Below are 56,529 nucleotides of genomic sequence, written 5' to 3'. Positions count from 1 at the left end.
CCAGGTCCCTTCCCACCGTCTGCAGGTGCTGAAGCCGCACATCGAGGTCAGCTATCCGGCCGGCTGCCGGCATGGACACCGGGGAGGCCCCGGCCTGGCGTTGCGCGGCGGCGTTCCGAGGGTGCTGTTCCGAGAAGAATTCGCTGCGGAGATCGCTCTTCCTCAAGTCTGCGACGACGTGGCCGAACCCCTCCCGGGCAAGCTTGTCCCGGACGTTCTCCACCGCGGCGTTGTTGAAGGAGACAATGCCGACAGTCTGTCCGGGGCAACGGATGATGTTGGCAACAAGGTTAAGTATCGTTTGCGTCTTTCCCGTTCCCGGCGGCCCGTCGATAACGGAGATACGGTGGGTGAGTCCGGTCTTGAGGGCTTCGCGCTGGCTCAGGTTGGACGAGAACGGAAAGATGACTTCTCCGGCCCCGGCCCCGGCCCCGGCTCCGGCCGGGCATTCCGTGGAATCCCCATGAAGATAGAGCTCGAGGACACTTCCCCGGGGAACTGCGGGGAATTTCTTGTACAGCGCCTTCAATGGATCGTCTTGCCTGAGATTGGACACGACGTCGTGCCAATAGTCGAGGACACCGGAGGCACCGGGGTCGAGGGCCGCGTCACGCACGATGCTGAACCCGTCCTGCCCGCATGTCTGGTAACTCTCGCGTCCGTCCGTTGAGGAGAAGACCCGCCACCATGTCTGACCGGGCCCGTCGAAGCGCCACACTTCTGACACGCCGTTCACTGGCCGGCCGTTGACGCTGACGCTGTCCAATTTGCCAATGGATTCCCGTGCCGGGTTACGGAGAATCAACACTCTTCGGGCCGAGTACGGATACGTCTTCGTGCCGCCTGCAACCTGGAAGGTCAAGTAGGTCGAGTCCGCGCCCGCTTCGTAGTCCAGGACGTCCGGGGTTTTGTCGTCAAAACCTGAATCATCCCGGCGTCGGATCAGGATGGCCTCGCGGCGCGGATCAGTCATGGCGCTTCCCCCAAGCAAAAGTGTGCACATCTTTGAACCCCGACCCTACCGAAGTTCGTCGCCCGGCTGTCGGGCGCGCCGCAGCAGCTTTCGTCCAGCCGGGCCGATGCCATCCAAGCGCCCTTCGGCCGACGCCATTGCAGTGTGGGCGACTGATGCGGTAAGTTACCCACCAGTAACTTAAGGTATTTTCGGGACGCCCCTTCCCGGAGCCGTCCGCCAGCACTAAACCCCTGCGAGGAACCCATGTCCAGCAAATCAATTGACATCAACGACCTTCCCTACGCTGATGGCGACTTCTTCGCTTTTGAGCAGCTGCTGTCGGATAAGGAGCAGGACAGGCTGGCCGAGATTCGTGGCTTCCTGGCCCGAGAGGTGAAGCCCATCGCCGTGGACTGTTGGAACCGCGGCGAGTTCCCCATGGACCTCATTCCGAAGCTGGCGGAAATCGACCTGGTCAGCCCGGTACGCCGCCAGGGCTACTCGAACCTTTTTGCCGGCCTGGTGCACGCCGAAGCCACCCGCGCGGATACGTCCATCGCCACCTTCCTGGGCGTCCATGACGGACTCTTCACCGGCTCCATCGAGGCCCTCGCCTCCCAGGAGCAGCAGGACGCCTGGCTGCCCGCCATCTATTCGCTGAAGAAGATCGGCGCGTTCGGCCTCACCGAGCCCCTTGGCGGCTCGGACGTGGCAGGCGGCACGCGCACCACGGCCCGGCGTGACGGCGACACCTGGGTCCTGAACGGCGCAAAACGGTGGATCGGCAACGCGACCTTCTCCGACTGGGTTGTCATCTACGCCCGGGACGTTGCAGACAACCAGGTCAAAGGATTCCTGGTGGACACGGCTCTGCCCGGATTCAGCGCCACCAAGATTGAGAACAAGATCTCCCTCCGCACCGTCCAGAACGCCGACATTGTCCTGGACGACGTGGTGGTTCCTGACTTCTTCAAGCTCGCCGGAGCCAACAGCTTCCGTGACACGAACAAGGTCCTCAAAGTCACCCGGCTGGCCGTCGCCTGGCAGGCGGTGGGCCAGCAGCTGGCCGCCTTTGACGTGGCCCGCCGATACGCGGTGGAACGCCACCAGTTCGGCCGGCCGCTGGCATCCTTCCAGCTGGTCCAGAGTCAGCTGGTTCAGATCCTGGGCAATGCCGTCAGCTCGATGGGCATGATGGTCAGGCTTTCCCAACTGGAGGATGCCGGCCAGGCCAAGGACGAACAGTCGGCCCTGGCTAAGGCATTCACCACCGCCCGGATGCGCGAGAGCGTGGCGATCGGCCGCAGCCTCCTGGGCGGGAACGGGATCGTGACAGACTTCGAAATGGCCAAGATCTTCGCTGACGCCGAAGCCATCTACTCGTACGAGGGAACCCATGAGGTCAACACGCTGGTCACCGGCCGTGCCATTACGGGGATTTCAGCGATCGTCTAGGACGCCTGGGGGCGGCCCGGGCGGCTCCCTGCTGAGCGGCAGCAGGACGGACGGGCGGAGATCTGTGACGAATCCCAGCGGGTTGACGTAGTCATCGGCCCGCCGGACGCCCCAGTGGAGGCAATGCCCGGCAGCGCAATGACCCGGCTGCAGGGTGCCGATCACTTCACCCTTGGTTACTGCCGCCCCGACCGTCAGGGGACTCTCGACAGGTTCAAAGCTGCTGCGGAGTCCGCCGCCGTGATCGATGGTGATCACCGGACGGTCCACCACCACCCCTACAAAGCTCACGGTGCCGGACTCCGGGGCGGTGACCGGGCCGCCGTCGTACACTGCCCCAAGGTCCACGCCGCGATGCCCGCTCATCCACGGCCTGTCCGGCGGGTCGAACGTGCGCAGCACGGCCGGTTTGGGGGAGAGTGGCCAATCCCACGACGGGCGCGGCGCGGTGGCCTGGGGTGCGGCTGCCGCCGGCAGCAGGAGGAGGGCGGCGAGCGTAAGGGCGGCTTTCATCAGGCCAGTCTTCCGCGCCGGATCGGCTACCGGGAGTGCCCGGTCCGGCTATGTGGAAAACGCCTGCGGAAGGTCCGGTTGCTGTCCGGTGGATATCGCCGCCTGTAGTACACTTGGTGGAGCAGTTTGCTGTGCCCTCAACGCGTTTGCGTCGGCACGCCTCATTCAGGAATGCGGGGGAGCAGCAGCTGACTACGCGCATCCAGACCTCCGATTCTGAAGCCCCGGCTTTGTTTGAGGAGGATTGCGTCTCTTGCGGTCAGGGCCTCCATGGTCCTGATGAGAGCCGCAATGGATGCCAGGAGCACGGCCCGTCCCGGGCCAAGCTAATCAACCGTCAACTATTGGCAGGGTAAGAGATTCTGAAAAGGTTCTCTCATGAATGACCTGCCGGAAGGAGCGTCGGCATGCCCGTCGTAACTATGCGCCAGCTGCTTGACAGCGGCGTCCACTTTGGACACCAGACCCGTCGTTGGAACCCGAAGATGAAGCGCTTCATCTTCACGGAGCGCAACGGCATCTACATCATTGACCTTCAGCAGTCGCTGTCCTACATCGACCGCGCCTTCGAGTTCGTCAAGGCCACCGTTGCACACGGCGGCACCGTACTCTTCGTCGGCACCAAGAAGCAGGCCCAGGAAGCAATTGCCGAGCAGGCCACCCGCGTTGGCCAGCCCTACGTGAACCAGCGCTGGCTCGGCGGTATGCTCACCAACTTCCAGACCGTTTCCAAGCGCATCCAGCGCATGAAGGAACTGGAAGAGATCGACTTCGACGACGTCGCCGGTTCCGCGTACACCAAGAAGGAACTGCTGCTCCTTCGCCGTGAACTCACCAAGCTGGAAACCAACCTCGGCGGTATCCGCAACCTGACCAAGGCACCGTCCGTGCTCTGGATCGTGGACACCAAGAAGGAACACCTGGCTGTTGACGAAGCCAAGAAGCTGAACATCCCCGTTGTGGCCATCCTGGACACCAACTGCGATCCTGACGAAGTCGACTTCCCGATCCCGGGCAACGACGACGCCATCCGCTCCGTGAACCTGCTGACCCGCGTTGTTGCGGACGCCGTGGCTGAGGGCCTCATCGCCCGCAACCAGCGTGCAACCGGCACCACCGAAGCTCCGGAAGAGCCGCTGGCCGAGTGGGAGCGCGAGCTCCTCGAGGGCAGCAAGGCCGAAGCCGCTGCAGCCGCTCCGGCAGCAGAAGCTGCTGCTCCGGCCGCCGAGGAAGCCCCGGCTGCCACCGAAGCTCCGGCCGCCGACGCGGACAAGTAACAACAAGTAAATCCGGATTCTCCGGCGCTGCCCGCAGCGACGGATCACTGACAGGATGGCGGCTCACCCGGTGAGCCGCTGTCCTGTCGGTCCGTACACCACATAAAATTTCTAGACAGAGGGGTTCACATGGCGAACTACACTGCCGCTGATATCAAGGCTCTGCGCGAGCGCACCGGCGCCGGCATGATGGATGTCAAGAAGGCTCTCGACGAGGCTAACGGCGACGCCGAGAAGGCCATCGAGATCATCCGCATCAAGGGCCTCAAGGGTGCTACCAAGCGCGAAGGCCGCTCCACCGCTGAAGGCCTGGTTGCTGCCAAGGTCAGCAACGGCGTCGGCGTGATGATCGAAGTCAACTGCGAGACCGACTTCGTTGCCAAGGCTGACAAGTTCATCCAGCTGGCCGACAAGGTCCTGGCCGTGGCCGTGGAATCCGGCGCTGCCGACCTCGACACCCTGCTGGCCACCGAAGTTGACGGCAAGCCGCTGTCCGAGGTTGTTGTCGAAGAAGGCGCAATCCTGGGCGAAAAGGTTGTTGTCCGCAGGATCTCCCGCATTGAGGGCGGCACTGTTGACGCTTACCTGCACAAGACCTCCAAGGATCTCCCGGCCCAGGTCGGCGTCCTGTTCGCCGTCGACGGTGAAGGCGAAGCCGCCGCCACCGCCGCGCACGACGTCGCAGTGCACATCGCCGCGATGTCCCCGAACTACCTGACCCGTGAAGACGTTCCGGCCGAACTGGTTGAGTCCGAGCGTCGTATCGCAGAAGAGACTGCCAAGGCTGAAGGCAAGCCCGAGGCAGCTCTCACCAAGATCGTCGAAGGCCGCGTGACGGGCTTCTACAAGGGTGAGGTCCTGGTTGACCAGGCATTTGCCAAGGACGCCAAGAAGTCAGTGGCGCAGGTCCTCGAAGAGGCCGGCGTCAAGGGCACGTCCTTCGCACGCTTCCGCGTCGGCTCCTAGTCGAATCCGCAAAAGGGGTGGTCACTTCGGTGACCGCCCCTTTTGCATGACCGGGCACCAGCCGGATGAGACCTTTGGGCGCCCGGCACGATAACCTTTTTCAGAGTCCACAACGGGAAGGCACCCATGGAAGCCGACAATACTTCAAGCCAGCCGGAAAAGAACCGGCGCCGCGTCCTCCTCAAGCTCTCAGGTGAGGTCTTCGGCGGCGGAAAGCTGGGCGTTGATCCTGACACTGTCCGCGGTGTGGCCAAGCAGATTGCCGCAGCAGTTCCCGACGTCGAAGTTGCCATTGTGGTGGGCGGCGGCAACTTCTTCCGCGGGGCTGAACTGTCCCAAAGCGGTATGGACCGCTCGCGCGCCGACTACATGGGCATGCTGGGCACAGTGATGAACTGCCTGGCCCTTCAGGACTTCCTGGAGCAGGCCGGGGTTGAGACCCGGGTCCAGAGTGCCATCACCATGGGCCAGGTCGCCGAGGCGTACATCCCGCGCCGCGCCATCCGCCACATGGAAAAGGGCCGCGTTGTCATCTTCGGCGCCGGCGCCGGACTGCCGTATTTCTCCACCGATACCGTGGCTGCCCAGCGGGCCCTGGAAGTCCATGCCGACGTTGTCCTGATGGCCAAGAGCGGTGTGGACGCCGTCTACACGGCCGATCCGAAAAAGGATCCGGAGGCTGAGCGTCTGGACACCTTGAGCTACGACGACGCCCTGCGCCGCGATATCCGCGTCATGGACCAGACCGCGATGACCATGTGCAAGGACAACAAGCTGTCCATGGTGGTCTTCGGCATGGAAGGTGAAGGGAACGTTACCCGCGCCATCCGGGGCGAAAAGCTGGGTACCCTGGTCACCCCCTAGCTACGGCTAGGATGATTTCAGCACGTTCCATCCCCGTGGCAGGACCAACGATGGAACCAGGAAAACTGAACCAAGATTGTGCAGACGGCATACCTGCTGCACTGATTTCTGAGGAGAGACCGTGATCGAAGAAACCTTGCTCGAAGCCGAAGAGAAGATGGACAAGGCGGTAGAGGTAGCCAAGGAAGACTTCGCGGCGATCCGCACCGGCCGGGCAAACCCGGGCCTCTACAACAGGGTGCTGGTGGACTACTACGGTTCACCCACCCCGCTGCAGCAGCTCGCGTCCTTCGCCATCCCGGATGCGCGCACCATCCTCATCACGCCGTTCGACAAGACCGCCCTGCGCGACATCGAACGCGCGCTGAGCGACTCCGAGGTAGGCGCAAACCCCTCCAATGACGGCAACGTCATCAGGATCACCATCCCGGACCTGACCCAGGAGCGCCGCAAGGAATATGTGAAGATCGTCAAGACCAAGGGCGAGGACGCGAAGATCTCCATCCGCAACATCCGCCGTAAGGCGAAGGAAACGCTGGACAAGCTGGTCAAGGACGGCGAAGCGGGCGAGGACGAAGGCAGCCGCGCCGAGAAGGAACTGGATGCCCTGACCAAGGCCCATGTTGACGGCATCGACGAGCTGCTCAAGCGCAAGGAAGCAGAGCTGCTCGAAGTCTGATGAGTCAGGCAGAGCAAGCCCCCGCAAAAAGGGCGCGCACGAGGGGGAAACAGCCGCGGAGCAACCCAACGCCCAAAGCTGGCCGGAATCTTCCGGCGGCGATTGTGGTGGGGCTGGCCATGCTGATCGGCGTGCTCGGAGGCCTGCTCTTCCTTCCGCTCGGCTTCGTTGCCGTCACCACGGGGTTCGCTGTCTTCGGTGTGTGGGAGATTTTCCGCGCCCTCGAGGCCAACGGAACCCGGATGCCTATTGTCCCGGTCATGGTGGGAACCGTCGGCATGCCCTTCGCTGCATACTTTGGCGGCTTGGAAAGCCTGCTCTTCGCCATGCTCCTGAGCTGTGTGGCGGTGCTGCTGTGGCGGTCGGTTGAGAGCCCGGCCGGATCGGCGAACAGCATCTTCGCCGGCGTCTTCACGCTTGGCTGGGTGCCGTTCTTCATCAGCTTCGCGGCGCTGCCGCTGCATGCCGTCGGTGTCGCCACCCCGGTGGGACTCTGGCCCGGCGGGGTGATTCCTCCGGGCGCGTGGCAGGTGGCAGTGATGCTCCTGCTGGTGGTCTCGAACGACACATTCGGCTACCTCGTGGGCGCCTCGCTGGGCAAGCACCCCATGGCGCCGAAGATCAGCCCCAAAAAGTCCTGGGAAGGGTTTGCCGGGTCGATTGCCGGGGCAACCCTGATCGGGGTCCTGGCCTGCATCTTCATCCTGGACAAGCCGTGGTGGGTAGGCGTGATCCTGGCCGCAGGCCTCGTTGCGGCCTCCACGGCCGGAGACCTCGCCGAGTCAATGGTCAAACGCGAGCTGGGCGTCAAGGACATGAGCAGCGCCCTGCCCGGGCACGGCGGCGTGATGGACCGGCTGGACTCCATCGTCTTTGCTTCGCCGGTGGCGTTTGTCCTCTTCTCCACGGTCTCAGGTACCTGAACCGTGCCGCATCTCCTGACCATGTCCGCTTGCGTCGCCGGACCATGGCGGCACGAATAGACTGGTGCCCGATCTGACCCAGCTGAAAAGCAACAAAAGGAACAACAGTGGCTTTGGATTTTCAACGGAAAATTCCCGCGTCGTTTGAGCGCGTGCGGGGCAACGAGTTTGGCTACAACGCCAAACAGGTGGACCAGTTCCTGCAACGGGCCAAGGTGGCGCTGGAGACACCGAAGGCTGCCATCCATGCCGTCAGCAGCGCCGATGTCCGCGGTGTCTCCTTTGACCCGGTCAAGGGCGGCTACTCCGCTGCCGTTGTGGACGCTGCCTTGGACCGGCTTGAAGACGCCTTCGCCCGCCGAGAGCGGGACGAACTGATTGCGGCGCGGGGCGAAGACGCCTGGCTCCGCGAGATCGGCAACCTGTCCGGCATCCTTCGGGGCCGCCTGCACCGGCCGGACGGGGAACGTTTCCGGCGTCCCACCAAGAAGAAGGCGCGCAGCTACAGCATCCTGGACGTGGACAATCTCTGCTATGACCTGATCGGCTACCTCGAGGCGGACAAACCCCTCAGCGTCGACAGCGTCCGCCGGGCCGTCTTCCGCCCCGCAACCGGCCATGACGGATACGAGGAAACCCAGGTTGATGCATTTCTGGACCGCGTGGTGGAACTCATGGCGGCCATCGACTGAGATAGCTGCGCCCGCGCAGGGCAGGCAGTCAGAGGGCAGGCAGTCGTAGGGCAGCCCGTCGCAGTGCAGTCCCCGGTACGCGGCGTTAGCGTGCGTTCCGGGGTGGCAGTGGGTCCGTTGGGCTGGGTGATACTGGCGTGTAGTCTCGCCAGAACCCGGCATAGGACTTGTAGCCATGGATCGAGGACCCGGCCAGGAAGACGAGTCCGGCCGTGGCGGCCAGAGCAGCGGCGATGCCCGTACCGGTACCGAGCACTGACGCCAGCAGCCCGGCCAGGTCGTCGTGGGGTGAAGCCATGAGGAACTTCCCGATGTCAGGATCCAGCTCGAGGTAGGCTGCCCGGAGCCTGTTCATCGCCAGCACCTACATGATGTCTTCGGCGGCGACGTTTAGCACCCGGATCTGGGTGAGCAGGCCCACCATCAGGTCCGTGGCCAGCACCACTCCGGCCAGCAGGAGGAAGATGTCCGAGAACCTGGTGGCCTGACCCACGAGGGCGAGGCCACCAGGCTCGCGGAGGTCAGGGTCAGGAACATGCTGATCCGCGTGAGGACCTCACCCTGCGTTGTGCTCCGGGATGCAAGCAGGCTCCAGTGTTCAGTGGCGAGCAGTTGCGCCCGGACCGATGGTGAAGCGCTGTCCGGGGCGCCGGTGCCCGGGCTGACTCCGTCCTGCGGGGACATGCCGCCATTGTCCACCTTCGCGGCTACATGCGCGACTGCCGGCCGACGGCGTGCTGGGAGCGGCCCTTGACTGCACCCGTTCCGTGTCACCAACGTGCCGGGACAGTATACTTAGCGTTCGGTGGCCAGCGGCCGTTCCGGCGTATGCAGCCTGGTCATGACCCGGGTCATGGTTTTCGGAACCCGGTCTTTGGTGCCGCGTGAGACGAAAACCATCACGGCGAACGCTGCCGGCACGGTCCAGGCCGCCGGCTGGGCCAGCCAGAACGGGGTCCCCGCACCAAGGACGGCCCCGCACACCATGGCACCGCCGCAGAGGACTGCGCCCGTAACCATCCCCGCGATGGCGCCGGTGTCCGTCAGCCCCCGCCACCAGATGCCCAGCAGGAGCACCGGACAGACCGTGGAAGCGGTGAAGGCAAACACCAGGCCCACGCTCCCGGCGAGGGCCAAGGAATCGGTGGTCACCGCGAAGCCCAGCGGGACGATCGCGGAAACGACCGCTGCGAGCCGGAAACCGCGGACGCCGCCGCCCAGCACGTCCTGGCTGATGACGCCGGCCAGCGAAACCACCAGCCCCGATGTGGTGGAAAGAAACGCGGCAAACGCGCCGGCAACCACCAGGGCCGAAAGCAGGTCCCCCGCGGTGCCGCCAATCAGCTGTCCGGGGAGGAGCAGGACCACCGCATCCGCCCGCCCTGACCGGGCGAGTTCCGGTGCGAACATCCTGCCGGCCAGCCCGTACGCGGTGGGAAAGAGGTAGAACACCGAAAGCAGGCCGAGCACGATCAGGGTGGTCCGCCGTGCCGAACTGCCGTCCGGGTTCGTGTAGAAACGCACCAGGACGTGGGGGAGTCCCAGGGTGCCAAATAGCAGGGCCACCAGCAGCGAGACGTTCTGGTAGGCGCCTGCGGGAGCCATTGCGGTGGGGTTCATGTCTGCGGAGGCCACGGCGTCGGTCCCGTTGCCGGCCAGCGTGAAGACCATAAACAGGACCGGGACGGCCAAGGCAGTGAGCTTCAGCCAGTACTGGAACGCCTGGACAAAGGTTATGGAACGCATGCCGCCCGCCACCACAGTCAGGCACACCACGATGACGACGGCGGCTGAGCCCACCCAGGGCGGCAAGCCGGTGGTGATCCGGATGGTGAGCGCGGCACCGTGAAGCTGGGGCACGATATACAGCCAGCCCACCACAACCACCACCAGGCTGGTCACCCGGCGCACGGCCCGGGAATCCAGCCTGGCTTCCGTGAAGTCAGGAATGGTGTAGGCGCCGGACCGGCGCAGCGGAGCGGCCACAAACAGCAGCAACATCAGGTACCCCGCGGTGTAGCCCACCGGGAACCACAGCGCATCTGTTCCCGAGAGCAGGATCAGCCCGGCCACACCCAGGAAGCTGGCCGCGGACAAGTACTCCCCTCCGATGGCCGAGGCGTTCCACCACGGCCGGACGGTCCGGGAGGCAACATAAAAATCCCCGGTGGTGCGGGAAACCCGCAGGCCGTAGAAGCCGATCACGGCCGTGGCCACCGAAACCACAACCAGCGAGACCACGCCGATAACGGGATTCATGAGGACATCACTTGTCCCCGGCCAGGTCGCGGTAGCGGGTCTCATTCCGGGCTGCCGTGCGGATGAAGAGCCAAGCGCTGAGGCCTATGACCGGGTAGATCCCCGCCCCCAGCAGCAGCCAGTCGAAGGGGATACCCCACACCCGGGTCTCGGCCAGGCCGGGCACTGCCGCCAGCAACACCGGAAAAGCGCCCAGGATCAGCATGAAGCCGACGGCCACCACCAGGGCAAGCCGCAGCTGCGTCCGAATCAGGGACCGGACGAAAACCTGTCCCACCTCTGATTCCTCAGCTGCTTCCCGCGTTTCGCCGGCCGGGCGGGGAAGCGAGCGCGGTGCGGTGACGCGGACGCGTGTCATGCCTGCGGCCGGATCCGGGTGGTTTCCAGCTTTTCCCTGACCGTGGGAAGGTGGCGGCGGCTGATGGGAAGGCTCGCGCCCGCCACCGAGACGCTGGGCCTGTCGGCCGCCAGTTTCATGGACGAGACGTGTTTCAGGGCCACCAGGTAGGAACGGTGGGTCCTGATGAAGCCGGCGTCCGCCCATTGCTGCTCCAGGTCGGCCAGCGGCACCCGGATCAGGTAACTGGCGTCCGCGGTGTGCAGCCGCGCGTAGTCTCCCTGCGCCTGGACGTACGTGACGTCGTCGCGCCGGATCATCCTGGTGGTGCCGCCCTGGTCAACGGTGATCATCTCAGGCGCCGGGCCGCCGTCGCGCAGCAGCTCGCTGATCCTGCCCACGGAGCGGGCCAGCCGCTCAGCCCGGATGGGTTTGAGCAGGTAGTCCACAGCCGCCAGCTCGAAGGCTTCCAGGGCGCAGTCCTCATCCGCGGTGACAAACACCACGGCCGGTTTCTTGGTGCTCCGGGCAATGGCGCGGGCGACGTCCAGGCCGGACACGGCGGGCATGTGGATGTCGAGGAAGACGGCGTCCACTGATTCGCTGGTGAGGGCCCGCAGGGCCTCGGAACCGGAGGAGGCCCGGTGAATGGTGCCGATGCGGTCGTCCCTGCCCAAAAGGTAGGCCAGTTCCTCCACCGCGGGGAGCTCGTCATCGGCGACGAGGACATTAATCATGGTCCTACATTAGCCGCCCATGGGCAGCCGGCGGCGGCCGGGATCAGGGTCCCGGCTCAGGCATCGTGGCCGGGCTGGGACTTCGGTACGCGCAGGGTGATCAGGGTCCCCTCACCCGGTGCGGTCTCTATCACCAGGCCGTGCTGGTCCCCGTAGACCTGGCGGAGCCGGGCGTCCACGTTCCGCAACCCCACGTGGTCCCCGTCCCGGTGCCCGGCGAGCATGGACTGGAGTTCGGCAGGATCCATCCCCACGCCGTCGTCCTCGATGGTGACTTCCGCGAAAGCACCCGAGTCGTTGGCGGTTATGGTGATGTGGCCGGCGCCTTCCTTGGCCTCAAGGCCGTGCCGGACAGCGTTTTCCACGAGCGGCTGCAGGCTCAGGAACGGAATGACCGTGCCCAGCACCTCCGGCGCGATCCGAAGGCTGACCTGGACGCGCTCCCCGAACCGGGCCCGCTCCAGCAGCAGGTAGCGGTCGATGCAGCGGAGCTCCTCGGCGAGGGTCGTGAAGTCACCGTGCCGCCGGAAGGAGTACCTCGTGAAGTCCGCGAACTCCACCACGAGTTCACGGGCCCGCTCCGGGTCCGTGTTGATGAAGGAGGCGATGGCGTTGAGGGAGTTGTAGATGAAGTGCGGGCTGATCTGGGCCCGAAGGGCCCGCACCTCGGCCTCCATCAGCAGTGTCCGGGATGCATCCAGTTCGGCGAGCTCCACCTGGACGGCCACCCAGTCGGCCACTTCGCTCGTGGCGCGGACCAGTCCGGCGCCCGCCGACGGGGCAAACGCCGCCACGGCGCCCACAACCCGCGAGCCGGCGCGCACCGGTGCGATGACGGCGGCCAGGGCTCCGGAGGCAGGTTCCAGTCCCAGCTCCCGGGCCTGGAGCACGGTGGTGCGGCCACCGGTCAGGACACCGGCGGCCAGGTCCATCAGCAGCGGCTTCAGTTCCTCCGCGGCCCCGTCCCAGGCCAGGACGCCCGCCGTGTCCGTGATGGCCAGGGCTTCGCAGCCCAGCAGCGCGCGGAGCTGCTTGCTCGCCTTCGCAGCCCCGGCGGGATTGAGTCCCGTGCGCAGGTGCTGCCCGGCGCGGGATGCCGCGTGGAGGGTCTTGTAGGTAGCCTGCTCCGCGTCGGTGCCCAGCTCGCGGAAGGACCGCAGGAGCTTGATTCCCAGACCGACGACGACGGCGATCGCCAGCGCGATCACTGCGACTGCGGCGGCGGTCAGGAGGGGGGAGTCCGGCATGCTGCCAGCGTAGCGTCGGCCGCCGTTAGGCGCAGCATCGTGACCGTTGGGCGACCGTGCGGGCCCCCGCTCTGGAATGCAGGCCCTACGCGCGCGCACAGTGATTGCAGTCACATTGGCGGCGCCCTCCATGCGGGGTGGCTGACCGGTGGACGAGTCAAACTCTCAATGAGGAGGAACGATGGGTAATGATGCCCGGACTCCGGACGCAGCGGCGTCCGTGGACTTCGAGGAAGTCCAGTCGACGGCGCGGTTCCAGGAATTGCGAAAACGTCACCGCAGCTTTGTCTTCCCCATGGCCGTGGCCTTCCTGCTGTGGTACTTCGCGTACGTCCTGCTGGCCGACTACGCGGTCGGGTTTATGTCCACGAAGGTGTGGGGCAACATCAACATCGGCCTGATCCTGGGCCTCCTGCAGTTTGTGTCCACGTTCGCCATCACCGGCTGGTACGTCAGCTACTCCAACCGGAAACTTGACCCCATCGCGGCAGAGATCCGCCACGAAATTGAAGGCCATGAATTTGATAAAGACGGCAACCGCGTGACCGGAGTGAACAAATGATCGGGATTGCCACGTCAGTTGACGTTTCTCAACTCAAGGAAACCACGCTCCTCAACATGGGCATCTTCGCCCTGTTCGTCGCCGTCACCATGGTGATCGTGCTGCGGGCCAGCCGGAACAACAAAACCGCCGCTGACTACTACGCCGCCGGCCGCTCGTTCACGGGGTCCCAGAACGGCACCGCGATTGCCGGCGACTACCTGTCCGCCGCCTCCTTCCTGGGCATTACCGGTGCCATTGCCGTCAACGGCTACGACGGTTTTATGTACTCCATCGGCTTCCTGGTGGCGTGGCTGGTGGCCCTGCTGCTCGTGGCAGAGCTGTTGCGGAACACCGGCAAATTCACCATGGCCGATGTCCTGTCCTTCCGGCTCAAGCAGCGGCCCGTCCGCATCGCGGCCGCCATTTCCACCCTGGCCGTCTGCTTCTTCTACCTGCTCGCACAGATGGCCGGAGCCGGCAGCCTGATCTCGCTGCTGCTGGGCATCAGCGACTGGGGCGGCCAGGCACTGGTGATCATCGTGGTTGGTGCGCTCATGATCATGTACGTCCTGATCGGCGGCATGAAGGGCACCACCTGGGTCCAGATCATCAAGGCGATGCTCCTCATTGCCGGCGCAGCCGTGATGACGCTGTGGGTGCTGGCCATCTACGGGTTCAACCTCTCCAACCTCCTCGGTGCAGCCGTTGAAACGTCCGGCAACCCGGCCGTGCTGAACCCGGGCCTGCAGTACGGCAAGAGCGAAACGTCCAAGCTGGACTTCATGTCCCTGGGCCTCGCGCTGGTCCTGGGCACGGCAGCCCTGCCGCACGTCCTCATGCGCTTCTACACCGTGCCCACGGCCAAGGAAGCCCGCAAATCCGTGGTCTGGTCGATCTGGCTGATCGGTCTGTTCTACCTGTTCACCCTGGTCCTGGGTTACGGTGCCGCAGCGCTCGTGGGTGCTGACACCATCAAGACGGCTCCGGGTGGCGTCAACGCCGCGGCACCGCTGCTGGCCTTCCACCTTGGCGGCCCGCTGCTGCTGGGCTTCATCTCGGCGGTGGCCTTTGCGACCATCCTCGCCGTGGTGGCCGGCCTCACCATCACCGCGGCTGCCTCGTTCGCCCACGATATCTACGCGAACGTCATCTCCAAGGGAAAGGCCGACGCCGAAACCGAGGTCAAGGTGGCGCGGCGCACCGTGGTGGTGATCGGCATCCTCGCCATCCTGGGCGGTATCCTCGCCAACGGGCAGAACGTGGCCTTCCTGGTGGCGCTTGCCTTCGCCGTTGCGGCATCCGCCAACCTGCCCACCATCGTGTACTCCCTGTTCTGGCGGCGGTTCACCACCCAGGGTGCGGTGTGGAGCATGTACGGCGGTCTGGGCTCCGCCATCCTCCTGATCATCTTCTCGCCCGTCGTGTCCGGCGCACCGACGTCCATGATCAAGGACGCCCACTTCGCCCTCTTCCCGCTCAGCAACCCGGGCATCGTGTCCATTCCGCTGGCGTTCCTGCTCGGCTGGCTCGGCACCGTGCTGGACAAGAAGCGCGAGGACGCCACCAAACAGGCCGAAATGGAAGTGCGGTCCCTCACCGGAGTCGGCGCGGAGAAGGCCGTGGACCACTGACACCAGGCAAGCGGACGACGACGGCCCGGAAGCCGCCGTCGTCCGCTTGGCAAAGCCCGCAGCCCCCTCAAGAGCTGCGGGCTTTCCTGTGCCTGGAGCCTTACGCCTTGGGCTTGATCTTGATGCTTACCATCTTGAGATCGTCGGTGCCCTCGAAACGGTAGACGAGGTCAATGTCCTTCCCGCCGCTGCACGCGATAAGCCCCGCCACGTCGGCCGCCTTGGTGCCGTTCTCCGTGCCGGCACTGACGTTGTTATAGGTGGGCTTGCAGGAGCCGTCCATTTCCAGGGACTTGATGCCTGCAAGGAACTCTTCCTTGGTCACCTGCTTCTGGAGGGCAGGGTCCAGGTAGAGGTCATAGGCTTGGGACGAGTCGCCGGCGATGACGAGTTTGGTGAAGTCGTCCGCGAGGCCCCTGGCATGGTTGGTGGGTCCGGCCACAACATTGACCAGGATCACCACGCCGAGGATGACCAGCAGGAGGACGCCACCCGCCACACCCAGGATGGTCCACAGCCGCCGGCGGCCCGGTGCGGGGGGTTGCTCGCCGGGGAGCCCGAACGGCCCGTCAGCCGGAGGCTGTCCGGCAGCGCCGTGTTGTGCGGCAGCGCCGTATCGTCCGGCAGCCGCGTACTGCGTCGGGTCGCCGTATTGTCCGTCAGTGCCCGCTCCCGTCGCTGCGTAACGTCCGGCCGCTGCAGACTCGTCCGCTGCATACTGGTCCGCAGTGTACTGGTCCGGCGCAGATTGGCCGGGGGTGCCGTCCTGGTCCGGGGTTTCAGGCTGACCGGACTGTGGCTGGTGCTGCGGCTGCCGGGGCCAGGGCGCCGGCTGGTGCGGTTCCTGAGGGTTGCTCACATCGAGCCTTTCCGGCAACGCGGTGGCACTGCCTTTTGCTGGGGCCGCCGGGCGGTACCCGCGGTTCTACCAGGGAACAGCCTATAGCCCGGCTTGCAGGGCGGCCGCGCGCCAATGTAGTGCGGAAAAACAATTTTGCGTCAGGTTTTTGGGCTGCCCTAACTGTCCTGGCCCTCGCCGGAGCCGCGGTCCAGGAGCGGCTGAATGCGGAAGGGAATGAGCTCACCCATGGCCAGTGCGGTATCGGTCCGGTCCACTCCGTCGCACGCCAGGATTTTTCCGTTGATCCTGAAAAGGTCTTCGGCGTCCAGGGCCACCACACGCAACAGCAGGTCGGCGGAACCCGTCAGGCCGAATCCCTCGAGTATTTCCGGTATGCCGGCAAGGTCCCGTGCCAGCTGCCCCAGCTTCTGTTGCTGGACGTGCACCGAGATGAAGGCCATCAGCGGGTACCCCAGCGATGCGGGGTTGATCCGGCGCTCGAAGGACAGGAAGACGTGCCGCTTCTCCAGTTGGGCCATGCGTGCCTGGACCGTGTTCCGGGACAGTCCCAGCTTTTGGGCCAGCGCCACCACCGTGCGCCGCGGATCACGGGCCAAGGCCGTGAGCAGCCGCGTGTCAGTGCCATCCAAGGGGTGCATAATGCGCAACTTTAGCACGGTCGATGCACCCCAAATAGGGCATTGTGCTCAGTATTGGTGGCGGTAGTTGTACCCATTGAACATTGTGAGTAGGGTCACAACTATCCGGGGCAACGGCGCCCGGGCGGCTGGCTGCCGGCGGGATCACAAGTCCCCACGCGCCGGTCAAACGACGTGAAGAGGGTGCGTGCCATCGTGTCTACAGACGAAACGGACCAGGGCGGAACAGCGGGAGGTACTCCCGCCGGCGGAACAGGGAACTTGGGCGGATCGGGCAGGAACCTGGTCCAACTGATCACCCCGCAAGGGGAGCGGGTCAGCCATCCGGAATTTGATCCCTGGGTCAAGGACATCGGAGATGAGCAGCTGTGCTCACTCTTTGAGGACCTGACGGTCATCCGGCGCATCGACGTCGAGGCCACGGCGCTCCAGCGCCAGGGAGAGCTCGGCCTGTGGCCGCCGTTGCTGGGCCAGGAGGCCGCTCAAGTGGGTTCCGCCAGGGCCCTGCGGCAGGACGATTTCATCTTCGCCAGTTACCGCGAAAACGGTGTGGCCTACTGCCGCGGCGTCGGCCTCACGGACATTTTGCGGGTCTGGCGCGGAAATGCCGCCTGCGGGTGGGACCCGTACACGGTCAACATGGCCACCCCCCAGATCATCATCGGTGCGCAGACCCTTCATGCCACCGGGTATGCCATGGGCATCCAGAATGACGGCGCCGACTCGGTGGCGGTGACCTACTTCGGCGACGGTGCCACGAGTGAAGGCGACGTTAATGAGTCCATGGTCTTCGCCGCCAGCTACCAGGTGCCCGTGGTCTTCTTCTGTTCCAATAACCACTGGGCCATCTCGGAGCCGGTGCGGCTGCAGTCCCATGTGCAACTGGCGGACAGGGCCGCAGGATTCGGAATTCCGAGCCTCAGGGTTGACGGCAATGACGTCCTGGCCGTGATGGCAGCCACGCGCGTGGCCCTGGACCGTGCCCGGCACGGTGGGGGACCAACCTTTATCGAAGCGGTCACCTACCGCATGGGCCCCCACACCACCGCTGACGATCCCACCCGTTACCGCGACGCCAATGAACTCGAAGACTGGGCCGCGAAGGACCCCATCGAACGGGTCGGGGCACTCCTGGACCGGAAGGGGCTGCTCACGGACCAGTTCCAGCAGCACGTCAGGGACAAAGCGGATGCGGTGGCCCGTGAACTGCGTGCAGGCTGCATCGGAATGCCTGAGCCGGAGCCACTGGATGTCTTCAAGCACGTATACAGCTCACCCAACTCATGGCTCGACCGGCAGCAGGACCACTACGCCCGCTACCTTGCGTCGTTCGGCGACCCCGCAGAAGCCACATCACAGGAAGGTGCACGCTGATGACCCGGATGACCTTTGCCCGTGCCATCAACTCCGGCCTGCGCAAATCACTCGAAAACGATCCCAAGGTTGTCCTCATGGGCGAGGACATCGGCACCCTTGGTGGTGTGTTCCGCGTCACGGACGGTCTGCAGAAGGATTTCGGCACGCATCGGGTGGTGGACACGCCGCTGGCTGAATCGGCCATCGTCGGCACTGCCGTCGGCCTCGCCTACCGCGGCTACCGGCCCGTCGTGGAAATCCAGTTCGACGGATTCATTTATCCGGCCTTTGACCAGATCGTGAGCCAGGTGGCCAAGATGCACTACCGCACCATGGGTGCGGTGAAGATGCCCATCACCATCCGTGTGCCCTTCGGCGGCGGCATCGGTTCGCCCGAACACCACTCCGAGTCGCCGGAGGCATACTTCACCCACACCTCCGGGCTCAGGGTGGTCACCGTATCCAACCCGCAAGACGCGTACACCATGATTCAGCAGGCCATCCGGTCTGATGACCCGGTCCTCTTCTTCGAACCCAAGCGCCGCTACCACGACAAAGGCGAGGTGGATGAGGGGCTTGACCTGTCCAACGCACTACCCATGGGCACTGCCAGGGTGGTCACTGAAGGCACCGATGTGACCCTCGTGGCCTACGGTCCACTGGTGAAGACCGCCCGGGACGCCGCCACAGCCGCCGCCGACGAAGGGGTCTCCATCGAGGTCATTGACCTGCGCTCGCTGGCCCCGGTGGATTACGCCACTGTCGAAGCGTCCGTTCGAAAGACGGGCCGGCTGGTGATCACCCACGAGGCCGGCCAGTCCGGCGGCGTTGGCGCAGAGGTTGCCGCCAGCATCACCGAACGGTGCTTCTACCACCTCGAAGCAGCGCCCGTCCGTGTCACGGGGTTCGATGTTCCCTACCCGTATTCCAAGGTGGAGATGCATCACCTGCCGGGGCTGGACAGGATCCTCGACGGCGTGGACCGTGCGCTGGGCCGGCCCAATTCACTCAGCGGGCTGGAAGGATGAGCGCCACCATGATCAAGGAATTCAGGCTCCCGGACCTGGGCGAAGGCCTCACGGAATCCGAAATCGTCAACTGGAAGGTCAGCGTGGGAGACACCGTCAGCCTGAACCAGGTGATTGCCGAGGTTGAAACGGCCAAGGCTGTGGTGGAGTTGCCGTCTCCTTTCGCCGGCGTCATCACCGCGCTGCACGAACAACCCGGCACGGTGGTGGAAGTCGGTAAGCCGATCGTCTCGTTTGAGGTAACGGACGACGCAGGTGCGTCACCTGCCGGGACCGCTCCGGCTGAGGCGGATACCCCCAAGCGGCAACCCAACCTGGTGGGGTATGGCGCCGTCGTCGAAAGTTCAGGGCGGCCGGTCCGGCGGCAGCGCAACATTGCAGCGCCGGCGGTTGAACCTGCCGCAGCCGCCGTTGTTGAACCCGCTGAAGCGCATCATGCCGAAATCCATCCCGCTGAAACGCATCCCGCGGAAACCGGGTCCTTCGAACGTCCGCGGTCCACGCCGCCGGTACGGAAGCTGGCCAAGGACCTCGGCGTCGAATTGACTGCAGTCGCCGGCACCGGGGCTCACGGCCTGATCACGCGGGATGACGTGCGTAATTTCGTGGGCGGCGGGGACGTTTCAGTGGCGACGCGCCACCTGTCGGCCGTGGCCGACGCCCCCGGGAGCGGCGCAGGTGTCCCGGCTGACCTGGCCGCCGTACACGGCGGGCGGGAGACCCGCACTCCCATCAAGGGCGTCCGAAAGGTCACCGCCGCCGCGATGGTGGCAAGCGCGTTCACTGCCCCGCATGCCACGGAGTTCCTCACGGTGGATGTCACCCCCACCATGGACCTGCTCGCCAAGCTCAAAACAAGCCGGGCTTTTGCGGACCATAAGCTGACTCCGCTGACCCTTGTGGCCAAGGCTGTGCTGGTGGCGCTCCGTCGCAACCCGTCGCTGAACTCGCGGTGGGACGAGGCCAACCAGGAAATTGTCCAGTTCAATTACGTGAACCTTGGCATCGCCGCAGCGACGCCCCGCGGTCTCACCGTGCCGAACATCAAGGACGCGGACACGATGTCCCTGATGAGCCTTTCTGAAGCCCTCACGGAACTGACGGAAACCGCCCGGGCCGGCAAGACTGCTCCGGCGGTGCTGGCTGGCGGGACCATCTCCATCACCAATATCGGGGTGTTCGGGATCGACGCCGGCACGCCCATCCTGAACCCGGGCGAGGCAGCCATCCTGGCCGTGGGCGCGGTCCGGAAGATGCCGTGGGAATTCCAGGGCGACGTGGCCCTGCGCCAGGTCATGACCTTGAGCCTGTCGTTCGATCACCGCCTGGTGGACGGGGAGCAGGGCTCACGGTTCCTTGCCGACGTTGGCACCATCCTTGCGGACCCGGGCATGGTGCTGACCATGGTGTGAGCCGCGGGTTTTTGTCCAGGTACTGCAACTGGGGACGGCGGCTCGCGCCGCGGTCTGCGATATGTGTGCGGTATCTGGACAAAATTTGTCTGCGGTATCTGGACAAAGACTCCGGCGTCAGGGGGTCGCGGGGGTGACGTCCGCCAACAGCGCTGCGAGGGCCATACCCTCCAGCAGCGGACGGGCGGTCCGCACAGCCACCTTGCGGCCGTGGCTGCGCACCGAGTGGGGAGTGGAATTGATCAGGCCGAAGGTGGCGTGGGCCCGCATTCGCAGTTCCGCGACGTCAACGCCCGGGTGCAGCCGGGCCAGGACGTCCACCCAGACCTCCACGTAGCTCCGCTGCAGCGCCCTGACTTCCGACTGGTCCCGGGGCGAGAGATTGCTGAAGTCCCTGTCCTGGACGCGGATCACATCCGGCTTTCCCAGGGCAAAATCCACCTGGAACCTCACCAGCCGGCGGAGTGCCTCCAGAGGGTCGCTCGTTTCGGCCGCCACGTGCCGGCCACCTGCCAGGAGCTCACGGCTGACCGTCAGCAGCAGGTCAGCCAAGACCGCCTGCTTGCCCGGGAAATGGCGATACACGGCCGGGCCGCTGACGCCTGCTGCGGCCCCCAGGTCCTCCAGGGACACGCGGTTGAAGCCGTCCACCGCAAAAAGCGCTGCGGCAGCATTCAGCAAGGCTTGGCGTCGGATCTCCTTGGCGTGGCTGCGCTGGGTCCCGGGAACCGCCTGGGTGCCGGGATCTGCCGGCGTCCCGGGATATGCCTGATCGCCAGACCCACCGGCAAGGGGCCGGGCAACTGCACCGGACCGGTCGTGCGGCGCCGGATTCGATGGCTGCGCAGGTCGGCTGACGGGCACGTTTCCTCCTCGGACCAGCGAATTCTAGCAGCGCATCCGTGTGTTGGACATCACAGTTAATAAAGACTAACCTAAATCTCAGTTACACAATGCTAACCGAGTTCGTGCTTGCAGCTCCGCAGGGGACTTCCAGCAGCAGCTCCCACAGAACAGGATCGGACCGCGTCGATGGAGACCCTCACCAGCCGGCTTGACGCCGCAAGTGACGCGTTTGCGGCCAACAGGACCGCGCAGCTCACCCTTGCCGGTGAACTGCGCGCCAGGCTGGCCGAGGTTGCCCTGGGCGGCCCCGCCAAGTCCCGGGAACGCCACGTGGCCCGCGGAAAGCTCCTGCCCCGCGAGCGCATCGACCGGCTGCTGGACGATGGCAGCCCCTTCCTGGAAATCGCTCCCCTCGCTGCCAACGGCATGTACAACGATGACTCACCCGGTGCGGGGGTCATCGCCGGGATCGGGCTCGTCCACGGCCGGCAGGTCCTGGTCATCTCCAACGACGCCACCGTCAAGGGCGGCACCTACTATCCGATGACCGTCAAGAAGCACCTGAGGGCCCAGGAAATCGCGCTGGAGAACCGGCTGCCTTGCATTTACCTGGTGGACTCCGGGGGAGCCTTCCTGCCCAAGCAGGACGAGGTGTTTCCGGACAAGGAGCACTTCGGCCGGATCTTCTATAACCAGGCCAGGCTCTCCGCGGCGAAGATCCCGCAGATCGCTTCCGTCATGGGGTCCTGCACCGCGGGCGGCGCCTACGTTCCGGCCATGAGCGACGAGACGGTCATTGTCCGGAACCAGGGGACCATCTTCCTGGGCGGACCGCCGCTCGTAAAAGCCGCGATCGGTGAGATCGTCACTGCGGAGGAGCTCGGCGGCGGCGACGTGCATTCCAGGATTTCCGGAGTCACGGACCACCTTGCGGAGAACGATGAACACGCGCTGCAGATCATCCGCGATATCGTGGCGACGCTCCCCAGGCCGGCAGCCCCCGCCTGGGATGTGGACTGCGTCGTCGAGCCTGTAGCGGACCCGGGAGAGCTCTACGGCGCGGTGCCCACGGACGTCAACGCGCAGTATGACGTGCGTGAGGTGATTGCCCGGCTGGTGGACGGCAGCAGGTTCCACGAGTTCAAGCGGGAGTACGGCACCACCCTGGTCACCGGCTTCGCAAGGCTGCATGGCCACCCCGTGGGGATCGTGGCCAACAACGGCGTCCTGTTCAGTGAATCCTCGCTCAAGGGCGCGCACTTCATCGAACTGTGCGATCAGCGCGGCATCCCCCTGGTCTTCCTGCAGAACATCTCCGGGTTCATGGTGGGCAAGGATTCCGAACAGGGCGGCATCGCCAAGAACGGGGCCAAGATGGTCACCGCGGTGGCCACGGCCCGCGTGCCCAAGCTGACCGTGGTGATTGGCGGGTCCTTCGGGGCAGGCAACTATTCCATGTGCGGCCGGGCCTACTCACCGCGTTTCCTCTGGATGTGGCCGGCGTCCCGCATTTCAGTGATGGGCGGCAACCAGGCGTCCAGCGTTCTTGCCACCGTCAAGCGGGACCAGTACGAGGCCCGTGGTGAGGAGTGGACGGCCGCTGACGAAGAAGCCTTCAAAGCCCCGATCAAACAGCAGTACGAGGACCAGGGCAGCCCGTACTACTCCACCGCCCGCCTCTGGGACGACGGCGTGATCGACCCCGCGGACACCCGCACCTTCCTGGGACTGGCGCTCGACGTCGTCTCCCGCACCCCGCTGCCGGAGACCTCCTTCGGCCTCTTCCGGATGTGAGCCACCAAATGACTGGAACACCCGCGCTGGTCAAGGCAACACAGTTGCCACCGCCGTTCAGCACCGTCCTCGTAGCCAACCGCGGGGAGATCGCCTGCCGCGTGATCCGCACCCTGCGCGCCCTCGGCATCCGTTCAGTTGCTGTTTACAGCGATGCCGACGACGGTGCCCGCCACGTGCGCGAAGCCGACGTGGCGGTACGCATCGGTCCTGCCGCGGCCACGGAGAGTTACCTGAAGATCGAGGCAATCATCCAGGCCTGCCGGGACACCGGCGCCGAGGCTGTCCATCCGGGCTACGGCTTCCTGAGCGAGAACGTTGACTTTGCCCGCGCCCTGGAGAAGGCCGGTATCACCTTCATCGGGCCCGGTGTGGAAGCCCTGAACGTGATGGGTGACAAAATCCGGTCCAAGAACCATGTGGCGGGCTACGGAGTTCCCGTGGTGCCGGGCATCGCCGAGCCGGGCATGACGGATGCTCAGCTGATGGCGGCCGCTCCAGCTGTCGGCTTTCCGTTGCTCATCAAGCCCTCGGCCGGAGGCGGCGGAAAGGGCATGCATATCGTCGAGCGGCCCGAGGACCTCGAGGCCACGCTTGCCACGGCCCGCCGGGTTGCCGCCAGCGCATTCGGCGACGACACGCTCTTCCTCGAACGGCTGGTGCGCACGCCGCGGCACATCGAGGTGCAGGTCCTCGCCGACAACCACGGCAACGTCATCCACCTCGGCGAGCGCGAGTGCTCGCTCCAGCGCCGCCACCAGAAAGTCATCGAGGAAGCCCCGTCGCCGCTTCTTGACGCACTGAACGACGGCGGTGCCACCCGGGCGCGGATCGGCGAGGCTGCCTGCCAGGCGGCCCGCAGCGTCCACTACAGTGGTGCCGGCACGGTGGAGTTCCTTGTCTCGGACGAAGCTCCGGACCAGTTCTTCTTTATGGAGATGAACACGCGCCTGCAGGTGGAGCACCCCGTCACCGAAATGGTCACCGGGATTGACCTCGTTGAGTGGCAGGTGCGGATCGCCGCCGGCGGGGAACTCACAGTGCGGCAGGCCGACGTCGAACTTAGCGGGCACGCCGTTGAAGCCCGCGTCTACGCGGAAATCCCGGAGCGGAACTTCATGCCGTCCGCGGGCGAAGTGGTGCTGCTGGATGAGCGGGGCGCAATCTTCACGGCCATGGAAGACCTTGATTCCTTCACTCCGGCGTCCGCCGATCCGGAAATCCGCATTGATTCCTCGCTGCGTGAAGGACTGGAAATTTCCAGCGACTACGATCCCATGGTGTCCAAGGTGATCGCCTGGGGCCGGGACCGTACTGCGGCGCTGGACAAGCTGGACACGGCACTCTCGCGCTACACGGCGCTGGGCATTGACGCCAACGTCGAATACCTGCGCCTGCTGATCAACGACTCCGACGTCCGCGCAGGCCGGCTCGACACGGGCCTGATCGAGCGCAAGATGCCGGACTTCACGTTCCGGCGCATCGGCGACGCCGAACTCATGGCCGCGGCCCTGCAGTTCTGGGTCCTGGCCGAAGGACCGTCCACCGTGGGATCCCCCTGGGACACCACCCGGGGTTGGCGCCTCGGCACGCCGGCGCCCTGGCGGATGAGCTTCGGCGTCCCCGGCGGCGGAATTGCCACCGTGGCCGTCACCTGGCTCAGCAACCTCGATCTGGGCCACGCGCTGGTCAGCGTCAACGACGGTCCCGCACACAAAACCGTTGTGATCGGCCTGGCCAGTGACAACATCTATCTGGAAATCGACGGTGCGGAACTCCGGTACGCCCTCGGCAGTCTCTGGGACAGCTACCCGCACCGGGGGAATCCGGAGGCCGTGTTCGTGGGCAACGGCGGGTGGTCCTGCCGTTTGGAGGTACTGACGCGGGAATCGCGGCTGGCCCGCGTCCTCGCCGCCATCGAACGCGAGGAAGGCCTTGCCGACCCCGAGGTCCGTTCGCCCATGCCCGGAACCGTGGTCTCCGTCGCCGTCAGCGACGGTGACACTGTGGAAGCCGGCCAGGTGCTCCTCTCCGTGGAAGCCATGAAAATGGAGCACCAGCTGGTGGCCGAGGTTGCCGGCACCGTGCATACCGGCGTCAAAGCCGGCGACCTGGTGAAGGCGGACCAGGTGCTGGCCACCATCCACACACAGGCCGCCGTCCACGCAGCGTCTGCTGGTCCATCCGCGGACCCCATGAACCCACTCAGTGACCCAGACAACACAGGCGAGGGAGCCTAGCTATGCCGGATTTTGAACTCACCGAGGAATACCAGGACCTCAGCGACACCGTCCGCGACTTTGCGGACAACGTGGTGGCCCCGGTGTCCACCAAGCACGATGAAGAACACAGCTTCCCTTACGAACTCGTGAAACAGATGGCGGACATGGGCCTCTTCGGGCTGCCGTTCCCGGAAGAATACGGGGGTATGGGCGGAGACTATTTTGCCCTCGCGCTCGCCCTCGAACAGTTGGGCCGGGTGGACCAGTCCGTGGCGATCACCCTGGAAGCAGGCGTGTCCCTGGGCGCCATGCCCGTCTACCGGTTCGGCACCGAAGCGCAGAAGGCTGAGTGGCTGCCGGTGCTGGCCTCGGGCCAGGCGCTCGCCGGCTTCGGCCTCACGGAACCCGAAGCCGGTTCGGACGCCGGCGGAACCAAAACCCACGCCAGGCGTGAGGCCGGGCAGTGGGTGATTAACGGCAACAAGGAGTTCATCACCAACTCCGGCACGGACATCACCCGCCTCGTGACCGTCACGGCCGTCACCGGCCGGACGGAACGCGGCGACGGCACCGTCAAAAAGGAGATCTCCACCATCCTGGTGCCCACCGACACTGCGGGGTTCAAAGCGGAAAAGGCCTATAACAAGGTGGGCTGGAACGCCTCGGACACCCATCCGCTCACGTTGAAGGACGTCCGCGTGCCGGAGGAAAACCTGCTCGGGGAGGAAGGCCGCGGTTACGCGAACTTCCTGTCCATCCTGGACGAGGGCCGGATCGCCATCGCCGCGCTGGGGACCGGGGCGGCCCAGGGCTGTGTGGACCTGTCCGTGAAATACGCGAAGGAACGCAGTGCGTTCGGGCAGAACATCGGCAAGCACCAGGCCGTCGCGTTCAAGATCGCCCGCATGCAGGCCAGGGCCCACACGGCACGCCTCGCCTACTACGACGCTGCGGCCAGAATGCTGGCCGGCAAGCCGTTCAAGACGCAGGCGGCCATCGCTAAGATGGTCGCAGGTGAGGCAGCCATGGACAACGCGCGGGACGCCACTCAGGTGTTCGGCGGCTATGGCTTCATCAACGAATTCACCGTGGCACGCCACTACCGCGACTCCAAAATCCTGGAGGTGGGGGAGGGCACCACGGAGGTCCAGCTGATGCTGATAGCCCGCGAACTCGGACTGTAGCAAGCAGCTGGTCCGGGATCGCCACGCGGTGGCGGAGCCTGTCGGGACCCTTGAAAGGACCAACGATGATCAACAAGGTTGTTGCCAGTGCCGAGGAAGCCATCGCCGATATCCCGGACGGCGCGTCGCTCGCGGTCGGCGGGTTCGGCCTGTGCGGGATCCCTGTGGCCCTGATTGACGCCCTGCACCGGAGCGGAACCAAAGACCTGGAGACGGTGAGCAATAACTGCGGCGTGGACGACTGGGGTTTGGGGGTCCTGCTGCACGACGGCCGGATCCGGCGGACCGTGAGCTCCTACGTCGGTGAGAACAAGGAGTTCGCGCGCCAGTACCTTTCCGGCGAGTTGGAAGTGGTGCTGACCCCGCAGGGCACCCTGGCGGAGAAGCTCCGCGCCGGCGGCGCCGGGATCCCGGCTTTCTACACAAGAGCGGGCGTGGGCACCCAGGTGTCCGAGGGCGGCCTTCCGCAGAAGTACGACGCCGGCGGGGGAATTGCGATCGCGTCCGCCCCTAAGGAGGTCCGCACCTTCAACGGGGTGGACTACGTGCTGGAAGAGTCCCTGACACCGGACTTCGGCCTGGTCCATGCGTGGAAGGGGGACCGCCACGGCAACCTGGTCTTCCACGCCACCGCCATGAACTTCAACCCCCTTTGTGCCATGGCCGGCAGGATCACGATTGCCGAAGTGGAAGAGCTCGTGGAACCGGGGGAACTGGATCCGGAGCACGTCCATGTGCCGGGCATCTTCGTCCAGCGGGTGGTGGTTGCACCCGGCGGGGAGAAACGCATCGAAAAGCGGACCGTGTCGCTGGCAGCGCCGGCCGCGGGCCCATCACAGGCAGGAGCGTAGCCATGGAGTCCAGCATCACGCAGGGAGCGCCTCCCCGCCCGGAAGCCGTACGGCACGAATACCGGGGCGCCGCCGTCGGGCACCCCGCCGGTACCGACCCGGACACCAAGGGCTGGACCCGCAACGAGCTCGCCGCCAGGGTGGCCCGGGAGCTCCGCAACGGCCAGTACGTCAACCTGGGCATCGGCATGCCCACGCTGATCCCCAACTACATCCCGGCCGGGATCGAAGTGGTGCTGCACTCCGAGAACGGTATTTTGGGCGTCGGCCCCTACCCGGCGGAGGACGCCGTGGATCCCGACCTGATCAACGCCGGCAAGGAAACCGTCACCGTCAACAAGGGGGCCGCTTTCTTCGACTCGGCCGCATCGTTCGGCATGATCCGCGGCGGGCACGTAGACGTGGCCGTGCTGGGCGCCATGGAAGTGGCCCGGAACGGGGACCTGGCCAACTGGATGATTCCGGGCAAGATGGTCAAGGGTATGGGTGGCGCAATGGACCTGGTCTTCGGCGCCAAAAAGGTGATCGTCATGATGGAACACGTTGACCGCAACGGCCGCCCCAAGATCGTGGAGCAGTGCTCCCTGCCACTGACGGGAAAGGCCTGCGTGGACCGGATCATCACCGACCTCGCGGTGATCGATGTTGTCACCGAGGGCGGACAGTCCCGGCTGGTGCTCCGTGAACTGGCGCCCAACGTCACCGTCGAGGAGGTCGCGGCTGCTACAGGCGCCGAGCTTTTCGAAGAGGACCAGGAGCTGACCGTATGACCGGCCCCCGTGTGATCGAGCAGCGCGGCCTGTACTTTGATGAACTCGAGCAGGACGTGGTGTACGCGCACCGGCCCGGACGCACCGTGACGGAGGCGGACAACGTCCTCTTCACCACCCTCACCATGAACACGCAGGCATTGCACCTGGACGCCGCCTGGAGCGCGGGGCAGCCCTTCGGCCAGCGGCTGGTCAACTCCATGTTCACGTTGTCCACAGTGGTGGGACAGTCAGTTTCGCAGCTCACCCAGGGCACCATCATCGCCCAGCTGGGCCTGACCGATGTCTCCTTTCCCCACCCGCTCTACCACGGCGACACGCTCTATACGGAGACCGTCATTACACAAAAGCGGCTGTCGGCGTCGCGGCCGGGCCAGGGCATTGTGACCATGCAGCACACCGGCCGGAACCAGGACGGCACCGTGGTGGCCCTGGCTACCAGGAGCTGCCTGATGTGGACCCGTGCGGCTCACAGCGGGACGCCGGCGGAAGCCAAACAGGGGAACGCGGAAGGCCAACAGGGGAGCGGGAAGGGGAGCGTGGCGGGCGCTGAAAAGGGGACAATATCCCTATGACATTTGTGATGGGACCCGCCCTTCTGTTCTGCCCCGCCGACCGACCCGAGCGCTACCAGAAGGCAGCCGAACGCGCAGACGCCGTCATCCTGGACCTGGAAGACGCCGTGGCGCCCGCGGACAAGCAGCGGGCCCGCGGCGCCATCCTGGCCCAGCTGGGTGGGGCCGGGGACGGACCGGAACTTGACCCGAGCCGAACCATCGTACGGATCAATCCGGCCGGCACTGAGGAATTCGGGAAGGACCTGCACTGCCTGGCACACACTCCGTACCGGACCGTAATGCTGGCCAAAGCGGAGAGCGCCGACCAGCTGGCGGCACTCAAGGACTTCCACGTGATTGCCCTCTGCGAGACCGCCATCGGAATCCTCAACGCGCCTGCCATCGCAGCGGCACCCAATGTGGTGGCCCTGATGTGGGGTGCCGAGGACCTGCTCGCCTCCCTGGGCGGGACCTCCAGCAGAACGGACGACGGCGGCTACCGCGCCGTGGCGCTGCAGGCACGATCCACGGTGCTGCTCGCCGCCCGGGCCTTCGGCAAGGAAGCCGTGGACGCCGTCTACGTCAACATCCCGGACCTGGACGGACTCGCCGTGGAGGCAGCCGACGCCGTGGCCTCAGGGTTCAGCTCCAAGGCCTGCATCCACCCCACCCAGGCCGGCGTGGTCCGCGGAGCCTACGCGCCCTCCGGCGTCGACATTGCGGCCGCCCGGGAACTGTTGCGCGCTGCCGCCACGGCCGGGTCCGGCGTCTTCCAGTTCAACGGCAAGATGATCGACGGTCCCATCCTCAAACACGCTGAAGCGACCCTCCGCAGGGCCGGCGCGGACGTCTAGATCACCGGTCCTGAACCGCTGTCCTGAATTAGCGGATCCGCCCGTGGGTCCCGCGCAGCGACAACGGCGGAATCGCCTCATACAACAGCGTCCTTACCCAGCGTTCCCCGGTCTCCCGGAACTCCGAACGGGTGGCGAAACGGTACAGGTAACTGTTGACGCGCACCCAACGCGGCGGTTCGCCGTCGAACGGGTCTTCACGAAGCAGCCGCAGCGTCCGGGGGTCGGCCTCGAGGAGTTTGCCGAGGAAGGCGTAGAACCAGCCCTCATGGACTGTGCGCAATGGCAGGAACCACATTAGCCAGTCCAGCCGCAGGTGGTACGGCGCCCACTGCCGCGGCAGCCGGCGGACGTCGCCGGGCTTGCCTTTGAACCCGTACTCGCGCCAGGCTGCCGCGTCGTCAGGCTCGGCGTCCAGGGTGCCTTCCACTACGATCTCGATGCGATGCCGGGTCACCGTCCCGAACGCACCGTAGGTGTTGACAAGCTGCCATCGGTTGAAGCTGGCATTCATCAGCTGGCCCTTGGAGACAAGGTTCCGTAGCGGCCAATAGCTCAGGACCACCAACAGCAAGGTTGCGGCGAGGAAAATTGCGAGCCAGTACGGGGGATTGCCTCGCGACCCCGCCCCGGGGGCCCAGTCCAGGGGCAGGAACGGAAGCACGGCATGGGCCACCGGATCGCTGACGGCGGCAAAGGCCAGCACAATGGCCATCCAGTTCAGCCAAGCGAAGTTGCCGCTGGCCACCAGCCACAACTGCGTGAAGATGATGATGCCGGCAGCAGCGGAACCCAGCGGCTGCGGGGCGAAGAGGAAAAAGGGGACCACCAGTTGGGCGAAGTGATTGCCGAGCACCTCCAACCGGTGGAACGGTTTGGGCAGCAGGTGCGCCTGCCTGCTCAGAGGGCCGGGCATCGGCTGGGTCTCGTGGTGGTAGTACAGGGCCGTCAGGTCACGCCATTCCCGGCCGCCGCGGATCTTGATCATTCCCGCACCGAACTCCAGGCGAAAAACCAGCCACACCAGCAGGAGCAGCACGGTTCGGGGCGGCTCTGTCTGGTCGGAGCCAAGGAACGCGACCGTGAAGCCGGCCTCCAGGAGCAGCATCTCCCAGCCGAAACCGTAAAACGTCTGGCCGACATTGGATATCGACATGTAGAGCAGCCACAGGGCCAGGAACGCCAACAGCGGCACCCACGGCGGTCCCACCTGGGGGAGGCCTGCCACCAACAGCGCGGAAATCACCAGGCCCAGTGCGCAGACCAGGCGAAGCAACCTGTCCGAGTAACGCCAGCGGAAAAGCGTGGGCCGGCGCAACACACTGAACCTCTCCAGATACCGGGGAACGGGAAGCAGCCCGTGTTCCCCGAGGAGAGCCGGGAACTGGTTAAGGGAGGACAGGAAGGCAACAAAGTACAGCGCTGCAATGCCTCGCTGCAGCACCAGCCGAGCGAATTCGTAGTCCGGAGCGTCGAACCAGGAAACCCAGTCCACGCCATCAACGTTACGCCTGGCCTTTCCCGGCTCCTAGATCCGGCAGACCAGGAAAGCGCCGGGGGTGCGGGATACTTAAGCCATGCAGCCTCGCAGAATCGTCCTCCTCGGATCCACCGGTTCCATCGGCACCCAGGCGATTGACGTCGTCGACGGCGCCCCGCACCTTTTCGAGGTAGTGGCACTCAGCGCGGGCGGCGGGAACCTGGGGCTGCTCGCCCGCCAGGCGGTCCACACAGGCGCTGCCGCCGTCGGCATCGCCTCCGGTGACGCCCGGCAGCTGCAGGACCTGATCGCGGAGGCTGCGCGCCTGGCCGGCCGCCCGGACTACCGCCCGGAAATCATCGCCGGCCCCGACGCCTCGGCGCGCATCGCAGCCGTGGAGGCCGACGTGGTGCTCAACGGCATCACCGGTTCCATCGGCCTTGCCCCCACACTGGCCGCGCTGAAATCCGGTGCGACGCTGGCTCTGGCGAACAAGGAATCGCTGATCGTTGGCGGAGCACTGGTCAAGGCCGCGGCCCGCGAAGGCCAGATCGTTCCGGTGGACTCCGAACATTCGGCCATTGCGCAATGCCTGCGCTCCGGCACGGCGGCCGAGGTGGAGAAACTCATCCTGACGGCCTCCGGCGGCCCGTTCCGGGGACGCACGCGGGAGCAGTTGCATGACGTGTCACCGCAGGAGGCGCTGGCGCACCCCACCTGGGACATGGGCCTGATGGTCACCACCAATTCGGCCACCCTGGTCAACAAGGGCCTTGAACTGATCGAAGCGCACCTGCTGTTCGACGTGCCGCTTGACCGGATCGACGTGGTGGTGCATCCGCAGTCGGTGGTCCACTCCATGGTCCAGTTCATTGACGGCTCAGTCATCGCGCAGGCGTCACCGCCGGACATGCGCCTGCCTATCGCCCTGGGGCTCGGATGGCCGGACCGGGTGGCGAAAGCGGCGTCGCCGTGCGACTGGAGCCGCGCCACCAGCTGGACCTTTGAGCCCCTGGACGCCACCGCATTTCCCGCGGTGGACCTGGCCAAGGATGCCGCGAAGCAGGGAAGCACGTTCCCGGCCGTCTTCAACGCGGCCAACGAAGAAGCGGTCCTTGCCTTCCACGCCGGACGAATCCGCTTCACGGACATCGTGGACACCATCGACGCTGTCCTCAGCGAACACCCAGGATCCTCCGAGCTGACCATTGAGTCAGTGTTGGATGCTGAAGACTGGGCACGAACACGCGCCCACGAACGTTTGGCAGTAAGCAGTCTCTAGGAAGCAGCAGATCCACGCATGAGTCCCATCCTCCTCTTCATCCTCGGCGTCGTCTTCGTGGCGATCGGCATCGCCGTGTCTATTGCGCTGCACGAAGTAGGGCACCTGGTGCCCGCCAAGCTGTTCAAGGTACGCGTCACCAAGTACATGATCGGGTTCGGTCCCACACTGTGGTCCAAGCGGAAAGGCGAGACCGAATACGGTGTGAAGGCGATTCCGCTGGGCGGTTACGTCTCCATGATCGGCATGTACCCGCCCAACAAGCAGGACGGCTCCGTCCGGCCCTCAAGTACCGGCATGTTTCAGACCCTCGCCACCGAAGCCCGCTCCATGGCCCACGAAGAAGTGGGACCGGAGGACGGCAACCGCGTGTTCTACCGCCTGCCCGTCTGGAAAAAAGTCATCGTGATGCTCGGCGGTCCCGCCATGAACCTGCTGATCGGCGTGGTGCTGACCGCCGTGCTGCTCATGGGATTCGGCATGGCCACCGCCACCACCACCATTTCCGACGTCTCCAAGTGCCAGGTTGCCGCCGGCCAGACCGTGGATCCCAATTCCCCGGACTGCCAGCTGACCCCCGCCGCCGCCGCGGGGCTGCTGCCGAATGACGTGGTCACCTCCTTCGACGGGAAAGCGGTCACCGGCTGGGACCAGCTGACCGAATGGATCCGGGCGTCCGCCGGCCGGGAAGTCAGCATCACCGTGGAGCGCGACGGCGCCCCCGTCACCACGACTGTCACCCCGGTATTGTCCGCCCGTCCCGTGGTGGGCGTTGACGGGCGCCAGGCCAAGGACGACGCCGGCAATCTGCAGTACCAGGACGTCGGCTTCCTCGGCATCGGTGCCCGGACCGCCCTGGTGCCCCAACCGGCGTCGTCCGTCCTGCCCATGGCGGGGGAGAACATCAAGCAGGTGGCCGGCGTCGTCCTCAACCTGCCCGCCCGGGTGGTGGGCGTGGCCAAGGCCGCCTTCAGCGAGGAAAAGCGCGATCCCAACGGGCCCATCAGCGTGGTGGGCGTGGGGCGCGTGGCCGGTGAAGTTGCGGCCATGGAAGACGTCCCCCTCCAGGCCCGGAGTGCCACGCTGGTGGGGTTGCTGGCGGGGCTCAATTTCGCGCTCGCGGTCTTCAACCTGATCCCGCTGCTTCCGCTCGACGGCGGGCACGTGGCCGGCGCGCTCTACGAAGGGGCCCGCCGCCGGATCGCCAAGCTGTTCGGCAAGCCTGACCCGGGAGCCTTCGACATCGCCAAACTGCTCCCTGTCACCTACGTGGTGGCTGCCCTGCTGATGGGCATGAGCGTGCTGCTGATTTACGCCGACATCGTGAAGCCGGTGAACCTCTTCGGCTAATTTCTCTGCTTCCTGAGGCCCCGTGGAGAAAGGTGGACTTTTTGGCAGCACGGCCGGCACTATCCTGGCCATCTTCGGGGTGTTCGCCCTGGGTTGCGGCCTGGCCGGCAGCCGGACGGTACGGCTCGCCCTGACGGCGATGGTGGCCACCGTGGCCGGGACGGCGTTGCTGCTGGTGCCGGCCGTGATTTCCACGTTCGCCACACCGGCCATTGGAAAGGCTTACCTGGCCGGAAATCAGGACGTGATGCAGCTGGAATTCCCGGCATCCATGAGCGGGGCATTCCTGCTCGGCCTGCTGCTGGCATTGGTGGGCAACGTCCTGCTGGGGATCGCGGTATGGCGTTCGGCTGTCCTGCCGCGCTGGGCCGGGGCACTCTGGGCGTTCGGCGCGGTGCTGTTCTTTCTTCTGGGCGTTGTCCTTGGGCAGGCCACTACCGGAAGCAGCCGGCCAACCCAGACCGCCGGGGCGCTGCTGATGGCCGGCGCCGCCGCGTGGATGGCTTGGGGCAGCCCGCGGCCGGCTGTAGGGGCTGGGAATGCACTCCGATAGCACCGCAGGTGATTCGACAATATAAGCCTATTTGGGCTTATTTTTAATAATCAGCTAATTTTGATTGATTATTAGCCATCACCTCCGTACGGTTAAGCCATGTACATCCTGACCATCGACCAGCGCGGCAGTACCCATGACGTGGACCGGGTCCCGGCCCTGATCGACGCGCTGCGCGCACTCACGCCGGACCCGTTTGAGCGCTCGGTTGGCGACGAACTCCAAGGCGTCGTGGAGCGGGCCGCGGACGTCGTAGACATCGCCCTTCATGCTCTCCGCGACGGACATTGGTACGTGGGAATCGGGATCGGCGCCGTGCAGCTCGCCCCCGGCGGAAGTCCGCGGGAAGGAATCGGGAGCGGCTTTGTGGCAGCGCGAAAGGCGGTGGAAATGGCCAAGAGTGCGGCAGCCCAGGTTCCAGTGTCAGTGGTGCCCGGCAGTATTGGACGTGGCAGGGGACTTCATCCCAGCACCGGGGAAGGAGCCATGAGCAGTGCAAACGCCGAGGCGGTGCTCCGCCTGATCGGGCGCGTCGTGCAGCAGCGCACGCCGGCGCAGTGGCGCGTAGTGGACAGGCTGCGCGCGCTCGGCGGCGGCGAGATCCGTCATGGCAGCCAAAAGCAGGTGGCCCACGAACTGGGAATCTCCGAGCAATCGGTGAGCCGTGCCGTGCTCAGGTCCGGCTGGCAGGAAGAATGGGCCGCGAGGCCGGCGGCAGCCATGCTCCTCGACTACGCCCACACCGAGGTGCTGGCGCCCTCCCACCCCGCCAAAGGAGAACGGTGAACGCACTCTGGATCGCAGCTGCCCTCGTGGTGGCCGGATTTGTTGGCTGGCCGGTGACCTCGATGGTGTTCCGGCTGGCCAGGACCATCGATGACAAGGCGGACGCGGCCGGAAGGGGCAATACGGCCGATGATTCTTCCGACCAGGACCCCTCGGCGGACGTCACCGTGGACACCCTGCCGGGTGTGCCGCCGGGTGTCCCGCCAGGGAGCCCGGCAACGGGCCCGGACCACCGGGAACGCGGACAAAGCGTGGACGGTGAGCTGACAGCCGGTGGCGGCAGGCCGCCGTCGGACGTCTCCAACCCGGCGTCGGAAGGCGCTGGGCAGGCCGCCGCAGGGCAGCCCGCTCCCGGCCAGCGGATCCTCCGCGGTGGAGCGATCATCGGAGTACTCGAACGCCTGGGCGTTGCCGTCGCCATCCTCACGGGACAGCCGGTGGCCATCGCCTACATCGTGGCGATCAAAGGCCTGGGTAGGTTTGCCGAGCTGAAGGAAACACCGGTGGCGGCCGAACGCTTCATCATTGGAACGCTCACCTCGATGCTGTGGGCGGCAGGCACGGCAGCCATCGTCAAGGTGTACCTCCTGATGTGAGTTCCCGGATCGGTGTCAGTCCGCGCCGGGGGATAGGCTGTCCTCATGACTGTTTTTGCCGTTGAGTATGTGTACGCCGCTGATTCCACCGCCGCCCTTGATGAACACCGCCCCGCGCACCGCGCCTGGCTGGCGGGCCTGGCGGACGACGGCCAGTTGCTGACCAGCGGACCCTACGGTGACGGGGCAGGCGCACTGTTGATCTTCAAGGTCCAGGACGAATCCCAACTGAACAGCCTGCTCAAGGAGGACCCCTTCGCCGCCGCCGGGACCATCGCCGGCATCCGGACCACCGAATGGACCCCCGTGATCGGCCTCCTGGCCGCCCACGCGTCCTGACCCCCGGACCACTTCCCCTCCCGAAACACCTACCCAAGGAGTCCATGTGACCTCGGTCAGCCTGGGAATGCCGTCAGCACCACCACCCGTCCTCGCCCCCCGCCGTAAGACGCGCCAGATCAAAGTGGGCTCGGTCGGAGTCGGCTCGGACTCGCCCATCAGCGTGCAGTCCATGACCACCACCCCCACCACGGACATCAACGCCACCCTGCAGCAGATCGCGGAACTCACCGCCTCCGGCTGCGACATTGTGCGCGTCGCCTGTCCGTCAGCCGACGATGCGGAGGCGCTGCCCATCATCGCGCGCAAGTCGCAGATCCCCGTCATCGCGGACATCCATTTCCAGCCCAAGTACGTCTTCGCTGCGATCGAGGCTGGGTGCGCGGCAGTGCGCGTGAACCCCGGCAACATCCGCAAGTTCGATGACCAGGTCAAGGAAATCGCCCGTGCCGCCAAGGACCACGGCACATCCATCCGCATCGGGATCAACGCGGGGTCCCTGGAACCGGGCATCCTCAAAAAATACGGTAAAGCAACCCCTGAGGCACTCGTGGAGTCCGCCGTCTGGGAAGCGTCGCTGTTCGAGGAACACGGTTTCCACGACTTCAAGATCTCCGTCAAGCACAACGACCCCGTGGTGATGGTGGCCGCCTACGAGATGCTGGCGGAGAAAGGCGACTGGCCGCTGCACCTCGGCGTCACTGAAGCCGGGCCGGCCTTCCAGGGAACCATCAAATCGGCCACGGCGTTCGGTGCGCTCCTGTCCCGCGGCATCGGCGACACCATCAGGGTGTCCCTCTCCGCCCCGCCGGTGGAGGAGATCAAGGTGGGCAACCAGATCCTCCAGTCCCTCAACCTGCGTCCCCGGAAACTCGAGATCGTCTCCTGCCCCTCCTGCGGCCGCGCCCAGGTGGATGTCTACACCCTGGCGGAACAGGTCACCGCCGGCCTGGAAGGCATGGAGATTCCGCTGCGCGTCGCCGTCATGGGCTGTGTGGTCAACGGGCCCGGTGAAGCCCGTGAAGCGGATCTGGGCGTGGCCTCCGGCAACGGCAAGGGACAGATCTTTGTGAAGGGCGAAGTCATTAAGACTGTGCCTGAGAGCCAGATTGTTGAGACACTGATCGAGGAAGCCATGCGCATTGCCGAGGAGATGGGGGAGGCCGATGGCGAAGATGCTGTCAAGGGTAGCCCCGTGGTTAGCGTCTCATAAGGAGGGCGCCGCGCCGGAGGGGATTATCCTCCGTGCCCTTTCCGGCGCGGATACCCCTGCCCTGCAGAACCTTGCCCTGCAGGACCCGGTGGCCAACGTCTTTATGCTGGCACACCTCAAAACAGTCGGCTCGGCGGCACCCACCAGCGGCGGCGCCACGGTCCTGGGCGTTTTCGACGACGGCGTCCTGCTCGGCGCGTGCTGGGCAGGGGCCAACCTTGTCCCGGTGGAGCTGGACCCCGGGTTCGCCGGGCTGGTGGCCGAAGCGGCCAGCGCCTCCGGCAGGCGCTTTGCGTCGGCCTTCGGTCCCGCAGATTCGGTCCTGGCCCTCCACACGGAGCTGGCCGAACTGGGGCACGCAGCCCACGAAGTGCGGGAAGACCAGCCGCTGATGACCATCTGCGGGCCTCCGGCAGTAGTGCCCAACGTCGATCTGGAACTGGGCCGGATGGCCGATTTCGAGCGCATCCTTCCGGCCTGTGCGGCCATGTTCGAAGAAGAGGTGGGATACTCACCGTTCCTGGGCGGCAGGGAGTTCTACAGCCGCCGCGTTGAAGGCCTGATCAGGCAGGGCCATTCCCTTGCGCATGTCAACGGCTCCGGCGAAGTGGTCTTCAAAGCCGAACTCGGAGCAGTTACCTCCGACGTCACACAAATCCAGGGGGTCTGGATGAACCCCGGCTACCGCGGCCAGGGCCTGAGCGCGGGATACATGGCGGCAGTGGTGGAGAAGGCCCAGGCCCTGGCACCGGTGACCAGCCTGTACGTCAACGGGTTTAATCTCCGGGCCCGGTCCACGTATGAACGGGTGGGTTTCCGGCAGGTCGGGACGTTCGCCACGGTCCTGTTCTAAGGCCCCGGCGGCCCGGCCGCGATGGGTGATCTTCGCTTTCGAATGGAGAAACCCCTTGTCAACGGGCCCGCCATCCCATAGGTTCGATCTAGCTGCGCTGGAGTGGGTGGCGGTCTCACCAGTCCTCACCAGTATCTAAGCGTCGACGGCCGTAGAGCCACGCCCGGATGCAATGACCAGCCGTTTACGGCCAGGGGCTTTGCATTATCCAGGCGTGGCTCTATTGCGTCCGGCCTGATGAGGCGCCCGGCCCTCCCACCGCCAAGCGGGTGACGGATTGCCGGTAGATTAGTACCCAGAAGAATTGCCCGGCTCTGCTTCCAGCAGCCATTCCCCAGAAACGGATACCGCCCGTGGTCACAAGACTGTCCCAGCTTTTCCTGCGCACACTGCGTGAAGATCCCGTCGACGCCGAGGTGGCCAGCCACCGGCTCCTGGTCCGGGCCGGCTACATTCGGCGCGCGGCGCCAGGCATCTACACCTGGCTGCCGCTCGGCCTGAGTGTGCTGCGCAAGGTTGAAGCGGTCATCCGTGAGGAAATGGCGGCCATCGGAGCCCAGGAAGTGCATTTCCCGGCCCTGTTGCCGCGGGAACCCTATGAGGCCACCAACCGCTGGACCGAATACGGCGAAGGGCTGTTCCGCCTCCAGGACCGTAAGGGTGCCGACTACCTTTTGGCGCCCACCCACGAGGAAATGTTCACCCTCCTGGTCAAGGACCTGTACTCCTCGTACAAGGACCTGCCGCTGAGCCTTTACCAGATCCAGAACAAGTACCGCGATGAAGCGCGCCCCCGCGCGGGCCTGCTGCGCGGCCGCGAGTTCATCATGAAGGACTCCTACTCCTTCGACATTGACGACGCCGGCCTGGACGCCAGCTACGCCGCGCACCGCGGAGCGTACATCCGCATCTTCGAACGGCTGGGCCTGGAAGTTGTTCCGGTCACGGCCACCGCCGGTGCCATGGGCGGTTCCAAGAGCGAGGAATTCCTGCACCCCACCGAGGTTGGCGAGGACACTTTTGTGCGCTCCGCCGGCGGCTACGCCGCCAACGTCGAAGCTGTCACCACCGTGGTACCCGCGGACATCGACTTCAGCGAAGCGCCCGCCGCCGTGGTCCTGGACACGCCGGACACCCCCACCATCGACACCCTGGTGGCTGCCGCCAACGTGATCGCCCCGCGTTCAGAGGCCGACGGCGGCGCCTGGACCGGCGCTGACACGCTCAAGAACGTCGTACTCGCTGTCACGCTGCCCACCGGCGAGCGCCAGCTCGTGGTCATCGGCCTGCCGGGCGATCGCGGCGTGGACCTCAAGCGCGTGGAAGCCAACATCGGTTCCTTCCTGCCCATCGCCGGCGAGATCGGACTGGAAGCCGCCAACGACGACGACCTCAAGAAGCAGCCGCTCATTGTCAAGGGCTACCTCGGACCGGGCCTGACCCTGGAAGACCCCCTGCTGGGCAGCGAAAGCTCAACCAAGCTCCTCTACCTGGTGGATCCCCGCGTTGTCAGCGGCACGGCCTGGATCACCGGCGCCAACGAGGCCGGCAAGCATGTGTTCGGCCTCGTGGCCGGACGCGACTTCGGCTGGGACGGCGTTATCGAATGCACCGACGTCCGCGAAGGCGATCCCGCGCCGGACGGCTCCGGCCCGCTGGAACTCGCCCGCGGCATCGAGATGGGCCACATCTTCCAGCTGGGCCGAAAGTACGCCGAGGCGCTCGAACTCAAGGTCCTGGACCAGAACGGCAAGCAGGTTGTGGTCACCATGGGCTCCTACGGCGTTGGCGTGACGCGCGCCGTGGCGGCCCTTGCCGAGTCCAACCACGACGACAAGGGCCTGACCTGGCCGCGCGCCGTCGCTCCCGCCGACGTCCATGTGGTGGCCGTGGGCCGCGGCGAGGAAATCTTCGCGGCCGCCGAGCAGTTGGCGCTGGACCTGGAAGCCGCCGGCCTGGACGTCATCTATGACGACCGCCCCAAGGTTTCCCCGGGCGTCAAGTTCGGCGACGCCGAACTGGTGGGCGTTCCCACCATCCTGGCCGTTGGCCGGGGACTGGTGGACGGCGTCGTCGAAATCAAGGACCGTCGCAGCGGCGAAGCGGAAAACGTGGCCGTGGACAAGGCGGTTGACTACGTGGTCACCGCTGTCCGCAGCTGATTTTGCGTCCTTCCAACTGATGGTTTCCGGTTTCGAGTCGATCCAGCTCACCACGATCATTTTGATTGTGGTGGCTGGATTCGCCGCCGGCTGGGTGGACGCCGTGGTGGGCGGCGGGGGGCTGCTGCAGCTGCCCGCCTTGCTGCTGGTTCCCGGAATCACGCCCGTCCAGGCCCTGGCCACCAACAAGATGGGATCGATTTTCGGGACCACCACCAGTGCGGTGACATACTACCGCCGGGTCAAACCCGACCTTCGGACAGCCATACCCATGGCGGTGATCGCACTGGCGGGCAGCTTTGGCGGCGCGCTGCTGGCGGCTACCCTGCCGGCAAGCGTCTTCAAACCGATCATTGTGGCCGCACTGATCGCCGTCGCGCTGTTCACGGCGCTGAAGCCCAGGGTCGGGGACATCACGCTGCTGCGTCACGACGGACGCAAGCATTACGTCGTGGCATGCCTGATCGGTGCCGTCATCGGTTTTTACGACGGCCTCATCGGCCCGGGCACCGGCTCCTTCCTCATCATCGCGCTGGTATCGGCGATGGGCTACGCCTTCCTTGAAGGGAGCGCCAAGGCCAAGATCGTGAACATGGCCACCAACGCCGGCGCCCTGATCTTCTTCCTGCCCCACGGCTCGCTCCTTTGGGGTGTTGGCGTGGTGCTTGGCCTGTCCAACATGGCCGGCGGCTATCTGGGGGCAAGGACTGCCGTGAAGCAGGGGAGCGGTTTTATCCGGATCGTTTTCCTGCTTGTGGTGGGCGCCCTGATCATCAAGCTCGGCATCGACGTCTGGCAGGAAAACTTCGCCTAAGCAGGGCAGCGGCTCCCTCGCAGCCCTGCAGCGCCCCGGCGTACCATGCAGGTATGTCCGCAGGCGGGGAACCCTATTCGGAGGCATTATCAGTCGCAGCCCGGCGGGCCGCCGCGTGGCTGGCGAGCCTGCCGGACCGGCCTGTCGGGCCCGCCCAAAGCGCCCACGACCTCGCGGCTGACATTAACGGCCCCCTTTCCCCGGGGGCTTGCCGGCCGCAGCGGTGGTTGAATATCTCGCGGACAAAGCCGAGCCCGGGCTGATGGCCATGCCCTCCGGGCGCTTCTTCGGCTGGGTGATCGGCGGGACATTGCCTGCAGCGCTGGCCGCCGGCTGGCTGGTGAGCGCTTGGGACCAGAACTCCGGCTTGCGCTACGCCACGCCAGCGATAGCCGCCATCGAAGAGGGGGCCAGGAGCGGCACGAGACCATTGACCTCGGCCTGCGCTACCTCGGCCTGGGCCTGCCCGTTGCGGTACCGGCAGATGACCAGGGAAGGCTGCTCCCCGCCGAGCTGGACCGGTTGTTGTCCGAAGGATCCGTGCCGTCGCTCGTCTGCCTCCAGCCCGGGAATCTTCACTCCGGCGCCTTCGACCCGTTCGAGGCGGCCATCGAGGTTGCCAGGCAGCACGGTGCCTGGGTGCACGGGGACGGGGCGTTCGGGCTGTGGGCCGCCGCCGTACCCGAACTGGCGCACCTGACCTGCGGCATGGCCCTGGCCGATTCGGGGGGGACCGACGCCCACAAGACCCTCAACGTCCCCTACGACTGCGGCATCGCGGTGGTCAGGGACACCAATGCCCTCCGCAACGCCATGGGCCTGCACACCAGCTACCTGATCCACGATGCCGAGGGCCCTGGCGACCCCTTCCAGAAAGTGCCGGAGCTGTCCCGCAGGGGCCGCGGCGTGCCCGTGTGGGCTGCCATCCGGTCGCTGGGAAGGAACGGTGTGGCCGCGCAGGTGCTCGGACTCGCCGACGCCGCCGCCGGCATCGGCAGCCGCCTGGCAGCCGTGGAGGGCATTGAGGTGCTCAACGACGGGGACTACACCCAGGTTTCGCTGGCCTTCGGGGATGATGCCACCACGCGCGCCGTGACAGCCCGCGTGATCGAGGACGGCAAGGTTTGGATGTCCGGTTCACGCTGGAAGGGCCGGGACGTCCTGCGCGTCTCGGTCAGCAACTGGAGTACAAACGCCGACGACGTCGGTACTGCGGTCGAGGCGGTCCGCTCGGCTTTTGCGGCAGTGCGAGGAGCCGTCTGAGGCCGTTCCGCCGCGTTCGGGGGCGGTACCGGGACGCCGCCGGAGACGGCCTGCGGGCAGGTCTTGCGCCGCAAATTGCCGGCTGCCAGGCCTCAGCTGCCTGACTGTCCGGGTTCGGGCAGGTCGTGTGCTGCCGGCAGGCCGTCAAGGGTCCGCCCCGCCAACGTACTGGACACCCAGAGCGACCTGGCAAGGTCACCCCGATGGCCCGGACGGGAGGCATACCAGAGGGCGTTCTCCACTTCGCGGGCCACGGCCCACTGCCGGGCAACATCAGCGTCAAGGCCGGCTGCGTCACTGAAATCCCCACACCGTTGCCTCAGCCCGCCGGCCGGATTGCTTCGCGGCAGCTCCTGCAGCCGGTTCCACAACAGCGGCGCCACAGCGAACTCGGGCTCGCCGATCATGGGCTGCGGGTCGATCGCAACGAACTCTGTGGTGTCCGGTCCGGCTGTGCCTGAGCGGACGGCAGAACGGGGCCGGGCCAGCACATTCAAGTAATGGAAATCGGTGTGCACCAGGACATCCCGGCCCGAGCGCCGGCCCACCGCACCGCGGACCTGGCAGACCTCAAGGGCGGCTTCGAGCAGCCAGCGGGGGAAGGGCCGGCCCTGTTGTTCCCAGTCGGCAGGCAGGTCATCACTCCATTGCTCGGCCCTGCCGGCAATATGGTCGAATTCCTGCCAGCCGGGCTCGTCGCCGGGCACCAGGCTCAACTTCCGCATGAGCCCGCCCCACACGGACGCCGCTTCGGGCAGGGGGACGGTCTGCAGTGAGTACCCCGGATCGAGCCTTTCCAGGAGCATGGCGCAGGTGCCGGCGTCGGAATCCAACAGCCGCACGGCGCCGGAGCCTCCCCAGAGGGAGAGCGCATGCCGCTCAGCCTTGGCTTCGTCGTGGGGAAAGGCGATCTTGAGGGCAGCCAGGGCGCCGTCCCGGCGGCGGACCGGGATCACCATGCCGCCGTGTCCATGCCAGGGGAACGCGCCCGGTTCAAGGTCCACGGCCAGCTCCCAGTGTTGCAGGCGCCCGTGCACCAGATCCGGCAGCGAGGAAAGCCAGGCCCGCCCGGCGCTGGTGCGTCCGTAGCGCACGCTGAGCGCCGGTGGAACGGCCACCTCTGTCCCGAGGCTCACATCACGCCGCTTGCCCCGAGCAGGTTGCCGATCGAGAAGGTAGCCACGAGGGCCAGCGCTCCGCCCACCACCACGCGTACTGCGGCACGCATCTTCGATCCGCCGCCGATCCAGGCACCCAAGGCCCCGGTTGCCGCGAGCGCCACCAGGACCGCCGCGAAAGTCAGCGGAATCCTGATGTCTGCAGGGGGCAGGAGGATGGCCAGCATTGGCAGGACGGCGCCCACCAGGAAGGCTACCGCCGAGGCGAAGGCGGCGTGCCAGGGACTGACGATGTCCGTCTCGTCGATGTTGAGTTCAGCGGACAGATGGGCGCCCAGGGCATCGTGGGCGGTCAGCTCCCGCGCAACGTTCAGGGCAGTTTCCTCGCTGAGCCCCTTGGACTGATAGATCGCCGCAAGTTCGGCGAGCTCCTCTTCGGGCTGTTCGAGCAGCTCGCGGCGTTCCTTTTCGATCAGCGCTTGCTGGCTGTCCTTCTGGCTGCTGACGGAGACGTATTCTCCCAGCGCCATGGAGATGGCACCGCCGACCACGCCGGCCGCGCCGGCCACCAGGATCGGACCCGTCTCGTTGGTCACGCCGGCGACACCAACCACAATGGCGGCGACCGAGACGATGCCGTCGTTGGCGCCAAGCACGCCGGCACGGAGCCAGTTAAGGCGGTGGGCTATGTCATTGTGGTGCGGCTCGTCGTCGTGCAGAGCAGCTACAGGTGCGTTGTCCATGACCTCAGCAAATCATCTCGTGCCGTTGGCTGCCAGTGTGCTGAGGCTGCGCTAAGGCGTCCCGGGGGACGGGGCGCGGCTTGTTGACGGACTCAGGCCCACCGGCGGCAGCGTGGGGAGCGCGGATTCGTCCAGCACCGTTCCGGGCACCGGTCCGGGTGAAGCACCCCACTGGGCTGCCCTCCGCACCGCCGATTCCAGCGCGGCGACGGCCCAGGCCCGTTCGGCTCCGTCGCTGAGGGCGATCAGGTCGCCGTAGGCCGGGAGCGTTCCGGCCTCCAGCGCCCCCAGCGCCGCTGCCGGATCGGCCAGGAAGGCCGCGTCCAGGGCATAGCCGGCCGGCGTGGGCGGCAGGGCGGCGCAGTGGGCAGCGGCCGCGGCTTCGGCCGTGCGGCTGAGGCCTTCATGCCGGGCGAGGAAGTCCGACGCCGGAGCCGCCGTTGCGGGGGACAGCCGGGTCAGTGCCGCCTGGTAGGCGTACACGAGTTCCAGTTCCGCGCCGGCTATCGAGGCGAAGGACGAAGCCAGGTTTGCGCCCCCGCCTGTGCCCGCCGCGGTGCAGCCGGACGTTATGGGCCCGGCGGAGGCGGCGGCAGGGGAGGAAGCGGCGGGGGGGAAGACAGCAGGGGGAGACGCAGCCGGGGAAGACTCAGCGAGGGAAGACTCAGCGGGGGAAGGCGCTGCCGGGGAAGGCACGGAGAAGGATGGCGCTGCGGTGGAAGATACTGCCGGCGAAGACGCAGCCGGCGAAGACGCTGCGGGGAAAGGCAGGGCCGGCAGGGAGGGGGCAGAGCCGGCAACGGTGCGGCCGGGAAGTGGGTCCAGTACGGCCCCGGTGGCCGCGGCGATCTCCTCCGCAGCCAGGAGTTGGGCGATGCCGGTACCGGCGAGAAGGCGGGCGATACCGCCGTCGGCCTTTCCCGCGTCGCCGAGCCGCCGGGCACCACTGGAGTGCAGGGCGACGGCGAACTCGGCGGCTGAAGGCAGGGACTGGACCGGCGCAGAAGACGGCGTATCCGGTAGGGAAGAAGCCCCGGCTGAACCTACGGGCAGGGAACTCACGGGCGGTGAACTCAGGGGCACCGAACCTGCGGGCGCCGAACTCAGGGGCACCGACGGATCGGCGGGGAGCATGTCGGCTGGCAGTTTCAAGGCCCCGGCCTGGACAGTCAGCAAAATCACAGCATGCCGTGCTGCGGCGGCAGTCGTCTCCTGGCGGGCCGCATCGGCGGCGTCTCCGACAGCCTGCGCACGCGCCCTGAGCTCCACGGCGTCCGAGAACGCTGCGGCCCTGACCTGCTCCGACAATGGCGGCGGCGCGGGGGCGTCCGGTTCGCGGGGGATCAGGACAAAACCAAGGCTCAGCACCAACACGGCGGCCAGGGCGAAAACGGCGTACCGGAAATAGCGTTTGCGCGGGCCGGATTCCGTGGTGTCGTCGTTCACAACAGACCATGTTGTCACGGCGAGGGGGCATCTTCGTGCACCACTGCGGCCGGAAAATCGCTAGTCTAGTAGTCACAACATCATCTACTGGAAGGCGGCCGGCATCGTGAGCAATGCAGAAGCCACGGCTTCATCAGACCCTACCGGATCGGGTATGGCTGACGCTGCGCCCGCCTCCAATCCGGAAGCTGCACGGCTCCGCGCCCTGCTTGAGCCCGCGGTCCAGGCCAACCGCCTCTACCTCGAAGACGTGACCATCATTCCGGGGTCGCACCGTGTGGTCCACGTGGTGGTGGACCTGCCGCAGGAGGAAACCGGCGGCGTGAACCTGGACGTTATTGCCGACATTTCCCGGGTCCTCTCGGACGTCCTGGACAACGATCCTGCGGACGACGGACGGCCCTACGACCTCGAGGTGTCCTCACCCGGCGTCGGGCGTCCCCTCACGGAACCGAGGCACTGGCACCGGGCCAAGGGCCGCATGGTCAAGGTGAACGTCATCCAGGGCGAAAACGTCACCGGCCGGGTGCAGTCCGTGGACGATGCCGGTGTGACCATCATCCCGGAGATCGCGGTCAAAAAGGGCATGAAGCCGAAGCAGGGCGAGCCCCAAAATCTTCCTTTCGACAGGATCCGTAACGGAAAAGTCGAGATCGAATTCAGCCACCTTGAAGAAGCTGGTCTGGAACCTGAGCACAATGGACCTTCTGAGGAGGCCTGATGGATATTGACATGAGCGCACTGAGGCTTCTGGAGCGTGAGCGCGAAATCCCGCTGGACCTCTTGATCCCCACCATCGAGCAGGCGCTCCTGGTGGCGTACCACAAGTCGCCCGGCGCCTTTGAGAAAGCGCGCGCCGAGCTGGACCGCAAGAGCGGTCACGTAACCATCTGGGCTGTGGAAATTGACGACGACGGCGCCCCCATTGGCGAGTTCGAGGACACCCCAGCCGGATTCGGCCGGATTGCGGCGAGCACTGCCCGCCAGATCATCCTGCAGCGCCTGCGCGACGTCGAAGACGACAACATCCTCGGTGAGTTCAAAGGCCGCGAGGGTGAACTGGTGGCCGGCCTGATCCAGCAGGGCAACAACCCGCACATGATCCAGGTCAACCTGGGCACGGTGGAGGCCCTGCTGCCGCCGCCCGAGCAGGTGCCGGGGGAGAAGTACACCCACGGCAACCGGCTCCGCGCCCTGGTCATCGATGTGCACCGCGGCACGAAGGGTCCGTCCGTCACGCTGTCCCGTTCACACCCGGGCCTCGTCCGTAAGCTCTTCGAACTGGAGGTTCCGGAGATCGCGGACCGCTCCGTGGAGATCGTCGCACTCGCCCGCGAGGCCGGTCACCGGACCAAGATTGCAGTCAAGGCCAACACCGCCGGCATCAACGCAAAGGGTGCCTGCATCGGCGAAATGGGTTCACGTGTCCGCGCCGTCATGACGGAACTCAACGACGAAAAGATCGACATCGTCGACTTCAGCGAGGACCCCGCGACGTTCATCGCCAGCGCGCTCTCCCCGTCCCGGGTGAATTCAGTCACGATCATCGACGAAGCCACCCGTTCGGCCCGGGTGGTTGTTCCGGATTACCAGCTTTCCCTGGCCATCGGCAAGGAGGGCCAGAACGCCCGCCTTGCGGCCAAGCTCACCGGCTGGCGGATCGATATTGTGTCGGACGCCGCCGCGCCCTCGCAAAGCTGAACTGTTTCCAGCGCCCCGGCCCGCCGGGACTACCCCGGCCGAGGCGCTGGTTTCGGGCAGAACGGCCCGGAGGGGCTAGAATGGACAATGACCGCGCCTAACGGCCGGTATTCGTGTGCCCTGCGTGTTTCCGTCCCGCCAACTGGCGGAGGGAGCCCGGGGCCGGCAGTTATGAACGTCAGGAAGATGCTCACCGTGGGAGAAGTGCTTCACAGCGCGAATCAGCACAGCGAGAATCAGCCGCAGCGTACCTGCATCGGATGCCGCCAGAAGGCAGCGCGGTCTGAGTTACTCCGGCTCGTCGCCGAAGGCAGCGGTTCCACCGCGGTGCTGGTAGACGAACGACGCCGGATGGCTGGCAGGGGCGCATGGCTGCACCCCAGCGAATCGTGCCTGGCCCTGGCGGTCAAACGGCGAGCATTCGGAAGGGCCCTAAACGGCGCAACCGGAGCGACCGCCGTCGAACGCCGGATCCTGGCAGGTGAGCAGGCCGCCGGCCTGCTGCAGAAGTCTGAGCCCGTGCCTCTGGCCGATGCAGCGCAAACCGTCCAACCTGAAAGCGGGTCAGAAAACTGATGGAAACCCGATGAGTTCCCAGCGATGAGTGCGCAACGATGACAACTTTGTTGCGCTCTGCAATGGGCCCTTCAGACGCAGCCGCGGCTGGGGCCCGCAGTAAGAAGTAGACGGTTCGTACCTGGCTCGGTGCGGACCGAGACAGGAGAAATGTGGCCAAGGTCCGCGTACATGAGCTTGCTAAAGAGCTCGGTATTACTTCCAAAGATGCAGTGACAAAACTGCAGGAACTGGGCGAATTCGTTCGCTCCGCCTCTTCCACCATTGAGGCCCCGGTGGTGCGGAAACTCCGCAACGCCTACCCCGACGCCGCTGCCAAGTCCGCAGCCCCGGCGGCCGCTCCCAAGGCCCCCGCCCCGTCGGCCGAATCACGTCCCGCTGCACCCGCACCGGGTCCCGCAGCTCCCAAGGCCCCGGCAGCACCCGCTGCTGCAGCGCCCGTTGCGCCCGCGCCTTCAGCGCCGGCCGCACCTGCCGCCGCAGCTCCGGCGACGCCTGCGGCACCCGCTGCCGCAGCGCCTGCCGCTAGTGCCCCGTCCACGGGCGCCAAGCCCGGTGCCCGGCCGGCACCCCGGGCCGAAACCCCCTCGGCACCCTCCCGCTCCGGCGGATCCTCCCAGGGCGGCTCCGCTCCGCGTCCCGGCGGTCCCCGTCCGGGCAACAACCCGTTCGCCACGTCGCAGGGCATGCCCCGGGGCCGCGGCGGTGACGGAGAACGCGCTCCGCGTCCGGGCAACAACCCGTTCGCTCCCTCGCAGGGCATGCCCCGCGCCGGTGGCCGACCCGACAGCGAACGTCCCGGTGGTCCGCGTCCCGCGGCTGGTGCGGGTGGACCCCGTCCCGGTGGTCCCCGTCCCGCGGCTGGTGCGGGTGGACCCCGTCCGGCCGCTGGTGCAGGCGGCCCCCGCCCGGGTGCCCCCCGTCCCGCAGGCGCCGGTGGAAACCGTCCCACTCCGGGCATGATGCCCAACCGCACTGAGCGTCCCGCACCCGCAGGTGCAGGACGTCCCGGTGGCGCCCGTGGACCCGGACGTCCGGGTGGCGCTCCAGGTACAGGCGGCGCTCCCGGTACCGGTGGCGGCGCTCCGGCCGGCGGCGGCTTCGGCAAGGGTGGCCGCGGACGCGGTGGCACCCAGGGTGCCTTCGGCAAGGGCGGCGCAGGCCGTGGCAAGCAGCGCAAGTCCAAGCGCGCCAAGCGCCAGGAACTTGAGCAGATGAGTGCCCCGTCGCTGGGTGGCGTGAGCGTACCCCGCGGCGACGGCACCACCGTAGTGCGGCTCCGCCGCGGCTCGTCCATCACGGACTTCGCCGACAAGATCGAGGCAAACCCCGCAGCACTGGTCACCGTCCTGTTCCACCTGGGCGAAATGGCCACGGCCACCCAGTCACTGGACGAGGAAACCTTCGCGCTGCTCGGCGAGGAGCTTGGCTACAAGCTCCAGGTCGTGTCGCCGGAAGACGAGGAGCGCGAGCTGCTCTCCGGATTCGACATCGACTTCGACGCCGAACTGGAAGCCGAAGGCGACGAAGACCTCGAGGCGCGTCCTCCAGTTGTCACCGTCATGGGCCACGTTGACCACGGTAAAACCCGCCTGCTCGATGCCATCCGCAAGTCCGACGTTGTGGCGGGCGAGCACGGCGGCATCACGCAGCACATTGGTGCCTACCAGGTCACGCACAACCACGAAGGCGACGATCGCAAGATCACCTTCATCGATACCCCCGGCCACGAGGCGTTCACGGCCATGCGTGCCCGTGGTGCCAAGGTCACCGACATCGCGATCCTGGTGGTCGCAGCGGACGACGGCGTGATGCCGCAGACCGTTGAGGCCCTCAACCACGCACAGGCAGCAAACGTGCCGATCGTGGTCGCGGTGAACAAGATCGACAAGGAAGGCGCCAACCCGGACAAGGTCCGCGGCCAGCTGACCGAGTACGGCCTGGTTCCCGAAGAATACGGTGGCGATACCATGTTCGTGGAGGTCTCTGCCCGCCAGAACCTCAACATCGACGAGCTGCTGGAGGCCGTCCTGCTCACCGCAGACGCCGCCCTGGACATGCGCGCCAACCCGAACAAGGACGCCCGCGGTATCGCGATCGAAGCCAACCTGGACAAGGGCCGCGGTGCAGTTGCCACCGTCCTGGTGCAGTCCGGTACGCTGCGTGTCGGTGACACGATCGTGGCAGGCACGGCCCACGGCCGCGTCCGCGCTATGTTCGACGACGACGGCAGTGCACTGACCGAGGCCGGCCCGTCCCGCCCCGTGCAGGTCCTGGGTCTGTCCAACGTGCCGCGCGCCGGCGACACCTTCTTTGTGACTGCTGACGAGCGCACCGCCCGCCAGATCGCCGAGAAGCGTGAAGCAGCCGACCGCAACGCCGCACTCGCCAAGCGCCGCAAGCGCATCAGCCTCGAAGACTTCGACCAGGCCGTGGCCGATGGCAAGATCGACACCCTCAACCTCATCCTCAAGGGTGACGTGTCCGGTGCCGTGGAAGCCCTCGAAGACGCCCTGCTCAAGATCGACGTCGGCGAAGGCGTGCAGCTGCGCGTCATCCACCGCGGTGTTGGTGCCATCACGCAGAACGACGTCAACCTGGCGACGGTCGACAGCGCCGTCATCATCGGCTTCAACGTCAAGCCTGCCGAGCGGGTTGCCGAACTGGCAGACCGCGAAGGCGTGGACATGCGCTTCTACTCCGTCATCTACGCAGCAATCGATGACATCGAAGCAGCCCTCAAGGGCATGCTCAAGCCGGAGTACGAAGAGGTCCAGCTGGGCACCGCCGAAGTCCGCGAAGTGTTCCGTTCCTCCAAGTTCGGCAACATTGCAGGCTCCATCGTCCGCTCGGGCATCATCCGACGCAACACGAAGGCCCGCATCAGCCGCGACGGCAAGATCATCGGTGACAACCTCACCGTTGAGACGCTCAAGCGCTTCAAGGACGACGCCACTGAGGTCCGCACGGACTTCGAGTGTGGTATCGGTCTTGGTTCGTACAACGACATCAACGAAGGTGACATCATCGAGACCTTCGAGATGCGCGAAAAGCCGCGCGTCTAAGTTGGTTCTAGCTTGACGGGTCGGGGGCGTCGGATTTTTCCGGCGGCCCCGCCCCTACGCTGGGCGGCACTGGATCTGCGATCCTGTGCCGCCCAGCTCCGGCAGGCCCGATGCCACTCCCGGGCCGCCGGCAAAATCCGACGCGGGTCCGTCGTAGACTCGCCTTAGGTGCGTGGCAATTACCCAACCCTGTGTACGTAAGTGCCACCGCGCCGTCGTACATCCCAAATTTTTAGGAGTGGAAATGGCTGATCCCGCACGGGCTGCCAAGTTGGCGCAGCGGATCAAGGTTGTTGTGGCGGAGGCTCTTGGCCGGAAGGTTAAGGATCCCCGGCTGGAGGGCATCACGGTTACTGATGCCCGGGTGACCAATGATCTGCAGCATGCCACCATCTACTACACCGTTTTTGGTGACCAGGCCGTTCAGGCGGATGCCGCCAAGGGGCTGGAGAAAGCCAAGGGTGTGCTCCGCCAGGAGGTGGGCCGGAACGTCACCGTCCGGCTGACCCCCACCCTGGAATTTGTGGCCGACCAGATCCCCGTGGTTGCCTCCAACCTTGAGGAACTCCTTCGGGAGGCCAAGAGGCGCGATGCCGAAGTGGCCGCCCTGGCCGAGAACGCCAAGCACGCCGGCGACGCCGACCCCTACAAGAGCGATACTCCCGCCGATGTGGAGATCGACGAAGACGACTTCGACGAAGAGGACCTTGACCTCACCGACGACGAAGAACTCGACGAAGACGGCAACAAGTAAAGTCTGAGCACTCTACGCATCGACAGGAAGCCCGGCCCGCAGTTGCGGTCCGGGCTTCCTTGGTCTGTGGGGCGTTTGCACCCCGCATGATCTACCTGATGCTGGCCTTAATCACCGTTCCAGCCGGCGCCCCCGGACCGAAACCGGCCGTTGCGTACAGGGTATCCCCGCTCAGTTCCACAGCAGCCGGGCCATTGACCGCCAGGAACTGTGACTGCTCACGGTCCCGTGCGTCGATCCTGACGATCTCGTTGCCGAACATGGAGGCAGCATAGACGTCCCCGTTGTCGGCCACCGCGATGCCGGTGGGGCTCAGGATGTCATCGGCCCACAGGCGCGTGGCGCCCGTCCAGGGATTGACCTTGAAGATGGCACCACGGGCTCCGAAGGACGGATCCTCGGGACCGCCCGGAAGCGACGAGACATACAGCCAGCCGTCGGGGCCGATCTCCACATCCGTCGGCACAGATTCAAAGGCGTACTCGTGGCCCGCTACGCAGGCAGGCACCTCGGCTGTTCCGCCGGCCATATCAATCGGAATCCTGGTGCCTGCCGGAATGACGGCAGGCCTGGCCGGCAGGACCGCTACCGTCGAAATGTCGCCGGTGGCCGTATCGACTGCCAGGATGGCGTTCGCTCCCGCATCCGCGACGTACAGTGTGTCACCCTCAACCGCAGTGGCATAGGGGTGGGAGTCAACGATGCCCTCATACCGGCCTGGCGGGAAAGCGGGCCACGCCTTCAGACACTCGTCCGAGACCTCGGCACCGAAGCCGTACTGTTGGTCGCCGTCCGGGTTATTGGCGCGTTCGTAGCTGGCAAGGTCAGCAATCGTCTGGACATCGCCCCGCCGGTCAATGGATTTCACATAGCCGTGGAGCGCGTCCGGGTGACCTCCGCCGGCCCCCATGCTCTCCAGGAAATATGTGGTTCCGCCACGGGTTTGAACGCCGGCAACATCCCAGCCAACGTGGGTGTAGAGGTTCGCGAGTTGGCCGTCGTCCTTTACACGGTCAAGGCGGCCGGCAAAATTCTGCGTGACAAGGACAGAATCGTTCCTGTCGACTGCGAGGCTCAATGGGGCGAGCAACCCCGTGGCGAGGGTCTCCGGCTCTGGGGGCGAACCAGCCGCGGCCGGCCCGATGGAAATGATTAACGCCGCCGCGGCCAGGCACGCGGCAAGGGGAAACTTCTTCTTCATTGCATCCTCCGGGTTGAGGCGCGCCACCCCGCAGAGGGGCGGGGCAATGAGACCAAAGTTAATGTGGACTTATAGAACCCCCGGCCGCCAGAGTAGTCCTCCGCAGCGGGCAGGGTCGACTGAATTTCCCCCTTCCATGCCCCTTACTTTGCCCGCCGGGCGCCTGGTCATGGCTAGGATCGAGCTATGACCCAGGCGAGCGCGAACCACAATGCCACCCCGTACCTCCAGCAGGCCATTGAGCTGGCCATCCGGAACGTTGAAGGGGGTGGCGGTCCGTTCGGTGCGTTGGTGGTAACCCCGGACGGCGGCATCCACGAGGGCGTCAACCGGGTCACCCGCGACAATGACCCCACCGCGCATGCCGAAGTGGTTGCCATCCGCACCGCAGCCACTGCCACCGCCAACTTCGATCTCAGCGGCGCAGTGCTCTATACGAGTTGCGAGCCGTGCCCGCTCTGCCTCTCGGCCGCACTCTGGGCACGGATCGACCGGGTGTACTTCGCCGCCGACCGCCACGGCGCGGCGGCCGCCGGCTTCGACGATGCCCTCTTCTACGACTATTTTGCGGGCACCCGGCCAGAACTCATGCCGGTGGCACACGAGGCGATTCCGACGTCGGACGCCCCCTTTGATGCGTGGCGCGCCAATGCGCAGCGCACGGAATACTGAATCCGGAGGCACCCGTGGAACCTGCACTGATCATCTGTCCGAACTGCGGCAAAACCAACCGGGTCCCCGCCGCCGCCTCCGGCCGTCCGCGCTGCGGAAACTGCAAGCAGGGACTGCCGTGGATCACCGCCGCCGGCGACGACGACTTTTCCGTCATCGCGGAGCAGTCACCGGTCCCGGTGCTCGTGGACTTCTGGGCCGCCTGGTGCGGACCCTGCCGCATGGTGAGCCCCGTCCTGGACAAGCTGGCAACTGAGCGGGCCGGGAGCATCAAGCTCGTCAAAGTCGATGTTGACAGGGCCCCGCGGCTCTCCAACCGGTTCGACGTCCAGGCCATTCCCACGTTGATGGTTATGGCAGGGGGCAAAGTGCTGGCCAAACAGGCAGGGGCAGCCCCGGCGACAGCCCTGCGCTCCTGGCTCGATTCGGCGCTGGCCGGCCAGTCCTGACCAGCCGCCGGAGCGCTGACGGGGCTTCGTGATGCTAACTGCGCTGCGCTAGTTTGCTAACTGCGGTGTGCTCTTCCGCCAACTGCGCTTAGCTATTTTCGCTCCGGCAGCGGGCCCAGGCCTTCCACGAGCTGCCGCCGGTTGCCGCACAGCGCGATCCGCACCCAGCCTTCACCGATGGACCCAAAGGCCGTGCCCGGCGCCAGAGCCACGCCGGAGTCAGCAAGGAACCTGTGCGTCCACGTGCGGACGTCACCGCCGCTGGCATGGGAGACGTCGGCCCACAGATAAAACGCTCCCTGGGCATTCAAGTAGCGGATGCCCTTTGACGCCAGCACGGCGGAGGCAGCGTCCCTGTTGGCGCGGTAATGCGCATGGGCGCCCATGACGTAGTCCTGGGGTCCGGTCAGGGCGGCCAAAGCTGCGTACTGCGACGGCGACGCAACGCAGGAGACAATCGCCTCCATCACATTGTTCATGGTCCGCTCCAGGCCCGGCGGACAGATCAGCGCGCCGATTCTCAGGCCGGTCAGCCCGTAGGTCTTGGACAGGGTCAGGGAGGTGAAGACCCGTGCCTCACCGGGGACGTCGCTGTCGAACCGTGCCGGGCTGACATGCGGCACATCGTAGGTGAACGCTTCGTAGCACTCGTCGGAAATGATCCACAGGTCGTGCCGGCGCGCCAGCTCCACGAGTTGCCGGGTCAGATCCTCGCCAAGTACTGCGCCGAGAGGGTTGGACGGCGAGTTCAGGATCAGGACGCGGGTCCGGTCGGTGATGAGTGCTTCAAGATCCTCGACCCGGGGCTGGAAGTCCTGGTCCGGATACAGCGGGTAGCCCACCGGAAAGGCGCTCAGCAGGCGGCAGGTCATGGCGAACGTGGGATAGCCCGGATTGGGGATCAGCACCTCATCGCCGGGGGAGAGGAGGAGGCTCAAGGCAAAGTGCAGGCCCTGCTGGGCGCCGTCCACCACGTAGGCGCGCTCGGCACCGAGGCTCGTGTTCAGGCCCGCCCGTTCACTGAACCTGGCCGCGAACGCCTCGCGGAGTTCCGGAATGCCGGCGTTGGGTGTGTAGTTGGTCTCGTCCCGGTCCAGGCAGGCAATGCCGGCCTCCAGGACATGGCGGGGGACCGGGAAGCCCGGTTCGCCGATGCTGAGGACGATTGCACCGGGAGTCCGCCAGGCAGCCTCGGTGATCTCGCGGATCTGGTTGACGGGGACGTCGCGGGCGTGCAGGGCAAGCTCAGGCATGCCTGCCATCCTAACCGGCGCTTCCCGTGGCCAGAGGCCGATTCCCGCGCCGATATACTGGGGAGCGTGCTTTCTGGACTGGTGATAGTGGACAAACCGCAGGGATGGACCAGCCATGATGTGGTTGGTCGGATGCGGCGTATCGCCGGAACCAGGAAAGTGGGCCATGCCGGGACCCTGGACCCCATGGCAACAGGCGTCCTGGTGGTGGGCATCAACAAGGCAACGCGCCTGCTCACCTACATTGTGGGCACGTCCAAAACCTATACGGCCACGATCCGGCTGGGCGAGTCCACCATCACCGACGACGCCGAAGGTGACGTCATCGCCGCAGTCAGCGCCGCCGCCGTCGCCGATGAAGCAGTTTACGACGGCGTCGCAGCCCTCACGGGCAACATCCAGCAGGTGCCCAGCAGCGTCAGCGCCATTAAAGTCAACGGCGAACGCGCCTACGCCCGGGTCCGCTCCGGCGAAGAAGTGAAGCTCGCCGCCCGCCCGGTGACTATCCACCGCTTTGACGTCCACGGCCTGCGGCGGGAGCGGGGCGGCGACGTTATCGACATCGACGTCACCGTCGAGTGCTCGTCCGGCACGTACATTCGTGCACTCGCCCGCGATCTCGGCGACGGACTGGGAGTCGGCGGCCACCTCACTGCTCTCCGCCGGACCCATGTTGGGCCCTATTCACTCGACCAGGCCCGCACCCTGGAGCAGTTGGCCGACGAACTGACCATCCTGGAAATGTCACAGGCTGCCCGGGCACTGATGCCCAACCGCGACCTGACTGCTGAGGAAACCACCGAGATCTCCTTCGGCCGCCGGATCGCTGCCGGGGCGCCTGCAGGAAGTCCCGAAGCTGCCACGGCCGAACACCCCGCGGCTGCCTTTGCCCCCGATGGGAGCCTGGTAGCGCTGCTGGCAGATGCCGGCAACTTCGCCAAACCGGTACTGGTGTTCGCCCCCGGCACCGGTTCGTCCGCCAACGGCTCGTCGGCCAACGGTTCGTCGGCCACCGCTTCAGGCCCGGACGCCTAGGAATGGACGCTTTTTTCTACATCATTCTTGTGGTGGGCCTGCTCTCCACCGGGATCTGCCTGGTGGCCGGCCTCCTCAAAAAGGCCCCCAACGACACCACTATCCTCTCCGTGGCCGCGGTGGAACTGGCGCTCATCGTTTATCTGGTGGGTTCGGTCATCAGGGTGATCGCGGGCGAACCGATCGCCGGAGAGGCCTGGGAGTTCTGGGGCTACCTTGCCACAGCAATGCTCCTGCCGCCGGCCGCGATCTACTGGTCCATCCTCGAACGGACCCTTTGGAGCAACTTTGTCCTGGCCGCCGTCGGTGTCACCGCGCTGGTGATGGCCGCCCGCATGAACCAGATCTGGTACTGACATGGAAGAAGCCCGC

General features: G+C 66.0%; 55 protein-coding genes and 1 pseudogene (1 of these 56 only partly in view). 39 read left to right on the top strand and 17 right to left on the bottom strand.

What is annotated here, in order from left to right; translation table 11 throughout:
• Nucleotides 1-973, bottom strand: partial view of an AAA domain-containing protein gene (locus tag NQJ30_RS09385; protein ID WP_255769643.1) — the 5' end (the start) only. 1,832 nt of this gene lie to the left of the window's left edge; only the first 973 of its 2,805 coding nucleotides appear in the window; it begins with the start codon at nt 971-973; its stop codon lies beyond the left edge, outside the window.
• Nucleotides 974-1,219: 246 nt separating this feature from the next.
• Between NQJ30_RS09385 and NQJ30_RS09380 the strand changes: the two genes are divergently transcribed.
• Nucleotides 1,220-2,410: an acyl-CoA dehydrogenase family protein gene (locus NQJ30_RS09380; protein ID WP_255769642.1), complete on the top strand. Its 1,191-nt coding sequence runs from the start codon at nt 1,220-1,222 to the stop codon at nt 2,408-2,410.
• On the opposite strand, the gene NQJ30_RS09375 is transcribed toward NQJ30_RS09380, so the two are convergent.
• Complete coding sequence (locus NQJ30_RS09375) at nt 2,396-2,923, bottom strand: M23 family metallopeptidase (RefSeq protein WP_255769641.1); 528 nt, start codon at nt 2,921-2,923, stop codon at nt 2,396-2,398. The two genes, NQJ30_RS09380 and NQJ30_RS09375, sit on opposite strands and share 15 nt — an antisense overlap.
• 407 nt (nt 2,924-3,330) lie before the next feature.
• Here NQJ30_RS09375 and rpsB point away from each other — a divergent pair, with 407 nt between their 5' ends.
• The 6 genes from rpsB to NQJ30_RS09345 all read left to right on the top strand — a co-directional run bounded on the left by rpsB (nt 3,331) and on the right by NQJ30_RS09345 (nt 8,324).
• A complete protein-coding gene (rpsB, locus tag NQJ30_RS09370; protein WP_255769640.1) occupies nt 3,331-4,200 on the top strand; it encodes a 30S ribosomal protein S2 in 870 nt (289 codons plus the stop codon).
• Nucleotides 4,201-4,329: 129 nt separating this feature from the next.
• Nucleotides 4,330-5,166, top strand: coding sequence for a translation elongation factor Ts (tsf, locus tag NQJ30_RS09365; RefSeq protein ID WP_255769639.1), 837 nt, complete (start codon nt 4,330-4,332; stop codon nt 5,164-5,166).
• 126 nt (nt 5,167-5,292) lie between these two features.
• Nucleotides 5,293-6,030 carry a UMP kinase gene (gene pyrH / locus NQJ30_RS09360; protein ID WP_255769638.1) on the top strand — a complete coding sequence of 246 codons (738 nt, stop codon included), beginning with the start codon at nt 5,293-5,295 and terminating at the stop codon, nt 6,028-6,030.
• A gap of 121 nt (nt 6,031-6,151) precedes the next feature.
• The gene (gene frr / locus NQJ30_RS09355) at nt 6,152-6,709 is read left to right on the top strand and encodes a ribosome recycling factor (RefSeq protein ID WP_255769637.1); all 558 of its coding nucleotides are present in this window, start codon (nt 6,152-6,154) and stop codon (nt 6,707-6,709) included.
• Nucleotides 6,709-7,632 carry a phosphatidate cytidylyltransferase gene (locus NQJ30_RS09350; protein WP_255769636.1) on the top strand — a complete coding sequence of 308 codons (924 nt, stop codon included), beginning with the start codon at nt 6,709-6,711 and terminating at the stop codon, nt 7,630-7,632. Before frr ends, NQJ30_RS09350 begins: the two co-directional genes overlap by 1 nt.
• A gap of 107 nt (nt 7,633-7,739) precedes the next feature.
• The gene (locus NQJ30_RS09345; protein ID WP_255769635.1) at nt 7,740-8,324 is read left to right on the top strand and encodes a DivIVA domain-containing protein; all 585 of its coding nucleotides are present in this window, start codon (nt 7,740-7,742) and stop codon (nt 8,322-8,324) included.
• 85 nt (nt 8,325-8,409) lie between these two features.
• On the opposite strand, the gene NQJ30_RS19050 is transcribed toward NQJ30_RS09345, so the two are convergent.
• The 6 genes from NQJ30_RS19050 to NQJ30_RS09320 all read right to left on the bottom strand — a co-directional run bounded on the left by NQJ30_RS19050 (nt 8,410) and on the right by NQJ30_RS09320 (nt 12,904).
• Nucleotides 8,410-8,679 (bottom strand): hypothetical protein, encoded by a 270-nt coding sequence (locus tag NQJ30_RS19050; RefSeq protein WP_308215183.1) that lies wholly within the window; start codon nt 8,677-8,679, stop codon nt 8,410-8,412.
• Nucleotides 8,680-8,688: 9 nt separating this feature from the next.
• Entirely contained in the window at nt 8,689-8,817 is a 129-nt protein-coding gene (locus tag NQJ30_RS19045; protein WP_308215182.1) for a hypothetical protein, read from the bottom strand.
• Nucleotides 8,818-9,119: 302 nt separating this feature from the next.
• Nucleotides 9,120-10,583, bottom strand: a complete 1,464-nt coding sequence (locus tag NQJ30_RS09335; protein ID WP_255769634.1) for a sodium/solute symporter — start codon at nt 10,581-10,583, stop codon at nt 9,120-9,122.
• Nucleotides 10,584-10,590: 7 nt separating this feature from the next.
• A complete protein-coding gene (locus NQJ30_RS09330) occupies nt 10,591-10,941 on the bottom strand; it encodes a hypothetical protein (protein ID WP_255769633.1) in 351 nt (116 codons plus the stop codon).
• Nucleotides 10,938-11,657, bottom strand: a complete 720-nt coding sequence (locus NQJ30_RS09325; protein WP_255769632.1) for a LytR/AlgR family response regulator transcription factor — start codon at nt 11,655-11,657, stop codon at nt 10,938-10,940. Before NQJ30_RS09325 ends, NQJ30_RS09330 begins: the two co-directional genes overlap by 4 nt.
• Nucleotides 11,658-11,713: 56 nt before the next feature.
• On the bottom strand, nt 11,714-12,904 hold the full coding sequence (locus tag NQJ30_RS09320) for a sensor histidine kinase (protein ID WP_255769631.1): 1,191 nt from the start codon (nt 12,902-12,904) through the stop codon (nt 11,714-11,716).
• Nucleotides 12,905-13,085: 181 nt separating this feature from the next.
• Between NQJ30_RS09320 and NQJ30_RS09315 the strand changes: the two genes are divergently transcribed.
• Together NQJ30_RS09315 and NQJ30_RS09310 are read left to right on the top strand one after the other, a co-directional pair.
• Nucleotides 13,086-13,466 carry a DUF485 domain-containing protein gene (locus NQJ30_RS09315; protein ID WP_255769630.1) on the top strand — a complete coding sequence of 127 codons (381 nt, stop codon included), beginning with the start codon at nt 13,086-13,088 and terminating at the stop codon, nt 13,464-13,466.
• Nucleotides 13,463-15,079: a solute symporter family protein gene (locus NQJ30_RS09310; protein ID WP_255769628.1), complete on the top strand. Its 1,617-nt coding sequence runs from the start codon at nt 13,463-13,465 to the stop codon at nt 15,077-15,079. The genes NQJ30_RS09315 and NQJ30_RS09310 overlap by 4 nt, the downstream gene beginning before the upstream one ends.
• Before the next feature lie 100 nt (nt 15,080-15,179).
• Here NQJ30_RS09310 and NQJ30_RS09305 read toward each other — a convergent pair whose 3' ends face one another.
• On the bottom strand, nt 15,180-15,938 hold the full coding sequence (locus tag NQJ30_RS09305) for a hypothetical protein (RefSeq protein ID WP_255769627.1): 759 nt from the start codon (nt 15,936-15,938) through the stop codon (nt 15,180-15,182).
• A gap of 158 nt (nt 15,939-16,096) precedes the next feature.
• Complete coding sequence (locus tag NQJ30_RS09300) at nt 16,097-16,579, bottom strand: Lrp/AsnC family transcriptional regulator (RefSeq protein WP_255769626.1); 483 nt, start codon at nt 16,577-16,579, stop codon at nt 16,097-16,099.
• 195 nt (nt 16,580-16,774) lie between these two features.
• Here NQJ30_RS09300 and pdhA point away from each other — a divergent pair, with 195 nt between their 5' ends.
• Genes pdhA through NQJ30_RS09285 form a run of 3 tightly spaced genes read left to right on the top strand, consistent with a single transcriptional unit; the run spans nt 16,775 to nt 20,375 of the window.
• Entirely contained in the window at nt 16,775-17,953 is a 1,179-nt protein-coding gene (pdhA, locus tag NQJ30_RS09295) for a pyruvate dehydrogenase (acetyl-transferring) E1 component subunit alpha (RefSeq protein WP_374113238.1), read from the top strand.
• Nucleotides 17,953-18,963, top strand: coding sequence for an alpha-ketoacid dehydrogenase subunit beta (locus NQJ30_RS09290; RefSeq protein ID WP_255769625.1), 1,011 nt, complete (start codon nt 17,953-17,955; stop codon nt 18,961-18,963). Before pdhA ends, NQJ30_RS09290 begins: the two co-directional genes overlap by 1 nt.
• Nucleotides 18,964-18,971: 8 nt before the next feature.
• Nucleotides 18,972-20,375, top strand: a complete 1,404-nt coding sequence (locus NQJ30_RS09285; RefSeq protein WP_255769624.1) for a dihydrolipoamide acetyltransferase family protein — start codon at nt 18,972-18,974, stop codon at nt 20,373-20,375.
• Nucleotides 20,376-20,492: 117 nt separating this feature from the next.
• Here NQJ30_RS09285 and NQJ30_RS09280 read toward each other — a convergent pair whose 3' ends face one another.
• Entirely contained in the window at nt 20,493-21,239 is a 747-nt protein-coding gene (locus NQJ30_RS09280; protein WP_308215180.1) for an SACE_7040 family transcriptional regulator, read from the bottom strand.
• Nucleotides 21,240-21,407: 168 nt separating this feature from the next.
• On the opposite strand from NQJ30_RS09280, the gene NQJ30_RS09275 reads away from it, so the two are divergent.
• The 7 genes from NQJ30_RS09275 to NQJ30_RS09245 all read left to right on the top strand — a co-directional run bounded on the left by NQJ30_RS09275 (nt 21,408) and on the right by NQJ30_RS09245 (nt 29,453).
• Nucleotides 21,408-23,015, top strand: a complete 1,608-nt coding sequence (locus NQJ30_RS09275; protein ID WP_255769623.1) for a carboxyl transferase domain-containing protein — start codon at nt 21,408-21,410, stop codon at nt 23,013-23,015.
• An 8-nt stretch (nt 23,016-23,023) separates the two neighbouring features.
• A complete protein-coding gene (locus tag NQJ30_RS09270) occupies nt 23,024-25,255 on the top strand; it encodes an acetyl/propionyl/methylcrotonyl-CoA carboxylase subunit alpha (protein ID WP_255769622.1) in 2,232 nt (743 codons plus the stop codon).
• Between the two features lie 2 nt (nt 25,256-25,257).
• The gene (locus NQJ30_RS09265) at nt 25,258-26,421 is read left to right on the top strand and encodes an acyl-CoA dehydrogenase family protein (RefSeq protein WP_255769621.1); all 1,164 of its coding nucleotides are present in this window, start codon (nt 25,258-25,260) and stop codon (nt 26,419-26,421) included.
• A 65-nt stretch (nt 26,422-26,486) separates the two neighbouring features.
• Nucleotides 26,487-27,272 (top strand): CoA transferase subunit A, encoded by a 786-nt coding sequence (locus tag NQJ30_RS09260; RefSeq protein WP_255769620.1) that lies wholly within the window; start codon nt 26,487-26,489, stop codon nt 27,270-27,272.
• Nucleotides 27,273-27,274: 2 nt separating this feature from the next.
• Entirely contained in the window at nt 27,275-28,042 is a 768-nt protein-coding gene (locus NQJ30_RS09255) for a CoA transferase subunit B (protein ID WP_255769618.1), read from the top strand.
• The gene (locus tag NQJ30_RS09250) at nt 28,039-28,617 is read left to right on the top strand and encodes a MaoC family dehydratase (protein WP_255769617.1); all 579 of its coding nucleotides are present in this window, start codon (nt 28,039-28,041) and stop codon (nt 28,615-28,617) included. Before NQJ30_RS09255 ends, NQJ30_RS09250 begins: the two co-directional genes overlap by 4 nt.
• Entirely contained in the window at nt 28,614-29,453 is an 840-nt protein-coding gene (locus tag NQJ30_RS09245; RefSeq protein WP_255769615.1) for an HpcH/HpaI aldolase/citrate lyase family protein, read from the top strand. The genes NQJ30_RS09250 and NQJ30_RS09245 overlap by 4 nt, the downstream gene beginning before the upstream one ends.
• A 28-nt stretch (nt 29,454-29,481) precedes the next feature.
• Here NQJ30_RS09245 and NQJ30_RS09240 read toward each other — a convergent pair whose 3' ends face one another.
• Nucleotides 29,482-30,948 carry a lipase maturation factor family protein gene (locus tag NQJ30_RS09240; protein ID WP_255769614.1) on the bottom strand — a complete coding sequence of 489 codons (1,467 nt, stop codon included), beginning with the start codon at nt 30,946-30,948 and terminating at the stop codon, nt 29,482-29,484.
• Nucleotides 30,949-31,030: 82 nt separating this feature from the next.
• Here NQJ30_RS09240 and dxr point away from each other — a divergent pair, with 82 nt between their 5' ends.
• From dxr to NQJ30_RS09185, 11 genes and pseudogenes are all read left to right on the top strand, one after another.
• The gene (gene dxr / locus NQJ30_RS09235) at nt 31,031-32,215 is read left to right on the top strand and encodes a 1-deoxy-D-xylulose-5-phosphate reductoisomerase (RefSeq protein WP_255769613.1); all 1,185 of its coding nucleotides are present in this window, start codon (nt 31,031-31,033) and stop codon (nt 32,213-32,215) included.
• A gap of 18 nt (nt 32,216-32,233) precedes the next feature.
• Nucleotides 32,234-33,565: a M50 family metallopeptidase gene (locus NQJ30_RS09230; protein ID WP_255769612.1), complete on the top strand. Its 1,332-nt coding sequence runs from the start codon at nt 32,234-32,236 to the stop codon at nt 33,563-33,565.
• Between the two features lie 22 nt (nt 33,566-33,587).
• A complete protein-coding gene (locus tag NQJ30_RS09225; RefSeq protein ID WP_255769611.1) occupies nt 33,588-34,118 on the top strand; it encodes a hypothetical protein in 531 nt (176 codons plus the stop codon).
• A 99-nt stretch (nt 34,119-34,217) separates the two neighbouring features.
• Complete coding sequence (locus NQJ30_RS09220; protein ID WP_255769610.1) at nt 34,218-34,904, top strand: MarR family transcriptional regulator; 687 nt, start codon at nt 34,218-34,220, stop codon at nt 34,902-34,904.
• The gene (locus NQJ30_RS09215) at nt 34,901-35,500 is read left to right on the top strand and encodes a hypothetical protein (RefSeq protein ID WP_255769609.1); all 600 of its coding nucleotides are present in this window, start codon (nt 34,901-34,903) and stop codon (nt 35,498-35,500) included. Before NQJ30_RS09220 ends, NQJ30_RS09215 begins: the two co-directional genes overlap by 4 nt.
• 45 nt (nt 35,501-35,545) lie before the next feature.
• Complete coding sequence (locus tag NQJ30_RS09210) at nt 35,546-35,839, top strand: YciI family protein (protein WP_255769608.1); 294 nt, start codon at nt 35,546-35,548, stop codon at nt 35,837-35,839.
• 46 nt (nt 35,840-35,885) lie between these two features.
• Complete coding sequence (gene ispG, locus NQJ30_RS09205) at nt 35,886-37,052, top strand: flavodoxin-dependent (E)-4-hydroxy-3-methylbut-2-enyl-diphosphate synthase (RefSeq protein WP_255769607.1); 1,167 nt, start codon at nt 35,886-35,888, stop codon at nt 37,050-37,052.
• The gene (locus NQJ30_RS09200; protein ID WP_255769702.1) at nt 37,015-37,905 is read left to right on the top strand and encodes a GNAT family N-acetyltransferase; all 891 of its coding nucleotides are present in this window, start codon (nt 37,015-37,017) and stop codon (nt 37,903-37,905) included. The genes ispG and NQJ30_RS09200 overlap by 38 nt, the downstream gene beginning before the upstream one ends.
• Nucleotides 37,906-38,258: 353 nt before the next feature.
• Entirely contained in the window at nt 38,259-40,067 is a 1,809-nt protein-coding gene (locus tag NQJ30_RS09195) for a proline--tRNA ligase (RefSeq protein WP_255769606.1), read from the top strand.
• Between the two features lie 19 nt (nt 40,068-40,086).
• Complete coding sequence (locus NQJ30_RS09190) at nt 40,087-40,881, top strand: sulfite exporter TauE/SafE family protein (protein WP_255769701.1); 795 nt, start codon at nt 40,087-40,089, stop codon at nt 40,879-40,881.
• Nucleotides 40,882-40,934: 53 nt separating this feature from the next.
• Nucleotides 40,935-42,144: pseudogene (locus NQJ30_RS09185) on the top strand (pyridoxal phosphate-dependent decarboxylase family protein).
• A gap of 92 nt (nt 42,145-42,236) precedes the next feature.
• Here the strand turns inward: NQJ30_RS09185 and NQJ30_RS09180 are convergent.
• From NQJ30_RS09180 to NQJ30_RS09170, 3 genes are read right to left on the bottom strand one after another with little or no spacing between them, the layout of a single operon-like run.
• Nucleotides 42,237-43,280, bottom strand: coding sequence for an aminoglycoside phosphotransferase family protein (locus NQJ30_RS09180; RefSeq protein ID WP_255769605.1), 1,044 nt, complete (start codon nt 43,278-43,280; stop codon nt 42,237-42,239).
• A complete protein-coding gene (locus NQJ30_RS09175; protein WP_255769604.1) occupies nt 43,277-44,005 on the bottom strand; it encodes a VIT1/CCC1 transporter family protein in 729 nt (242 codons plus the stop codon). The genes NQJ30_RS09180 and NQJ30_RS09175 overlap by 4 nt, the downstream gene beginning before the upstream one ends.
• 51 nt (nt 44,006-44,056) lie before the next feature.
• A complete protein-coding gene (locus NQJ30_RS09170; protein ID WP_255769603.1) occupies nt 44,057-45,469 on the bottom strand; it encodes a DUF4439 domain-containing protein in 1,413 nt (470 codons plus the stop codon).
• Nucleotides 45,470-45,557: 88 nt separating this feature from the next.
• Here NQJ30_RS09170 and rimP point away from each other — a divergent pair, with 88 nt between their 5' ends.
• The 5 genes from rimP (at nt 45,558) to rbfA (ending at nt 51,547) form a co-directional block, all read left to right on the top strand.
• On the top strand, nt 45,558-46,172 hold the full coding sequence (rimP, locus tag NQJ30_RS09165) for a ribosome maturation factor RimP (RefSeq protein ID WP_255769602.1): 615 nt from the start codon (nt 45,558-45,560) through the stop codon (nt 46,170-46,172).
• Nucleotides 46,172-47,152 carry a transcription termination factor NusA gene (gene nusA, locus NQJ30_RS09160; RefSeq protein WP_255769600.1) on the top strand — a complete coding sequence of 327 codons (981 nt, stop codon included), beginning with the start codon at nt 46,172-46,174 and terminating at the stop codon, nt 47,150-47,152. Before rimP ends, nusA begins: the two co-directional genes overlap by 1 nt.
• Before the next feature lie 171 nt (nt 47,153-47,323).
• Nucleotides 47,324-47,728, top strand: a complete 405-nt coding sequence (locus NQJ30_RS09155) for a YlxR family protein (RefSeq protein WP_255769598.1) — start codon at nt 47,324-47,326, stop codon at nt 47,726-47,728.
• 152 nt (nt 47,729-47,880) lie between these two features.
• A complete protein-coding gene (infB, locus tag NQJ30_RS09150; RefSeq protein ID WP_255769596.1) occupies nt 47,881-50,793 on the top strand; it encodes a translation initiation factor IF-2 in 2,913 nt (970 codons plus the stop codon).
• 244 nt (nt 50,794-51,037) lie between these two features.
• Nucleotides 51,038-51,547, top strand: coding sequence for a 30S ribosome-binding factor RbfA (rbfA, locus tag NQJ30_RS09145; RefSeq protein WP_255769595.1), 510 nt, complete (start codon nt 51,038-51,040; stop codon nt 51,545-51,547).
• A 91-nt stretch (nt 51,548-51,638) separates the two neighbouring features.
• Here the strand turns inward: rbfA and NQJ30_RS09140 are convergent, their stop codons facing one another.
• Entirely contained in the window at nt 51,639-52,748 is a 1,110-nt protein-coding gene (locus tag NQJ30_RS09140) for a ScyD/ScyE family protein (RefSeq protein ID WP_255769593.1), read from the bottom strand.
• Nucleotides 52,749-52,934: 186 nt separating this feature from the next.
• Here NQJ30_RS09140 and NQJ30_RS09135 point away from each other — a divergent pair, with 186 nt between their 5' ends.
• Nucleotides 52,935-53,420 carry a nucleoside deaminase gene (locus NQJ30_RS09135; RefSeq protein WP_255769591.1) on the top strand — a complete coding sequence of 162 codons (486 nt, stop codon included), beginning with the start codon at nt 52,935-52,937 and terminating at the stop codon, nt 53,418-53,420.
• A gap of 14 nt (nt 53,421-53,434) precedes the next feature.
• Nucleotides 53,435-53,869 (top strand): thioredoxin, encoded by a 435-nt coding sequence (gene trxA / locus NQJ30_RS09130; RefSeq protein ID WP_255769589.1) that lies wholly within the window; start codon nt 53,435-53,437, stop codon nt 53,867-53,869.
• A gap of 92 nt (nt 53,870-53,961) precedes the next feature.
• Here trxA and NQJ30_RS09125 read toward each other — a convergent pair whose 3' ends face one another.
• Entirely contained in the window at nt 53,962-55,122 is a 1,161-nt protein-coding gene (locus NQJ30_RS09125; RefSeq protein ID WP_255769588.1) for a pyridoxal phosphate-dependent aminotransferase, read from the bottom strand.
• Between the two features lie 66 nt (nt 55,123-55,188).
• Between NQJ30_RS09125 and truB the strand changes: the two genes are divergently transcribed.
• Nucleotides 55,189-56,157, top strand: coding sequence for a tRNA pseudouridine(55) synthase TruB (truB, locus tag NQJ30_RS09120; protein WP_255769586.1), 969 nt, complete (start codon nt 55,189-55,191; stop codon nt 56,155-56,157).
• A 2-nt stretch (nt 56,158-56,159) separates the two neighbouring features.
• Complete coding sequence (locus NQJ30_RS09115; protein WP_255769584.1) at nt 56,160-56,513, top strand: hypothetical protein; 354 nt, start codon at nt 56,160-56,162, stop codon at nt 56,511-56,513.
• Nucleotides 56,514-56,529: the final 16 nt, after the last annotated feature.

It is taken from the genome of Pseudarthrobacter sulfonivorans (assembly GCF_024391045.1).
Taxonomy (GTDB): Bacteria; Actinomycetota; Actinomycetes; order Actinomycetales; family Micrococcaceae; genus Arthrobacter; species Arthrobacter sulfonivorans_B.
Note: the sequence above shows the minus strand (reverse complement) of the source record. Positions and strands in the feature narration are given on the sequence as shown.

What these genes read in the sequence shown, in the direction of transcription:
- NQJ30_RS09380 (WP_255769642.1), top strand. Translation starts at nt 1,220, where the DNA reads ATGTCCAGCAAATCAATTGACATCAACGACCTTCCCTACGCTGATGGC.
- NQJ30_RS09375 (WP_255769641.1), bottom strand. Translation starts at nt 2,923, where the DNA reads ATGAAAGCCGCCCTTACGCTCGCCGCCCTCCTCCTGCTGCCGGCGGCA.
- rpsB (WP_255769640.1), top strand. Translation starts at nt 3,331, where the DNA reads ATGCCCGTCGTAACTATGCGCCAGCTGCTTGACAGCGGCGTCCACTTT.
- tsf (WP_255769639.1), top strand. Translation starts at nt 4,330, where the DNA reads ATGGCGAACTACACTGCCGCTGATATCAAGGCTCTGCGCGAGCGCACC.
- pyrH (WP_255769638.1), top strand. Translation starts at nt 5,293, where the DNA reads ATGGAAGCCGACAATACTTCAAGCCAGCCGGAAAAGAACCGGCGCCGC.
- NQJ30_RS09350 (WP_255769636.1), top strand. Translation starts at nt 6,709, where the DNA reads ATGAGTCAGGCAGAGCAAGCCCCCGCAAAAAGGGCGCGCACGAGGGGG.
- NQJ30_RS19050 (WP_308215183.1), bottom strand. Translation starts at nt 8,679, where the DNA reads ATGAACAGGCTCCGGGCAGCCTACCTCGAGCTGGATCCTGACATCGGG.
- NQJ30_RS09335 (WP_255769634.1), bottom strand. Translation starts at nt 10,583, where the DNA reads ATGAATCCCGTTATCGGCGTGGTCTCGCTGGTTGTGGTTTCGGTGGCC.
- NQJ30_RS09330 (WP_255769633.1), bottom strand. Translation starts at nt 10,941, where the DNA reads ATGACACGCGTCCGCGTCACCGCACCGCGCTCGCTTCCCCGCCCGGCC.
- NQJ30_RS09325 (WP_255769632.1), bottom strand. Translation starts at nt 11,657, where the DNA reads ATGATTAATGTCCTCGTCGCCGATGACGAGCTCCCCGCGGTGGAGGAA.
- NQJ30_RS09320 (WP_255769631.1), bottom strand. Translation starts at nt 12,904, where the DNA reads ATGCCGGACTCCCCCCTCCTGACCGCCGCCGCAGTCGCAGTGATCGCG.
- NQJ30_RS09315 (WP_255769630.1), top strand. Translation starts at nt 13,086, where the DNA reads ATGGGTAATGATGCCCGGACTCCGGACGCAGCGGCGTCCGTGGACTTC.
- NQJ30_RS09310 (WP_255769628.1), top strand. Translation starts at nt 13,463, where the DNA reads ATGATCGGGATTGCCACGTCAGTTGACGTTTCTCAACTCAAGGAAACC.
- NQJ30_RS09300 (WP_255769626.1), bottom strand. Translation starts at nt 16,579, where the DNA reads ATGCACCCCTTGGATGGCACTGACACGCGGCTGCTCACGGCCTTGGCC.
- NQJ30_RS09290 (WP_255769625.1), top strand. Translation starts at nt 17,953, where the DNA reads ATGACCCGGATGACCTTTGCCCGTGCCATCAACTCCGGCCTGCGCAAA.
- NQJ30_RS09285 (WP_255769624.1), top strand. Translation starts at nt 18,972, where the DNA reads ATGATCAAGGAATTCAGGCTCCCGGACCTGGGCGAAGGCCTCACGGAA.
- NQJ30_RS09275 (WP_255769623.1), top strand. Translation starts at nt 21,408, where the DNA reads ATGGAGACCCTCACCAGCCGGCTTGACGCCGCAAGTGACGCGTTTGCG.
- NQJ30_RS09270 (WP_255769622.1), top strand. Translation starts at nt 23,024, where the DNA reads ATGACTGGAACACCCGCGCTGGTCAAGGCAACACAGTTGCCACCGCCG.
- NQJ30_RS09265 (WP_255769621.1), top strand. Translation starts at nt 25,258, where the DNA reads ATGCCGGATTTTGAACTCACCGAGGAATACCAGGACCTCAGCGACACC.
- NQJ30_RS09260 (WP_255769620.1), top strand. Translation starts at nt 26,487, where the DNA reads ATGATCAACAAGGTTGTTGCCAGTGCCGAGGAAGCCATCGCCGATATC.
- NQJ30_RS09255 (WP_255769618.1), top strand. Translation starts at nt 27,275, where the DNA reads ATGGAGTCCAGCATCACGCAGGGAGCGCCTCCCCGCCCGGAAGCCGTA.
- NQJ30_RS09250 (WP_255769617.1), top strand. Translation starts at nt 28,039, where the DNA reads ATGACCGGCCCCCGTGTGATCGAGCAGCGCGGCCTGTACTTTGATGAA.
- NQJ30_RS09245 (WP_255769615.1), top strand. Translation starts at nt 28,614, where the DNA reads ATGACATTTGTGATGGGACCCGCCCTTCTGTTCTGCCCCGCCGACCGA.
- dxr (WP_255769613.1), top strand. Translation starts at nt 31,031, where the DNA reads ATGCAGCCTCGCAGAATCGTCCTCCTCGGATCCACCGGTTCCATCGGC.
- NQJ30_RS09230 (WP_255769612.1), top strand. Translation starts at nt 32,234, where the DNA reads ATGAGTCCCATCCTCCTCTTCATCCTCGGCGTCGTCTTCGTGGCGATC.
- NQJ30_RS09220 (WP_255769610.1), top strand. Translation starts at nt 34,218, where the DNA reads ATGTACATCCTGACCATCGACCAGCGCGGCAGTACCCATGACGTGGAC.
- NQJ30_RS09210 (WP_255769608.1), top strand. Translation starts at nt 35,546, where the DNA reads ATGACTGTTTTTGCCGTTGAGTATGTGTACGCCGCTGATTCCACCGCC.
- NQJ30_RS09200 (WP_255769702.1), top strand. Translation starts at nt 37,015, where the DNA reads ATGCTGTCAAGGGTAGCCCCGTGGTTAGCGTCTCATAAGGAGGGCGCC.
- NQJ30_RS09190 (WP_255769701.1), top strand. Translation starts at nt 40,087, where the DNA reads ATGGTTTCCGGTTTCGAGTCGATCCAGCTCACCACGATCATTTTGATT.
- NQJ30_RS09175 (WP_255769604.1), bottom strand. Translation starts at nt 44,005, where the DNA reads ATGGACAACGCACCTGTAGCTGCTCTGCACGACGACGAGCCGCACCAC.
- nusA (WP_255769600.1), top strand. Translation starts at nt 46,172, where the DNA reads ATGGATATTGACATGAGCGCACTGAGGCTTCTGGAGCGTGAGCGCGAA.
- NQJ30_RS09155 (WP_255769598.1), top strand. Translation starts at nt 47,324, where the DNA reads ATGAACGTCAGGAAGATGCTCACCGTGGGAGAAGTGCTTCACAGCGCG.
- rbfA (WP_255769595.1), top strand. Translation starts at nt 51,038, where the DNA reads ATGGCTGATCCCGCACGGGCTGCCAAGTTGGCGCAGCGGATCAAGGTT.
- NQJ30_RS09140 (WP_255769593.1), bottom strand. Translation starts at nt 52,748, where the DNA reads ATGAAGAAGAAGTTTCCCCTTGCCGCGTGCCTGGCCGCGGCGGCGTTA.
- NQJ30_RS09135 (WP_255769591.1), top strand. Translation starts at nt 52,935, where the DNA reads ATGACCCAGGCGAGCGCGAACCACAATGCCACCCCGTACCTCCAGCAG.
- NQJ30_RS09125 (WP_255769588.1), bottom strand. Translation starts at nt 55,122, where the DNA reads ATGCCTGAGCTTGCCCTGCACGCCCGCGACGTCCCCGTCAACCAGATC.
- NQJ30_RS09115 (WP_255769584.1), top strand. Translation starts at nt 56,160, where the DNA reads ATGGACGCTTTTTTCTACATCATTCTTGTGGTGGGCCTGCTCTCCACC.